54 protein-coding genes and 1 riboswitch (1 of these 55 only partly in view) are annotated in these 54,668 nt (G+C 28.8%); of the genes, 44 read left to right on the forward strand and 10 right to left on the reverse strand.

What is annotated here, in order from left to right:
- The 3 genes from CHL78_RS03525 to CHL78_RS03535 form a co-directional block, all read left to right on the forward strand.
- On the forward strand, positions 1-449 hold the 3' portion of the coding sequence (locus CHL78_RS03525) for a helix-turn-helix domain-containing protein (protein WP_094367244.1). 688 nt of this gene lie to the left of the window's left edge; the window shows 449 of its 1,137 coding nt (coding positions 689-1,137); the start codon falls outside the window, past its left edge; it ends in the stop codon at positions 447-449.
- Between the two features lie 67 nt (positions 450-516).
- Complete coding sequence (locus CHL78_RS03530; protein ID WP_094367245.1) at positions 517-1,053, forward strand: hypothetical protein; 537 nt, start codon at positions 517-519, stop codon at positions 1,051-1,053.
- A gap of 158 nt (positions 1,054-1,211) precedes the next feature.
- Positions 1,212-1,871, forward strand: a complete 660-nt coding sequence (locus CHL78_RS03535; RefSeq protein WP_094367246.1) for an HAD family hydrolase — start codon at positions 1,212-1,214, stop codon at positions 1,869-1,871.
- A 77-nt stretch (positions 1,872-1,948) separates the two neighbouring features.
- On the opposite strand, the gene CHL78_RS03540 is transcribed toward CHL78_RS03535, so the two are convergent.
- The gene (locus CHL78_RS03540; protein ID WP_094367247.1) at positions 1,949-5,110 is read right to left on the reverse strand and encodes a DEAD/DEAH box helicase; all 3,162 of its coding nucleotides are present in this window, start codon (positions 5,108-5,110) and stop codon (positions 1,949-1,951) included.
- 234 nt (positions 5,111-5,344) lie between these two features.
- Here CHL78_RS03540 and CHL78_RS03545 point away from each other — a divergent pair, with 234 nt between their 5' ends.
- The 3 genes from CHL78_RS03545 to panF are packed head-to-tail and all read left to right on the forward strand — an operon-like array spanning position 5,345 to position 8,422.
- Complete coding sequence (locus CHL78_RS03545) at positions 5,345-6,544, forward strand: alanyl-tRNA editing protein (protein WP_094367248.1); 1,200 nt, start codon at positions 5,345-5,347, stop codon at positions 6,542-6,544.
- Between the two features lie 46 nt (positions 6,545-6,590).
- Positions 6,591-6,920: a YhdT family protein gene (locus tag CHL78_RS03550; protein ID WP_094367249.1), complete on the forward strand. Its 330-nt coding sequence runs from the start codon at positions 6,591-6,593 to the stop codon at positions 6,918-6,920.
- Positions 6,920-8,422: a sodium/pantothenate symporter gene (panF, locus tag CHL78_RS03555; RefSeq protein ID WP_116041204.1), complete on the forward strand. Its 1,503-nt coding sequence runs from the start codon at positions 6,920-6,922 to the stop codon at positions 8,420-8,422. Before CHL78_RS03550 ends, panF begins: the two co-directional genes overlap by 1 nt.
- Before the next feature lie 110 nt (positions 8,423-8,532).
- Here panF and CHL78_RS03560 read toward each other — a convergent pair whose 3' ends face one another.
- A complete protein-coding gene (locus CHL78_RS03560) occupies positions 8,533-8,874 on the reverse strand; it encodes a DUF6483 family protein (RefSeq protein WP_094366856.1) in 342 nt (113 codons plus the stop codon).
- Between the two features lie 164 nt (positions 8,875-9,038).
- Here CHL78_RS03560 and CHL78_RS03565 point away from each other — a divergent pair, with 164 nt between their 5' ends.
- Both CHL78_RS03565 and CHL78_RS03570 read left to right on the forward strand, forming a co-directional pair.
- Positions 9,039-10,010 carry a P1 family peptidase gene (locus tag CHL78_RS03565; protein ID WP_094366857.1) on the forward strand — a complete coding sequence of 324 codons (972 nt, stop codon included), beginning with the start codon at positions 9,039-9,041 and terminating at the stop codon, positions 10,008-10,010.
- A gap of 151 nt (positions 10,011-10,161) precedes the next feature.
- Positions 10,162-11,217: an XRE family transcriptional regulator gene (locus tag CHL78_RS03570; RefSeq protein ID WP_094366858.1), complete on the forward strand. Its 1,056-nt coding sequence runs from the start codon at positions 10,162-10,164 to the stop codon at positions 11,215-11,217.
- 166 nt (positions 11,218-11,383) lie between these two features.
- Here CHL78_RS03570 and CHL78_RS03575 read toward each other — a convergent pair whose 3' ends face one another.
- Together CHL78_RS03575 and CHL78_RS03580 are read right to left on the reverse strand one after the other, a co-directional pair.
- A complete protein-coding gene (locus tag CHL78_RS03575; RefSeq protein ID WP_094366859.1) occupies positions 11,384-13,060 on the reverse strand; it encodes a carbon starvation CstA family protein in 1,677 nt (558 codons plus the stop codon).
- On the reverse strand, positions 13,057-13,464 hold the full coding sequence (locus CHL78_RS03580) for a hypothetical protein (protein ID WP_158540626.1): 408 nt from the start codon (positions 13,462-13,464) through the stop codon (positions 13,057-13,059). Before CHL78_RS03580 ends, CHL78_RS03575 begins: the two co-directional genes overlap by 4 nt.
- A gap of 460 nt (positions 13,465-13,924) precedes the next feature.
- Here CHL78_RS03580 and CHL78_RS03585 point away from each other — a divergent pair, with 460 nt between their 5' ends.
- The 3 genes from CHL78_RS03585 (at position 13,925) to CHL78_RS03595 (ending at position 16,446) form a co-directional block, all read left to right on the forward strand.
- Positions 13,925-14,605, forward strand: coding sequence for a nuclease-related domain-containing protein (locus tag CHL78_RS03585; protein WP_094366861.1), 681 nt, complete (start codon positions 13,925-13,927; stop codon positions 14,603-14,605).
- Positions 14,606-14,729: 124 nt separating this feature from the next.
- On the forward strand, positions 14,730-15,653 hold the full coding sequence (msrA, locus tag CHL78_RS03590; protein ID WP_094366862.1) for a peptide-methionine (S)-S-oxide reductase MsrA: 924 nt from the start codon (positions 14,730-14,732) through the stop codon (positions 15,651-15,653).
- A gap of 550 nt (positions 15,654-16,203) precedes the next feature.
- Entirely contained in the window at positions 16,204-16,446 is a 243-nt protein-coding gene (locus CHL78_RS03595) for a hypothetical protein (RefSeq protein ID WP_094366863.1), read from the forward strand.
- A 62-nt stretch (positions 16,447-16,508) separates the two neighbouring features.
- Here the strand turns inward: CHL78_RS03595 and CHL78_RS03600 are convergent, their stop codons facing one another.
- Positions 16,509-17,372, reverse strand: coding sequence for a YitT family protein (locus tag CHL78_RS03600; RefSeq protein ID WP_094366864.1), 864 nt, complete (start codon positions 17,370-17,372; stop codon positions 16,509-16,511).
- A gap of 158 nt (positions 17,373-17,530) precedes the next feature.
- Between CHL78_RS03600 and CHL78_RS03605 the strand changes: the two genes are divergently transcribed.
- The 13 genes from CHL78_RS03605 (at position 17,531) to CHL78_RS03665 (ending at position 30,739) form a co-directional block, all read left to right on the forward strand.
- Entirely contained in the window at positions 17,531-18,925 is a 1,395-nt protein-coding gene (locus CHL78_RS03605) for an MATE family efflux transporter (protein WP_094366865.1), read from the forward strand.
- A 197-nt stretch (positions 18,926-19,122) separates the two neighbouring features.
- Positions 19,123-20,871 carry a DNA polymerase domain-containing protein gene (locus CHL78_RS03610; RefSeq protein ID WP_243446360.1) on the forward strand — a complete coding sequence of 583 codons (1,749 nt, stop codon included), beginning with the start codon at positions 19,123-19,125 and terminating at the stop codon, positions 20,869-20,871.
- A gap of 18 nt (positions 20,872-20,889) precedes the next feature.
- Positions 20,890-21,459 (forward strand): DUF4269 domain-containing protein, encoded by a 570-nt coding sequence (locus CHL78_RS03615; RefSeq protein WP_094366866.1) that lies wholly within the window; start codon positions 20,890-20,892, stop codon positions 21,457-21,459.
- A 106-nt stretch (positions 21,460-21,565) separates the two neighbouring features.
- A complete protein-coding gene (locus CHL78_RS03620; RefSeq protein WP_094366867.1) occupies positions 21,566-22,237 on the forward strand; it encodes a response regulator transcription factor in 672 nt (223 codons plus the stop codon).
- The gene (locus CHL78_RS03625; RefSeq protein ID WP_094366868.1) at positions 22,227-23,468 is read left to right on the forward strand and encodes a sensor histidine kinase; all 1,242 of its coding nucleotides are present in this window, start codon (positions 22,227-22,229) and stop codon (positions 23,466-23,468) included. The genes CHL78_RS03620 and CHL78_RS03625 overlap by 11 nt, the downstream gene beginning before the upstream one ends.
- Before the next feature lie 136 nt (positions 23,469-23,604).
- Positions 23,605-23,922, forward strand: a complete 318-nt coding sequence (trxA, locus tag CHL78_RS03630; protein WP_094366869.1) for a thioredoxin — start codon at positions 23,605-23,607, stop codon at positions 23,920-23,922.
- 32 nt (positions 23,923-23,954) lie between these two features.
- On the forward strand, positions 23,955-24,848 hold the full coding sequence (locus CHL78_RS03635) for an NAD(P)/FAD-dependent oxidoreductase (RefSeq protein ID WP_199533982.1): 894 nt from the start codon (positions 23,955-23,957) through the stop codon (positions 24,846-24,848).
- A 182-nt stretch (positions 24,849-25,030) separates the two neighbouring features.
- A complete protein-coding gene (locus tag CHL78_RS03640) occupies positions 25,031-25,399 on the forward strand; it encodes an ArsR/SmtB family transcription factor (RefSeq protein ID WP_094366871.1) in 369 nt (122 codons plus the stop codon).
- A gap of 2 nt (positions 25,400-25,401) precedes the next feature.
- Positions 25,402-25,773, forward strand: a complete 372-nt coding sequence (locus tag CHL78_RS03645) for a NifB/NifX family molybdenum-iron cluster-binding protein (protein WP_116041206.1) — start codon at positions 25,402-25,404, stop codon at positions 25,771-25,773.
- A 306-nt stretch (positions 25,774-26,079) separates the two neighbouring features.
- Entirely contained in the window at positions 26,080-27,414 is a 1,335-nt protein-coding gene (mgtE, locus tag CHL78_RS03650) for a magnesium transporter (RefSeq protein WP_094368536.1), read from the forward strand.
- Positions 27,415-27,513: 99 nt separating this feature from the next.
- Entirely contained in the window at positions 27,514-28,626 is a 1,113-nt protein-coding gene (locus CHL78_RS03655) for an FtsW/RodA/SpoVE family cell cycle protein (RefSeq protein WP_094368537.1), read from the forward strand.
- A 12-nt stretch (positions 28,627-28,638) separates the two neighbouring features.
- A complete protein-coding gene (locus CHL78_RS03660; protein WP_094368538.1) occupies positions 28,639-29,322 on the forward strand; it encodes a response regulator transcription factor in 684 nt (227 codons plus the stop codon).
- A complete protein-coding gene (locus CHL78_RS03665) occupies positions 29,306-30,739 on the forward strand; it encodes a sensor histidine kinase (RefSeq protein WP_243446361.1) in 1,434 nt (477 codons plus the stop codon). Before CHL78_RS03660 ends, CHL78_RS03665 begins: the two co-directional genes overlap by 17 nt.
- A gap of 22 nt (positions 30,740-30,761) precedes the next feature.
- On the opposite strand, the gene CHL78_RS03670 is transcribed toward CHL78_RS03665, so the two are convergent.
- Together CHL78_RS03670 and CHL78_RS03675 are read right to left on the reverse strand one after the other, a co-directional pair.
- Entirely contained in the window at positions 30,762-31,223 is a 462-nt protein-coding gene (locus CHL78_RS03670; RefSeq protein ID WP_094368539.1) for a hypothetical protein, read from the reverse strand.
- 21 nt (positions 31,224-31,244) lie between these two features.
- Positions 31,245-32,513: an ArsB/NhaD family transporter gene (locus CHL78_RS03675; RefSeq protein ID WP_094368549.1), complete on the reverse strand. Its 1,269-nt coding sequence runs from the start codon at positions 32,511-32,513 to the stop codon at positions 31,245-31,247.
- Positions 32,514-32,895: 382 nt separating this feature from the next.
- On the opposite strand from CHL78_RS03675, the gene CHL78_RS03680 reads away from it, so the two are divergent.
- Complete coding sequence (locus CHL78_RS03680) at positions 32,896-34,320, forward strand: alanine/glycine:cation symporter family protein (RefSeq protein ID WP_094368540.1); 1,425 nt, start codon at positions 32,896-32,898, stop codon at positions 34,318-34,320.
- 25 nt (positions 34,321-34,345) lie between these two features.
- On the opposite strand, the gene CHL78_RS21265 is transcribed toward CHL78_RS03680, so the two are convergent.
- A complete protein-coding gene (locus tag CHL78_RS21265) occupies positions 34,346-34,468 on the reverse strand; it encodes a hypothetical protein (RefSeq protein ID WP_274541833.1) in 123 nt (40 codons plus the stop codon).
- A gap of 514 nt (positions 34,469-34,982) precedes the next feature.
- On the opposite strand from CHL78_RS21265, the gene recQ reads away from it, so the two are divergent.
- The 3 genes from recQ to CHL78_RS03700 all read left to right on the forward strand — a co-directional run bounded on the left by recQ (position 34,983) and on the right by CHL78_RS03700 (position 38,776).
- Positions 34,983-37,439 carry a DNA helicase RecQ gene (recQ, locus tag CHL78_RS03690; RefSeq protein WP_094368542.1) on the forward strand — a complete coding sequence of 819 codons (2,457 nt, stop codon included), beginning with the start codon at positions 34,983-34,985 and terminating at the stop codon, positions 37,437-37,439.
- Between the two features lie 79 nt (positions 37,440-37,518).
- Positions 37,519-37,740, forward strand: a complete 222-nt coding sequence (locus tag CHL78_RS03695; RefSeq protein WP_094368543.1) for a hypothetical protein — start codon at positions 37,519-37,521, stop codon at positions 37,738-37,740.
- Positions 37,741-37,930: 190 nt separating this feature from the next.
- Entirely contained in the window at positions 37,931-38,776 is an 846-nt protein-coding gene (locus CHL78_RS03700; RefSeq protein WP_094368544.1) for a DegV family protein, read from the forward strand.
- A 32-nt stretch (positions 38,777-38,808) separates the two neighbouring features.
- Here CHL78_RS03700 and CHL78_RS03705 read toward each other — a convergent pair whose 3' ends face one another.
- Positions 38,809-40,197 carry an MATE family efflux transporter gene (locus CHL78_RS03705; RefSeq protein WP_094368545.1) on the reverse strand — a complete coding sequence of 463 codons (1,389 nt, stop codon included), beginning with the start codon at positions 40,195-40,197 and terminating at the stop codon, positions 38,809-38,811.
- Between the two features lie 365 nt (positions 40,198-40,562).
- A riboswitch (TPP riboswitch) is annotated at positions 40,563-40,674 on the forward strand.
- Positions 40,675-40,788: 114 nt separating this feature from the next.
- Between CHL78_RS03705 and thiC the strand changes: the two genes are divergently transcribed.
- From thiC to CHL78_RS03770, 14 genes are all read left to right on the forward strand, one after another.
- Positions 40,789-42,090, forward strand: coding sequence for a phosphomethylpyrimidine synthase ThiC (gene thiC / locus CHL78_RS03710; RefSeq protein ID WP_116041208.1), 1,302 nt, complete (start codon positions 40,789-40,791; stop codon positions 42,088-42,090).
- A 35-nt stretch (positions 42,091-42,125) separates the two neighbouring features.
- Complete coding sequence (gene thiS, locus CHL78_RS03715; protein WP_094367916.1) at positions 42,126-42,320, forward strand: sulfur carrier protein ThiS; 195 nt, start codon at positions 42,126-42,128, stop codon at positions 42,318-42,320.
- A complete protein-coding gene (gene thiF, locus CHL78_RS03720; RefSeq protein WP_330408571.1) occupies positions 42,313-43,119 on the forward strand; it encodes a sulfur carrier protein ThiS adenylyltransferase ThiF in 807 nt (268 codons plus the stop codon). Before thiS ends, thiF begins: the two co-directional genes overlap by 8 nt.
- Positions 43,120-43,163: 44 nt before the next feature.
- Positions 43,164-43,934 (forward strand): thiazole synthase, encoded by a 771-nt coding sequence (locus CHL78_RS03725; protein ID WP_094367917.1) that lies wholly within the window; start codon positions 43,164-43,166, stop codon positions 43,932-43,934.
- Positions 43,935-43,947: 13 nt separating this feature from the next.
- Positions 43,948-45,051, forward strand: coding sequence for a 2-iminoacetate synthase ThiH (gene thiH / locus CHL78_RS03730; protein ID WP_094367918.1), 1,104 nt, complete (start codon positions 43,948-43,950; stop codon positions 45,049-45,051).
- Complete coding sequence (locus tag CHL78_RS03735) at positions 45,051-45,659, forward strand: thiamine phosphate synthase (RefSeq protein ID WP_094367919.1); 609 nt, start codon at positions 45,051-45,053, stop codon at positions 45,657-45,659. Before thiH ends, CHL78_RS03735 begins: the two co-directional genes overlap by 1 nt.
- A 144-nt stretch (positions 45,660-45,803) precedes the next feature.
- Complete coding sequence (locus tag CHL78_RS03740) at positions 45,804-47,198, forward strand: YfcC family protein (RefSeq protein ID WP_094367920.1); 1,395 nt, start codon at positions 45,804-45,806, stop codon at positions 47,196-47,198.
- 195 nt (positions 47,199-47,393) lie between these two features.
- Positions 47,394-48,758, forward strand: coding sequence for a GTP pyrophosphokinase (locus CHL78_RS03745; protein ID WP_094367921.1), 1,365 nt, complete (start codon positions 47,394-47,396; stop codon positions 48,756-48,758).
- A 126-nt stretch (positions 48,759-48,884) separates the two neighbouring features.
- Positions 48,885-49,199 (forward strand): YbjQ family protein, encoded by a 315-nt coding sequence (locus tag CHL78_RS03750; RefSeq protein WP_094367922.1) that lies wholly within the window; start codon positions 48,885-48,887, stop codon positions 49,197-49,199.
- 18 nt (positions 49,200-49,217) lie between these two features.
- Positions 49,218-49,433, forward strand: a complete 216-nt coding sequence (locus CHL78_RS20650) for a hypothetical protein (RefSeq protein WP_158540627.1) — start codon at positions 49,218-49,220, stop codon at positions 49,431-49,433.
- A gap of 68 nt (positions 49,434-49,501) precedes the next feature.
- Positions 49,502-50,326, forward strand: a complete 825-nt coding sequence (yqeB, locus tag CHL78_RS03755; protein ID WP_094367923.1) for a selenium-dependent molybdenum cofactor biosynthesis protein YqeB — start codon at positions 49,502-49,504, stop codon at positions 50,324-50,326.
- Positions 50,327-50,350: 24 nt separating this feature from the next.
- Complete coding sequence (locus CHL78_RS03760; protein WP_094367924.1) at positions 50,351-51,166, forward strand: XdhC family protein; 816 nt, start codon at positions 50,351-50,353, stop codon at positions 51,164-51,166.
- A 93-nt stretch (positions 51,167-51,259) separates the two neighbouring features.
- On the forward strand, positions 51,260-52,219 hold the full coding sequence (gene moaA, locus CHL78_RS03765; RefSeq protein WP_094367925.1) for a GTP 3',8-cyclase MoaA: 960 nt from the start codon (positions 51,260-51,262) through the stop codon (positions 52,217-52,219).
- A gap of 39 nt (positions 52,220-52,258) precedes the next feature.
- Positions 52,259-52,690, forward strand: a complete 432-nt coding sequence (locus CHL78_RS03770) for an MOSC domain-containing protein (RefSeq protein ID WP_094367926.1) — start codon at positions 52,259-52,261, stop codon at positions 52,688-52,690.
- A gap of 64 nt (positions 52,691-52,754) precedes the next feature.
- On the opposite strand, the gene CHL78_RS03775 is transcribed toward CHL78_RS03770, so the two are convergent.
- Positions 52,755-53,501 (reverse strand): lysophospholipid acyltransferase family protein, encoded by a 747-nt coding sequence (locus CHL78_RS03775; RefSeq protein WP_094367927.1) that lies wholly within the window; start codon positions 53,499-53,501, stop codon positions 52,755-52,757.
- A gap of 168 nt (positions 53,502-53,669) precedes the next feature.
- Here CHL78_RS03775 and CHL78_RS03780 point away from each other — a divergent pair, with 168 nt between their 5' ends.
- Both CHL78_RS03780 and CHL78_RS03785 read left to right on the forward strand, forming a co-directional pair.
- Positions 53,670-53,945, forward strand: coding sequence for a hypothetical protein (locus CHL78_RS03780; protein ID WP_094367928.1), 276 nt, complete (start codon positions 53,670-53,672; stop codon positions 53,943-53,945).
- A 23-nt stretch (positions 53,946-53,968) separates the two neighbouring features.
- Positions 53,969-54,668: DMT family transporter (locus tag CHL78_RS03785; protein WP_147295793.1), on the forward strand; the 700-nt coding region annotated here is incomplete at its 3' end.

The raw sequence follows: 54,668 nt of genomic DNA on the forward strand, positions 1-54,668 counted from the left end.
AAGCCTTCTTACTTCCTGAAGTAAGCTTGCTTGGAAATTTAGGTAATACAGCTGAAATAGAAGATTATATTGATTTAAAGGCAATGTGGATAGTGCCGATCTCTACTTTGATTTCTAGGCTATATGATTTAGGTCAAATAAGTGGTAGAAAGTATGACTATTTAAAAAAAGAAATGAAGAAGTTAGGATGGTCAAAGAAAGAGCCATTAGACAATGCTAAGGCTACAAATCCTATTCTTTCGAAGACTGCCTTAGATTTAATTATTGAGAATAATATAATGACTAAGAGTTCTTTTATCAAATATCTATCAGAGGATGGTGTTCCTTTATACCAAGAAGATATAGAAGAACTACTAGGTCTTAAAAAAGGAAAGCTATCTTCTACATATGAAGTAGAAGAAGATAAAGTAGTAAATAAAGATATAAAAGTTATTAATTTCAAAAGATAATTTATAAAGTTTATAGTATAATAGACCGTACTAGAATAAATAAGACATTAAAGAGAAAGAGGACAACATGAAGCCAGTAAAGATTAATATTGAAGATTTTAGATTAAACGATTTTATAAATTACTATGAAGGTAATATAGATGAATTAGTTGGAGAATCTGTGGATATAAGAGTTGGAATAAATTTAATAGATAAAGACTACATGGATGTATTACACTTTGAAGAAGATTACGAAGATTTCCAAACTTCAGATGATTTTAAGGAAGCTTTATTAAATGAAGATTATTCTTTATTATTTACTATAGGTAGAACTTATGAAGGTAACGAAAAAGTGGAATTAATAGATGGGAAAAAATATAACTTAACATACTTCCAAGGAGACTTATATCTAGAGGAGAACACTATAAAAGATATTGGCGATTTAAGTTTAGATTTAAATCATTTTATAGGTTTATTAGTTAACTTTGAAAATGATGAAATTGACATATGTGCTGTAAATTATAGTCATGGTTGCGGTATAAGTACGCCATCTATAGAAGAGATAGAAGAAACTGGTGATTTAGAAGATATTATAAAGGGATTTGTAGATAGATTTAGAGATTAATAATTAAAAAATATGGCTTGGATATATTTAATTTTATCCAAGCCATATTTTTTTTAGAGGATTAGAATATAAACATGTAGAATTTTATATTATTCATCAAGCATAAAAATACTATGATATCGAATTGCTAAGAATTAGTTAGGGAGAGGAGATAAGGTATGCTAAAGGCAGTTATTTTTGATATGGATGGTGTAATAGTTAATACAGAACCGATATACTATAAAGTGATAAAAGAATTATTGAATGAAATGGGTCATGATATAGATTATAAAGAATATGAAAAACTGATTGGGACAACTAATGAATATACTTGGGATTCACTTAAGAAAAAATTTTTTATTACTAGGGATACGTATGAATTAATAGATGAAATGATGCTTCTTAAAGAGGTAATTATAAAACGTGATGGATATCAAATTATTGATGGAATAAAAGAGTTAATACTTGATTTAAAGTCAAATAATATTAAATTGGCAGTTGCATCATCTTCACCAATATCAGACATACTTGATGTAACAATTAGTACAGAAATACATAAGTATTTTGATAAACTTATTACAGGAGAATCGGTACCTAAGTCAAAGCCATTTCCAGATGTATTTTTAAAAGCAGCCAAAGAGTTAAATGTAGAACCAGAGGAATGTATTGTGATAGAAGATTCAAAAAGTGGTGTATCAGCTGCTAAGTCAGCAAATATGAAATGTATAGGATTTAAAAATATTGATTCGGGGAATCAGGATTTAAATAGAGCCGACTCATTAGTAGAATCTATTAAAGATTTAAACTACGAATTTCTTAAAAATGTATACTTAAGATAGAATACTAATATAATAATTAAAAAATAAAAAGAGCTATAGATGTATATATTTACTAGTATACATTTATAGCTTCTTTTTTAATTAAATAATCCAATAATTTCTTTATCGGAAAGACTTTTTAGTATATTGCCGTTGGATAAGTCTCCATTTATAAATTCATCAATAAGTTCTTTTTTGCTTTCTTGAAGTGTAACAATTTTTTCTTCAATGGTACCTTTGGCGATTAACTTAATGACTTCAACAACATTTTTTTGACCAAATCTATGAGCTCTATCACTAGCTTGATTTTCTACAGATGGATTCCACCAAGGGTCAAAATGTATTACAACATCAGCGCTTGTAAGATTTAATCCTGTGCCACCAGCTTTTAATGATATTAAAAATACCTTGATTTTATCTCCAGTGTTAAATTCATTAACTAACTCAATTCTTTCCTTGGCACCAGTCTGACCATCTAAATAGTAGTATTCAATATTATTTTCATGAAGTTCATTACCTATATTTTTTAGTACAGATGTAAATTGTGAGAATAGAAGTATTTTATGATTGTTGTTAATACTTTCTTCTAAAATATCTAAGCACGCTTCAATTTTAGCGCTCTTTTTATTGTAATTCTCAACAAGTACACTAGGATCTAAGCATAATTGTCTAAGTTTAGTTAGGTAAGAAAGAATTGTAATACTATCATTTTTGATTTTATCATCTCTCATTTTTTCTTGTATTTCATCTACATAAGCACTATAAATTTTTCTTTGATCTTTATTTAAATCAACAAAAAACTTTTTCTCTATTTTATCAGGCAGCTCAATCATAACTTCTTTTTTACTTCGTCTTAATACAAAGGGTTGTATAAGCTTTTTTAAATTATCTGCACTCTCTGCATTATTCATAAATAGCTTCTGGAATTTGCTTCTACTGTATAAATAACCAGGCATAACAAAGTCAAAAATTGACCATAATTCAAATAAGTTATTTTCAATAGGTGTACCCGTTAATGCAAATTTACATCTTGCAACAATACTTTTTACTGCCTCAGTACTTAAGGCAACTGGATTTTTAATATTTTGAGCCTCATCTATAATACAGTAGTCAAATGATTTTTCTGAGTAAAAATCAAGATCATTTCTAAGTGTTCCATAAGTGGTTATTATTACATCATAGTCATCTATATTATTTAGAGAAACTTCACGTTCTTTCTTATTGCCATGAATTAATAATACTTTCATACTAGGTGCAAAAGTATCAAATTCATTTTTCCAGTTATATATAAGTGACGTTGGTGTAACTATTAGAGATTTTGTATTTCTGTGAGCGCATAAAAATGCTATGGCTTGTAATGTTTTACCTAGTCCCATTTCATCGGCAAGTATTCCTCCAAATTCATAATGAGATAAAGTATTAAACCAGTTAAGTCCGCTGACTTGGTAGTCACGTAACGTTCCATTCAATTCATTTGGAATTTTTAAGTTAGATTTATCTAATTCTTTAAACTTATTACAAATATCATTAATAGTATCAGAACCATTTATAAAGCTTAAGTTTTTAGTATTTAACATTTCATTAATAAAAAGTGCTTTATTTTTATGAATCTTAGTGTCTTTTAAATTGCTTACTAAGTCTAATGTATCAACTAGTTCAAGGAAATCTCTAGTCTTAGATTCTTGTAAGTTAATAAAGCTACCGTCCTTTAACTTATAGAATTTACTTTTAGACTTGAATGCAGTAAGTATATCTTTATATTCTCTTTTATCTATATCAGATATATTAAATGAGAAGTCTAGATAGCCTCCAGAGCCCTGGTTTATAGATGCAGTAAGTGAAGATGAATTATGTACCCTTCTACTCTTAAACTTATCAGAGTAATATACATCGCCTAAGACTTTAAGTTCTTCTAAATTATTATTAAGAAATTCAAATAAATCTGAGTCATTACCTTTAAATACATAATATCTATTTAAGAAAGCAAAATTAAAAGATTCTAATTTAGAAGCAAAATATTTTTCACGAGGAATATCTCTTAGTATGAACTTTTCGCCATTATTATCATCGTATGCAAATTTTAGTTCACAAACTATATTGGCATTTTTAAGATCAAAATAAAACTCTGGCTTAAAATCACTTACAGTATTTATTTTTATTTCTTCATCGATATTAATATTAGTAGATAGCTCCTCTAATCTAGGAATAAGAGAGCTTAATACATCTTTGGTATCTTCGTTATCAAAGGTTATTTCTTTAAACTCATTTAACATAGAGTAAACATTTTTATAGCTTATATAATTTTCTGGAGATAATATATATAAATTTCCATCAAATAAAAGAACATCACCTTTTGATGTAACCGGTTTAGGTAAATCACCATGATAAGTAAGAGAAATTCCATTTCCATTTTTGTTGAGGTCAAATAATACAGGTATACGATCGTGTATTATTTGAGGATTGTAAACTGTGTCATAAAAGTTAAGATTAAACTCTTTATTTACTAATGATTCTAAAAAACGCTTAAAACCACTTTGACCTAGATCCATAAACTTGGAATTATATGAGTTACTTGCATATGGAGAAACATTTATACCATAGTCCTCTATTATATCTGCAATTTTTGTATCTTCTTTAGAGAAATAATGAATACTTGGATTATAAGTAAAGTTTTTACCATAATCTAAGGTAGTATTATTAACTCTAGCTTTTGAGAACTCTCTTATACTTTTTAGTACATACATTTTATCATTACCTATCTTGAAGTCTGCATTAATATCATGCTCAGAAGTTACATTTAAGTTAACTTCTAAATTAACTATATCAAACCTAGAAGTATCTAGGGATTGAAGTAATCTCTTACTTGGAGAAGTAGGGTAGCTAATAATATTTTTAGCAGGTGCAAAATCGGTAATTAGATTTTGAGCATAGTCTCTTTTTAACGTTTGTATACCTTGAAGAGAAGTGCCAGCTAGATGCTTACATATAAATAGTGTAGTAGAAGAACTTCTTGAGCGACAGTCCTCACAAGTGCAATTACCCCCAACTATACTATAACTTGAAGTATCAATACTTATTGATGTAGAGTAAACTTCATTATCATATTCTGATTCAACTAACCCCTCAAAGGTTATAATATTATTATCTATATTAACGCTAACATGATCTACAAATCTACTATTAAAGTAAACTACCCCCCTTTTCCACCTAGAGGGATGAGTATTATGTTTTATTAATTCTTGTATCTTGCTAAAGTTCAAATTTTATCACCTTCTTAGTTTGTATATAAAATTACAGTCCATATTAAATTATAGTCTATATTAAAAAAAATTACACACAATATTTTTAGTACAGAGGTTTTCTGATAAAATAGATATTGGCAAATTTTATAGTATAATATATAAATAAATAAAATTTATATATTATATAATGACGAATAAAGATGAGTTTGTTACTATAATAATGTTTATAATAAGAGAATTGGAGAATTAAATATGGAAAAATTATATTACAAAGATCAGTATTTAAAAAATTTTACTGCTGAGATTATTGAAATAAAAGAGGTAGGAGATAAATTTCACATTTTGTTAGATAAAACAGCTTTTTTCCCAGGAGGCGGAGGGCAATTTTGTGATTTGGGAAGTATTGGAGAACATAAAGTAATCGATGTATATGAGGAAAATGGGAAAATATATCATGTACTAAATAAAAAACCAATAAAAATACACAAGGTAAAATGTGAAATTGATTGGGATAGAAGAGAAGATGGTATGCATCAACACTTTGGACAACATGTACTTTCAGGTTGTTTTTATAAGACATTTAATGCTAATACTGTAGGATTTCATCTAGGGAAAGATATTAGTACAGTTGATATTAATGGATATTTAACTGAAGAACAAATAAGAGAAGTAGAAGTTATTGCTAATGAAATAATAAGAGAGAATATTGAAGTAGAGACGCTTACACCATCAAAAAAGGATCTGAAAAAAATATGGATTAGAAGAGATTTACCAAACACAGATGAAGAGATAAGAATAGTTAAAATAGGAGATTTAGATGCTAATGCTTGCTGTGGAGTACATCCAAAATCAACGGCAGATCTTAGAATTATAAAGATTAGAAGATGGGAAAAAAGTAGAAAGGCTACTAGAATAGAATTTTTAGCTGGAAAAAGAGCAGTAGATGAAGTACTTAGAAGAGATGTATATTTAACTAAAATTTGTAGATTCTTAAAATGTAGTGAGGAAGAATCTTTAAATGGCATATCTAACTTAAACGAAAAGTTAGAAGAATCTCTAAAACAAAAAAGAAAACTAGAAGAGGTAGTAGCAAATTATGAAGTAAAAGAAATGATAGAAAAATCAAAAAAAGTAGGAAATATATCTATAATTAAGAAGATATATGAAGATGAAGATTTAAAATTAATAAATAAAATCGCAACAAAAATTAGTGAAAATGATAATACTATATCATTAATGGCATTGAAGTCAAGTGATAAGGTCAATTTAGTTTTTGCTTCCTCAGATAACTTAAAAGATATTAGTATGAACACAATATTAAAGGATAGTATAACACTTCTTGATGGAAGAGGTGGGGGAAGCAACCATTTAGCACAAGGTGGCGGAAAAAATAATGGAAATATAGACTCAGCTATAGATTATGCAATTATGAAAATAGAGAAGATGCTATAAAATTTAATAGTGATTAGATAAACAATATATAAGGAGACTTGCTCAGATGGACAATAATAAGAATTCAGATACATACGAAATTATAGAAGATCCTAGATATAAGCAGTGTAATAAAGAAGCACTTATGGGATTGGGACTTGGAATAATAAATCTTGTATGGTGGTTTGGATGGGGATATGGATTAGGGAGTAAGCCAGTAAGTGAATATACTTATATCTTAGGTTTTCCAGCATGGTTTTTCATGAGTTGCATAGTTGGAGGAGTGCTATTCTCAATATTGACAGTAATAATGATAAACAAATTCTTTAAAAATATGCCACTTGGACCTTTGTCTAAAGAGGAAGTAGAAGAGTATAGAAAGGACAGCAGTAGATAATGAGAAATATTGACTATGGAGTATTAATTCCAATAATTATATATTTTATAGCTGTATTTGCAGTAGGATTTTATTCAATGAAATTTGTAAATAAAGCTAGAAATTCTAAAAATAGCGAAAATGGATTTATGGATGAGTACATGACAGGAGGCAGAGGTCTTGGAGGTTTTGTACTAGCAATGACTTTAGTTACTACATACTTAAGTGCAGGTAGTTTTATAGGAGGACCAGGGACTGCCTACACTCAAGGTTTGGGATGGGTATTTTTAGCTATGGCACAGATGCCAACAGGATATTTTACCTTAGCAGTACTTGGGAAAAAATTTGCTATAATAGCTAGAAAAATAAATGCAGTAACAATAACAGATTTTTTAAGAGCTAGATACAAATCTAATGTAGTGGTTATATTAACATCTGTTTCTATCGTGGCATTTTTTATAGCTGCTATGGCTGCTCAATGGGTAGGTGCAGCTAGACTTTTGCAAGGTGCAGTAGGTTTAGACTACAATATAGCACTTACAGCATTTGGTGTTACAGTTATAGTGCATACCGTAATTGGAGGATTTAGAGCGGTTACTTTATCAGATACTATACAGGGTGTAATTATGACAATAGCGACTATTACTATTTTTATAGGGGCAGTAGTTGCTGGTGGTGGAGTTGAAACAATAGTTCAAAATATGGCTGCAGTGAACCCAGGTATGATTACTCCATTTGGTGTTAATGAAGGCAATATGACAATACTTTGGGTAACATCATTTTGGATATTAGTTGGATTTGCGGTAGTTGGTATTCCGTCGGTATCTCAAAGAGCAATGAGTTACAAGGATACAAAGAGTTTACATCAAGGTATTAAGTATGGAACAATAGTATCAATGATACTTCTATTAGGAATGCATTTAGTAGGTGCATTTGGTGTTACACTAGTAAGTGGTATAGATTCAGGAGACTTGGTTATCCCAACACTTACTACACAACTATTCCCATCAGCAATAGCAGGTATACTTTTGGCTGGTCCTTTAGCATCTATAATGTCTACAGTTGATTCTCAGCTATTAGTTGCATCTGGGGCAATAGTAAATGACTTATATATAAACTATATAAAGCCTAATATAAAAAATGATTCTAAAAAAACTGGAAAGATAAGTATATTAGCTACTGCATTAATTGGAATTGCAATATATCTAGTTGCATTTAATCCACCAGAGTTAATTGTTTGGCTAAATTTATATGCTAATGCAGGTATTATAGCTACTTTTTTATGGCCGATAATTTTAGGTCTGTACTGGAAAAGAGCAAATGCAGAAGGTGCAATAGCTGCAATAGTTTCAGGCATAGGAAGTTATATATTATTCAGTAATATTTGGTCAAGACCTTTTGGGACTCATACAATAGTACTACCTCTTTTAATATCTTTAATATTATTTATTATAGTGTCCAAATTAACTAAGAGGCCAGATAAAGAAACGATAGAGACTTTCTGGGGAGTGTATACTAAATAATACATTATAATAATTTACTATAAATTAAATTTGTATGTGAAATTAAAAAAGCTATAAGAATATACTTAGGATGTATATTTTTATAGCTTTTTTATATAAATTATTTGCACCTACAATAATTTCTTAATATCTTCAATTCCTTCATATATCTCTTCTTTAGAAAAGTTAAGAGATGATAGTTCATCATCAGATTTATCTAGTAGCATACTGTAAAAATCTATAACTACACCGGATATATTCTTATAGTTACTGTTTTTTACAGCATCAAATAAAATATTCTCTGCCTCATTTATCTTGCCTTCAATTATAAGTCTTGTTAAGGAAATAAGTAGAATACTTTCTTCATTATTGTACTCTATAACCATATCTTCATACTCAGGGAATTTTTTACCAAGTAGTAACTTGGCAACAATCCTTTTTAATTCATCGGTTATTTGTTGTATAATATCCATTTTATCCTCCTAAAAAGCTATGAATAGTTGTATTACTGATATTAAAGTTCACAATATAATAAGATATATTATACTCTTATTTATTATAAAATGGTAAAATAAATATTATACAAACTTTAAAATAATAGTGATTTATTTACATAATCAAATTGCAGGAGGAAGTTATGAAAGAAATAAAGTTTACGGATATAAGTGGAATAAAGCTAGGGCATATGCAAGATGTTGAAGCTGGTACAGGGTGTAGTGTTGTTATTTGTGAAAATGGTGCTACGGCTGGAGTAGATGTAAGAGGTGGATCTCCAGCAACGAGAGAAACAGACTTATTAAATCCAGTAAATATGATTAATCAAATACATGCAGTAGTATTATCAGGAGGAAGCGCATTTGGTCTTGACTCTTGCAGTGGAGTGATGAAATATTTAGAAGAAAATAATATAGGGTTTGATGTAAAAGTAACTAAGGTTCCTATTGTATGTGGAGCATGTCTGTTTGATTTAGTAGTAGGTAAACACGATGTAAGGCCTAATCTAGAGATGGGATATGAAGCATGTGAAAATGCAAACAACATAGACTGTCCTAATGGTAATGTAGGGGCAGGTTGTGGAGCTGCTGTTGGTAAGTACAATGGAATATCAAATGCAATGAAGGGTGGACTTGGAACATATGCGGTTCAAGTAGGAGAACTTCAAGTTGGTGCTATTGTAGCTGTAAATTGTTTAGGTGATGTTGTAGACCCGGATGAAAATACAAAAATTATAGCTGGTATGATAGACAATGAAAGTAATACGTTTATTGATACGGAAAAATCTATGGTAAACAACTATTATGATAAGACAAATCTATTTTCAGGTAATACAACAATAGGTATAGTAGTAACCAATGCAAAATTTGATAAGTCAGAAATTACTAAAATAGCATCTATGACTCATAATGGATTTGGTAGAACCATGAGACCAGCACACTCTATATATGATGGTGACACTATTTTTTCTTTATCAACAGGTGAAGTAGAGGCAGACTTAAGTGTGGTTGGATTATTATCAGCAAGAGTTATGGAAAGAGCAGTTATAAATGCAGTTAAATCTGCAGAATCTGCATATGGCTTAAAGTCATACAAAGAAGTACATAACAAATAGCTTTAATTGACTATAGTGAATAATTATGTTATTATATCAAAATAATAATTTAGAAAAAGCTCTGAGTATCAAAGATATCCAGAGCTTATTTAATGCCAGAGGACATTATAAAACGCTGGTATGTAAATGATCAGAAAGTGAGACGACAAGTATGAGAAATAATAAGGTATTCAACGGAAAAAGATTAAAAATAGCGAGGTCTTATAGAGGTAAGACTGTAGATATACTAGCTAAAGATATAAATGTAAATAGAAAAGATATATTAGCATTTGAAGATAATAAATATAGACCAACACCAGAAAACGCTATAAAAATATCAAAAGCACTTAACTTCCCAAAGGAATATTTCTTTGAGAATGAAGGTACAAGAGTTATAGTTGAAGGTAGTCACTTCAATCCTCAATCAGTACTACCTAGAGTAGAAGAAATATCTTTTAGAGAAAAGATTATAATGATTCATAGAATTCACTCATATTTAAATAGATATGTATCATTACCAGAGTTAATATTACCAAAGAAGATGAATAGAAACTCATCAGTAGAAGAACTTGCTACGACATTAAGAAACTTCTGGGAGTTAGGCAATGGACCTATAGAAAACTTAGTTGAAGCTGTGGAATCTAATGGGATAATAGTATCTGCTATGAATGTAGATAAAAAATTTGCTACACCACTTACTCAAAAGCAAAGTATAAATAAGGTATCTACTTATTTAGTTTGTTTAGGAAATGATGAAAATTGTGCACCAGTAAGAAATAATGATTTGGCTTATGAGCTTGGATTTATAATAAGTAATGAGTTAGGATTATCAGCAAAGAAATTTTCAAAGGATGAATTTGCAGCATCATTCTTACTTCCAAGAGAAGAGTTTACAAAAGATTTAAATAATACAGATAGCTTAGAAGATTATTTGTCTTTAAAGAAAAAATGGAAGGTTCCAGTTTCTACTATGTTATTTAGAGCTTATCAATTAGGTAATTTAAGTTATAAGAGATATAATTATCTAATGAATGAAATGCAAAAGCAAGGATGGTTAAAGAAAGAGCCGTTAGATGACACTATAAAAGCAAATAATCCAGAGATACTAAAAAGCGCAGTAAATCTAATGATAAATGAAAATATTATGAGCAAAACTGATTTAGTTGAAAACTTAAATGAAGTTGATGTAATGCTTTATAAAGAAGATATAGACTTATTAATTGGGTAAATATTTAGATTAATACTCAGATGAGATATAAGAGATTAGGATATTAGTAGATAATATTCTAATCTTTTTTTATAATGAATTTGTTATGATAAAACTATAAAATTAAAAACGGATTGCAATATTATTAATTAACATCACAACCCATTTATATATTATTTTACACTAATTATTCATTTTTATTTTTTTCAGTATCTGAGGTAGATTCTGGAGTAAGTCCTCCAACACCAGTATTTTTAATTATTTTTATTGCTTCAAAAATTAGAATGGCAGCAAGCACTAATAAGACAGCAGCTATTATAACTAAAGCATAATTTACTCCAATATTTGCTTTTATATTTAATATTAAAGAGAACATAGTAACAATAAACATAAATACTATTGGGATAACAAGTTCTTTGAAACTTTTCTTAGATTTAGCCAACCATAAAGCTATTGCAAGAAGAGCTATTGCAGCGAGCAATTGGTTTGCAGAACCAAATATTGGCCATATTTTCTGATAGCCCATAACAGCTAATAAGCCAGAAACTACAACTGTTAACGCAGTTGATACATACATGTTTGTAAGTGGATTCTTTGATGTAGTTTTTTGAGATTTAGTATCATTAGCTTTACTTGATTTACCATCAAAAAACTCTTGAAATATAAATCTTGCAAGTCTAGTAGAAGTATCTAAAGAAGTAAGCGCAAATGCTGATATTGCAAGAGATGTGAATGTTTTACCAATATTAAAAGGTATGCCAAATGATAGCATAAAGTTTGCAATACCTTCAGAGAATACATTAACGGGACCACCATTAGATAAAAGATTGTTGAAATCTCCATTAGATATATACGCAACAGTTATAAGTGCAACTATAGCAAGTAAGCCTTCTACAAGCATTGATCCATAACCTATTTTTTTAGCATCACTTTCTTTATACAGTTGCTTAGCAGAAGTACCAGAACCAACTAATGAGTGGAAACCAGATATTGCACCACAAGCAACTGTTACAAATAAAACTGGGAATAAATATTGACCATTTACTGTAAATCCAGTAAATCCATCCATTTGAATTTCAGGTCTAAGTACAGTTATACCTATCAAAGCACCTGCCATCATAGCATATAATAAATATGAGTTCAAATAATCTCTTGGTTGAAGTAGTATCCATACAGGTGTTACAGAAGCAATAAAGATATAAAGTAAAAGTAATACTATCCAAACATTCTTAGATAAAACTATTGGGAATAAAAATCCAACATATATACAAATAAACAATAGTATTACACCAACAATTGTAGCTATTGATAGAGGACATTTAAATCTATATACAGCAATACCAAAACAAATAGCTAGAATTATAAATAATATGGAGGCAGTACCAGCAGCAGGAGTACTTACAAAGCTATCTGCAACAATATTTGAAAATGCGGCAACTACGAGTATTAAAGTAAGCCAAGCAAATAGAGAGAATAGTTTTTTACCTTTGTTTCCCATATTAGCTTCAATTATTTCGCCTATAGATTTTCCATCATGTCTAATTGATGCAAATAAAGAACCAAAGTCTTGAACTCCACCGAAGAATATACTACCTATTAATATCCATAAGGTTACAGGTATCCACCCAAATATAGCTGCTTGAACAGGACCCATTATAGGACCAGCCCCAGCAATTGAAGCAAAATGATGTCCCATAAGTATTGGAGCTTTTGATGGTACATAGTCCACGCCATCATATTTTGTATGAGCGGGTGTTTTTCTTGAGTCATCAACACCCCATTTTTTTGCAAGGTATCCGCCATAAAGCACATAAGCAACTGCTAAGATAATGGCACTACCTATCAATAATGTAAAAGTATTCATGATAATAAAACCTCCTTATAAAATTTTATTGCGTCTTTAGTGTCTTTGTTGTAGAAAAATTCATGAGTATTACTATTGAAAAGAATAATTCTAAAATTAGAATATCCTCTAAGACCGAAGCTGTAGCTTTTACGCTTATTATATCTTTTTATATAATTAATCAAATCTGCATCTATTTCTTGTGCTGATAAGAACATTGTAATATAAGTTGACATGTGATTTTCATCTGGCTTTACAAAATTATTTAATGCAAAATTTGAAAATGGAAGAATAAATTCACTGAAATGATTTTTTGATAGACTTTCAAAACTTTTGACAAATACGTATTCATTGTTATCATAAGACCATATTACATTTTTTTTGCTGAGAAAGAATCTTGAATTAGATAATACAAATTCCCCCATAAAATCAAAGGAATAATTACTAGTTATGTAATTATCATAAATATTAAAGTGAGAATTCATTCTATCTCTAAGAGCATTACTGACATTAAGATAGCAATTTTCACTTGTATAAGTAGTAAAAATAATAACACCCCCATTAATATATAGTAGAGTACATTTAAAAAAAGAATATCTTTGAACAAAGTGTAGTTCAAAGCAATGTAATTCTCAATAACAAAAAACAAAATAATATAAAAAAATTATGTTTATAAGAAGTTTATGTATCTGATATTATCTTAATAATATCAATGAATTTTATTTTTTATGAATAGTAATATTATAAAAAATTGAAAAAGATAATGTACTTTAGTAAAATTTTAAAAATATAACTTAGAAATATAATATAGTTATAAGATTATGATTATATGACAATAATCGTTAGTATAAATTATATATTTTAAAGGCAAGGGGTATCTAGAATATGAAAATTGTATTTTTGCTTATATTAATAACAATATTTACTTTAATAACTATGATTATATGTATGTACATCTTTAGTAAAGATTATAGAAATACTTCAGGTATAAAATTTATTGATATTATAAATAATAAATGGGTATTTGGAGAGTACCTAATATATAAAGATTTAACAAAAACGGAGGGATACTTTAAGATTATTACAAATTTGTACATTCCAAGTTATGACGATAAAACTACAGAGGTTGATATGGTTCTTATTAATAAATATGGAGTATTTGTAATAGAATCTAAGGACTACAGTGGATCTATTTATGGTATAGGAAATAATAAGTATTGGACACAAATATTAGGAGATAAAGTACGAAATAGATTCTATAGTCCGATATATCAAAATAAAAGTCATATTATACATATGCTAAAAATTATAGAGGATATCAGTATTAATGACGTATTTTCGATAATTGTTTTTAGTGAGAGATGTAAATTAAAAGTAACAAATATAAAAAGCGCTTATATTAAAGTAATAAAAAGAAACCAATTGATTGATACAATAGATGCTATTTCAAATAGTTGTATGGATGTGCTTAGTGAGGAAGATATAGAGAATATATACATCAAGCTAAGTAAATATACAAAGTGCAACAGCAAATACAAAGAATATAACATTAACAGAATAGAATAAAAAAAGGAAATAGAAATATTTGATTTATAAATAATTTCATATAATAAACGATTACAAAGTTATGGATTAGATACAGTATATTGAGGGAATAAATAAAATAAAAATCCATGAGGAGTTGGTGTATATGAAAAAAATAGCAACCTTTGCAGGTGGATGCTTTTGGTGTATGGTAAAGCCTTTTGATAAATACAATGGAGTAGAGAAGGTAGTTTCGGGATATACTGGAGGGTATAAAGAGAATCCTACTTATGAAGAAGTATGTACTGATACAACTGGGCATATTGAAGCAATTCAAATTACATATGATGATGAAAATATAAGTTACAATAAGCTGCTTAATATATTCTGGAAGGTAATTGATCCTACTGATGAAGGTGGACAATTTCATGATAGGGGACATAAGTATAAAACAGCAATTTTTTACCATGATGAAAAACAAAGAGAATTAGCGTTAAAATCTAAAGAGGATTTAGAAAAAAGTAAAGAGTTTGATAGCACTATATCTACATTAATAATACCTGCAGTCAAGTTCTATGAGGCTGAAGAATATCATCAAGACTATTATAAAAAAAATCCTGAACACTACAATAGATACTTTAAAGGCTCAGGTAGATTTGATTATATAAAAAGAAGATGGGCTAAAGAACATCTAAGTCCAATACAATATGAGGTAACACAAAATAATATGACAGAGCCAGCATTTAATAATGAATTTTATGATCATAAAGAAGAAGGTATATATGTAGATATAGTAAGCGGGGAGGTGCTATTCTCATCTAAGGATAAATTTGATTCTGGATGTGGATGGCCTAGCTTCTCAAAATCAGTGAATAAAGATTCGATAATTGGATATCAAGATAATTCTCATGGAATGCAAAGAGTTGAAGTTAGAAGCAAAGAAGGAGATTCTCATTTAGGTCATGTATTTGATGATGGACCAAAGGAGCTTGGAGGAATTAGATTTTGTATAAACTCTGCAGCACTAAAATTTATTCCAAAAGATAAAATGGAAGAGCGAGGGTATGTGGAGTATCTAAATAAACTATAAAGATAAAAGAATGTATTTAAAATAATTTTAAATACATTCTTTTTGACTTAAAAATAAAATTAATATAAAAAATAAGAGGAAATCTAAATAAAAAGAAGAATTCTATTACAACGTAAGATAACAAACATTTAAATATTATAGAAAATGAAGCATATAAAGGGAAGCAAAGGCATAAGTCTAGATAGTGATTAATTATAACTCTAAATATAGGTACAATATAAAAATATTGCAATAAAAGAATAACTATTAGAAAAGTTGATGACAATATATATATAATGGAATATAATACTTAAAAATAATTATATATAATCTTAAAAGATTCATATTAGAATTAACGTATTTTTATAAAAATATAGTGTAACTTTTATGAGATAATAAGATATAATAAATTATACTGTATACTATATGCAAAGTTTGTGATAATTGTGGTAAGTTTCAATTCAAAGTGGGATATATTAAAAATATATAAAATTTTAAATAGGTAAAGTGGAATTAAGTAAAATTTATAGAATTATATAGAACAGAAAGGAAAGGGAATAGAGATATAATTATGAAGGTATGTAGTGAAGAAAGTATAGCTATTGAAGTTGAAAGTATAATTACAGATGTAGATGAATTAGTTTGGAGAATATGTAACCATTTTAAAAAACAAAGAACTGATTGTAAAGTAATAAACAAGGGGTATATGCCGAAGGTTGAAGTAGATGGTAGAAGGTATAATGGAATACAGAAAAGTAGTATAAAAGCTCTAATGAGAGAAAGTATTATAGAACTTGTACCCTGTAAAGAATAAATAAGTACAAATTTATATAAAACCAAAAGCCTTCAAATCTGAAGGCTTTTATATTATTACTATTATTCAATATTGATAGGTTTAAAACCATTTCCAAATACATCATGAACAGTAGTTATTACAATAAAGGCAGATGGATCAACTGTATGAACTAATCTTATTAGTGAAGTTTCTTCTCGTTTAGAAACAACAATAAAGATAATGTCTTTTCCTAAATTAGAATACCCACCACGACCCTCTAAGAAAGTAATTCCACGACCTAGCTCATTCATTATATTTTTACTCAAATCCTCTGGGGTATCACTAATGATTAGAGCCGCTTTTGAAAAATCAAATCCTTCTACTATAACATCTGAGACTTTTACAGTTATATATAAAGAAGCTGTTGCGTAGAGTGCAGTTTCTATATTTCTAGTTACAAATCCAGCAAGTATAATAACTATACCATCTATGATAAACATGAATGTGGAAATACTAATAAATGGGAAGATTTTATTAAGTATAAGACAGGCTAGTTCAGTACCACCAGTAGATGCATTTATTCTAAATAGTAATCCAAGGCTAATACCAACTACAATTCCTCCTGCAATCGCAGAAAGTAATATATCTTCTGTAACCAGCATATGAGTCAATGGTTCAGTTAAACCGAGAAATAGTGTTAGAAACAATATACCCTCAAGAGTTTTAAATGAGTTCTTCTTGCCAAGTATTTTAAATCCAAATACCAATAATGGAATATTAAATAATAGGTTTATAATCCATAGCTTAACAGAAAAAATTTTGTTTAATACTATAGCAAGACCTGTTAAACCACCAGATGCAATAGTATAAGGTTCTAGAAAAGTATTAAGTCCAACAGCCATTATAAAGCAACCTAAAATTAAAATTAACATATCCGATATATATGTAAATTTATTTCTCAACATGTTAATGCTCCTTTAAAAAAATTTAAGTTTATAGCTTATTATTTCCTACTATTTTAAATTTACTCATTGCCTTATTTTTATTTTGGGTATTTAAAAACATATACAATTTTATATTCATAAGCTATTATAATAAAGGAGTTAATTATTTAGGAGGTAAAATGAAAAACAGAATAGATTTAACACAAGGAAAGATAACAGAAAAGTTAATTAAACTATCTCTACCTATTATGGGAACATCATTTATACAAATGGCATATAACATGATTGATATGATGTGGGTTGGTAAATTAGGTAGTAATGCTGTAGCATCCGTTGGAACGGCAGGATTTTACCCATGGCTAGCAATGGCATTTATAATGTTTTCTAAGGTGGGAGGAGAAATAAAAGTAGCGCAAAGTATAGGCGAAAATAACTTAAAATCTACCAAGTCTTATATAAAATCAGCAATAGAAATAAATATAATATTGGCATTTTTATATACATTAACTTTATTAATATTCAACAAGCAATTAATAGGTTTATTTAATTTAGGGGATATTGAAGTAATAGAAAATTCTAAGCAATACTTAATTATTATGGCATTTGGAATGGTATTTTATTTTATAAACCCAGTATTTACAGCAATATTCAATGGACTAGGTAATAGCAAAACTCCTTTTAAAATTAATACAATAGGATTGATTAGTAATATTATATTAGATCCACTATTAATATTTGGTATAGGCCCTATACCAGGTCTTGGAGTAGCCGGAGCTGCAATTGCAACTGTAGCAGCACAGATAGTCGTTTTTCTTTGTTTCTTAATAATAATATTTAAAAGTAAAGAGGCATATTTTAAGATCAAGCTATTTAAAAATATTGAGATGCAGTATTATAAGGTGTTATACAAACTAGGTCTTCCTGTAGCAGTACAAAGTGGAATGTTTACAGTATTTTCAATGGTACTTGGAGTTATAGTCGCTTCATTTGGGCCAGTGGCTGTTGCAGTTCAGAAGGTTGGATCTCAAATAGAGGCAATTTCGTGGATGAGTGCTGAAGGATTAGCTGTAGCACTAGGAAGCTTTGTTGGTCAGAACTATGGGGCTAAAAAATATGATAGAATAAATAAAGGATGTAAGATAGCACTAATAGTTTCGTTGATATGGGGAACTTTTACGACATTAGTTCTAATCTTCTTAGGGAAGCCAATATTCAGTATGTTTATAAATGAAAATGATGCAATAATTAAAGGCGCTATTTATCTTGAAATACTAGGATTCTCTCAGTTATTTATGTGTCTAGAAATAATAACAGCAGGAGCATTTAGAGGTCTTGGAAGAACTTTTATACCATCAGTTATTATTACAGTCTTTACTGGTATGAGATTACCATTAGCTTACTTAATATCAAAGCCGGAAATTTTAGGGTTAAATGGAGTATGGTGGAGTATTACTTTATCAAGTGTTGTAAAAGGAGTACTAATGATTATTATATTTGTATTCTTACTAAAAACAAAAAAACTTTACAATACCTCTGAAGAAAAGATAGAGAATAAACAAAGTGTTTTAAATTAAATTTTAGCTTGTAGACTAATTAGTTTACAAGCTAATTTATTTTACAAAAAATAAAATAAATAGTTAATTTTGATAAAATTTAGTTTATATATTTTAAATAAATTAAAGAATGGGGTAAAGTATATAATATAACAAACGGATGAAAGGATGTGAGCTTTAATAATAGTTGTATATTATGCTGTTATTAGATATAAATTATGAAAAAAAGATTAATTATTATAGATTTTGAAGTACTCTCTAAAGCTAATTTTTGGATGTGTTGTATGAAGGATGTAAAAAGTGGGCTTGAACACACAATCGTAAATGACAGAGAGGAATTTTTAAGAGTATTTAGTAAAAATAAAAATAGTGTATGGTTAGGATACAATATAAGAGGATATGATCAATGGATTATGAAGGCTATTTTATCAAATATAAACCCGTGTATGGTATCTGATAAAATGATAAAAGAAAAATTGCCTGGAGGACGAGTGGATAGAAGACTATATAGTCAGGAATTAATTTTCTTTGAACTAGGGGATGGGTTTAAAAGTCTTAAAGAACTTGAATTATATATGGGCGAAAGTATAGTTGAAAGTAGTATATCATTTGATATGGAAACTTATCCTACAGAAGATCAGATACAAGAACTTACAAGATATTGTTTACATGATGTTAGAATGACTCTAAAAGTATTTAATCAAGTTAAGCATGAATATGAAGCTCAGGAAGGATTAATAGAGCTTTTTAACTTAGAACAAAATCAATTTAATAAGTCAAAGGCTCAATTGAGTAGCTTTATTTTAGGTGCTAAAAGACCAAATTATGAGAGAAATGATGAATTTGACTTTGAAATTATAAAAACTTTAGATATTAGTAAATACAAGTTTATAGAAGATTGGTATAAAGATATAGATAACAGAAACTACAAAAAGAGCCTAAAAACAAATGTTTATAATGTGGAAACTGACTTTGGATGGGGAGGGTTACATTCTGCAAGGAAAAAATATATGGCAGAAGACTTTATAGTAAATAGCGACGTAAGCTCATTTTATCCATCGATTATAATAAATTATAATTTATTGAGTAGAAATGTAAAGAATCCTGAAAAATACAAGCAGATAAGAGATAGAAGGATGGAGCTTAAAAAAGGCAAGGATCCTAAAGAATATCCATTAAAAATAGTTTTAAACTCAACTTTTGGTGCAAGTAAAGATAGAAATAATGACTTATATGATCCTCAGATTGCAAATGGAATTTGTGTCAATGGGCAGTTGTTGTTATTAGACCTTATAGAAAAAGTTGAATTGACATTTGGAGAAACAGCTCAGTTTATTCAAGGAAATACAGATGGTGTTATGTTTAAGTTTCAGAGTAAAGAAGATGTTAATAAGTACTTAGAGCTTTGTAGAAAATGGTGCGAAAGAACTTATATGGAACTAGATCATGATATGATAAAAAAGGTAATTCAAAAGGATGTTAATAATTATATATTCATACAAGAAGATGGAAGGGTGAAGAGTAAGGGTGCTTATGTGAAGAAACTAAGCTTATTAGATAATGATTTGCCGATAGTAAACAAAGCATTGAAAGAATATCTTATAAATGGAGTAGAGATTGAAGAAACAATACAAAATGCAAATAAACTTATAGATTTTCAAAAATGTGTTAAGGTAACAGGGGTATATAAGTACGCTCTATATGGAAATGAAAAAATAGGTCTAAAAATACTTAGAGTATTTGCTAGCAAAAATGCAAGTGATCCTTGTGTAATGAAGGTAAAAGATGATTTCAAAAATCCAGAGAAGATTGCTAACACACCAGAACGAGCATTTATAATAAATGAAAATATAGTGGATAAGAATGCTTCCGAGAAATTAGATAAAACATGGTACATAAATTTAGCTAAGAAGAGGTTAGACGATTTTATAGAGGTTCAAGGAGCAACATTATTTGATTTTTTATAGTATAAGAGGAGAAGATTAATGAAATATATAGACTTTAAAAATATAGAATATCTAAAATATGGTAATGAAAAACAAATTAAAAGCTATAATATACTTACAAATATTAATATATTTAATATTTTAAAAGAGTATACACCAGTGTTAGTAGGTACTATACCTATAGACATTGATATTAATACAAGCGATTTAGATATTATATGTGAAGTTAGAGATTTTGTAGGGTTTATATATGTATTAAAACAAAACTTTAGTGGATATGATGATTTTAAGGTTGATTGTCATGCAGAGAATATTGTTGTATGTAATTTTAAAGCTCAAGAGATAGAGATAGAAATATATGCATCTAAAGAAAATGTAGATAAAGCAAATGGATATAGGCATATGCTAGTAGAATATAGAATTATGAATTTACTTGGTAAGGATTTTAAAAATAATATTATTAAGCTTAAAGAAGATGGTATGAAAACAGAGCCTGCATTTGCAAAACTTCTAAAACTAGATGGAAATCCTTATGATGAGTTATTATTGTTTGAAAAATATTTAGATGAAGATATTATTAATCACTTTAAAAGATTAGAGAGAATATAAGTAATATTTGAAGATAATGGAGTAGAATAAAACATAAATACTTATAGATTAATTTATATTTTATAGATATAATTGAAATGAAAATAACTTGTTATGGAGGTAAGTAGTGAGGATATTAGTAGTTGAAGATAATATAAAACTTTTAAATAGTATAGTAAATGAACTTAGTAGTCATTTTGAAGTAGATAAATGTGAAGAAGGCGAAGAGGCATTGTATTTAATAAATCAAGATATATACGACTTGATTGTTCTAGATCTGATGCTTCCAAATATAGGAGGGCTTGATATTTTAAAAAGTATGAGAGGCACTGGAATATCTACACCAGTAATTATACTTACAGCAAAAGAATCTCTAGATGATAAAGTAGGGGCTTTTTCTATAGGTGCAAATGACTATCTGACTAAGCCTTTTTATATGGAAGAACTAGTGGCACGTGTGTATGCGATACTTAGAACTACAGGAAAGCTTAAGACTTTAAATACTTTAGAATTTGAAAGATTGCAATTAGATTTAAATAAAAGAAGGGTGTTTGTAGAAGGTGTTGAGATTGACCTTCAAAATAAACAATTTAATTTATTAGAGTATTTACTTTTAAATAAAGGGTCAATTCTACTTAAAGAGCAAATATACGATAGAATATGGGGAATTGACTCTGATGCTACTATTGAGATAGTAGAAGTATATATTAGTAATATAAGAAAGAAGCTAAGTAAATTTGGATATGATAAGTATATAAAGACTAAACGTAAGGTAGGATACATGTTTGATGACAAATAAAAATGTATTAACAAAAACTAAAAATAGCTTGATAAAGATAAATATACTTGTAGTAGGAAGTTTTTTAGTGATTTTCTCTTTATTTATTTATTCTTACTTTCAAGGTCTTACTAACCAAGGTATAGATTCTAAGCTAGAGGAAGAGTTTGAGTATATAACTACTCAACTTTCTAGTAACTCTTTTTTTAATCCAATGACACTTAAAGACCCCAGAGATATGGTATATGTTTATGAAAATGGAAGAGTTAGATATTATACAGAAAATAGATATTTTGACGGAGTATTACCAAATAAAAGAGAAGATAAGAATAATGAGTACTTTACATATACAGAAAATGGATATACTTTTAGAGAATTAAAGGTTAAGGTTGGAAAGTATACTATGCAAATAATAAGAAATATAGACTCAGAAGTAAGTTCTTTAAAACAACTTATGTTTGTATTAGTTATAGGAATATTTGCCTCAGTAATAATAACATATTATGTAGCGGTATATTTAACTAAAAAGGCACTTGTACCTATAGAAACAGCTTGGGTGAATCAAGAAAAATTCATACAGGATGCATCTCATGAGCTTAGAACTCCAATTGCAATTGTGTCATCAAAATTAGAAAGTCTATTAAAACATCCAAATAATATAGTAAGTGATGAAGTAGAAACTATTGCAGATGCAATGAAAGAAACTAGGCGATTAAAAAAGATGATAAGTGATTTATTGTCTCTTACTAAAGAGGATTCCATAACAAAAACAAATTTAGAGAAGTTAGATATAAAGCAACTTATAGATGAAATTTCAAATGACTATGCAGATATTGCAGAGTTTCAGAATAAAAGTTTTAATATAAGTTATGAATTAAGGAATAAATATATAATTACAGATAAAAATAAACTAAGACAGATGCTTCTTATATTCATTGATAATTCATTTAAATACACTAAAAAAGGAGATAGTATTTCTATAGATATTATAGAAGAAAAAGAAAATAGCATAGATATTTATATAAAAGATACTGGAATTGGTATAAAGGAAAAAGAATTATCATCTATATTTGACAGATTTTTTAGAAGTGAAAATGTAAGGAATCAAGATATAGATGGATCTGGTATTGGGTTATCTATTGCAAAAATGATTATATTAAATCTAAAAGGAAAAGTAGAGGTAAATTCTATTTTAGGAAAAGGCACAGAATTTAAAATTTCTATACCTAATTTATCAAATAAAAATATATAAAAAAATTTGATTTCACCTACAAACTATGGGTATAATTGGAATATAAACAAAAACAAAACAAATTTTTATATTTATTAACTATAATTTGATAATATTCATAATATATAGTGTGAAAATATTTAGGAGGGCTAAAGAAATGGCTAAAATAGTAAATACTTCTCAATTTAGAAGTGATGTTGAAAATGGATCAGGAGTTACAGTTGTAGACTTTTTCGCAACTTGGTGTGGACCTTGTAAAATGTTAACTCCAGTATTTGAAGCATTAGGACAAGAAATGGATGGAGAAGCAAGATTCGTAAAAGTTGATATAGATCAAAGTCTAGAGATAGCTCAACAATTTAGAATATCTACAGTTCCAACAATGATGATATTTAAAGATGGAAAGCCAGTAGAGTCACTAGTAGGGTTTATGCCTAAAGAAAAAATTAAAGCAAAGGTTCAAAAACACTTATAAAAAATAAAAATAAAAATAAATAGGTGGTATATATGAGATATGATATAGCAATTGTAGGTAGTGGCCCAGCTGGATTATCAGCAGCTATTAATGCAAAAATAAGAAATAAAAATATTATAGTATTTGGAACTGAAAACTTAAGCAATAAGTTAGTTAAAGCTCCATCAATAGATAACTATTTAGGTTTCCATGATATAAGTGGTGACGATTTAAAAGATAAATTCAAAGAGCATATAAAAAATATGGATATAGAGATATCTCAAAAGAAAATTAATAATATATATGCTATGGGTGATTATTTTGCACTTATGAGTGGCGATGAAATGTATGAAAGTACTACTGTAATACTAGCTACTGGAGTAGAATATGGAAAACCAATAAAAGGTGAAGAAGAATTCTTAGGTAAAGGTGTAGGATATTGTGCAACATGTGATGCGCCACTTTATAGAGATAAAAAAGTAGCTGTAATAGGTTATAATAAAGAGTCTGAAGAAGAAGCAAATTTCCTAAATGAAATAGCATCAAAGACATACTTTATACCAATGTATAAAAATGAAAAATTAATGAGATCTTCTCATGATTTAGATAGTTCTATCGAAGTAATAAATGATAGACCTTTACAAATACATGGAGAAAATCTTGTAAATAAAGTTGCATTTAAAGGTAAGGAAATAGATGTTGATGGTGTATTTGTTATAAAAGATAGTGCATCTCCAAAATCATTAGTTCCTGGAATTGAAACTGATGGTCCTCATATAAAGGTAGACTTAAATATGAAGACTAGTATAGATGGTTGTTTTGCAGCAGGAGACTGTGTAGGTAAACCATATGCATATATAAAATCAGCTGGTCAAGGATATATAGCTGCTTTAAATGCAGTATCTTATTTAGATAAGTTAAAGATAGAAGCTAAGAAAAACCAATAAGAATTTAAATATTAAATTTTATATACTATTAAAAAAAACCTTTTGATTTAAACAATCAAAAGGTTTTTTATTGTAAGTAAATAGAAAATTTTATATGAAAATAATTAAAATATGCCTTGCGAAATTTGATTAAGAGTACTACAATTTAGTTAAGTAATTACTTAATTAAATAAGAGGTATATATGAATGATTTAGCTAGGGTATTTAAAGCCTTAAGTGATGAGACTAGATTAAACATATTGGTTTTAGTATCAACTAGAAATATTTGCCAAAAAGGTATATCAAAATACTTAGGGATATCAGACTCCGCAGTTTCACAACATATAAAAGTATTAAAAGAAGCAAATATAATAACTGGTTGTAAAGAAGGTTATTACGTATTGTATCAAATAAATGAAAATGCATTTGAAAAATGTGTAGGCTTCATAAATTCAGTTAATAGTCAAACTAGTCAAGAACTACTAGATATAAGACGAATTACAGCAAATAATATTAGTTGTAATCTAGGTTGTAAATCTATAAAAAAATGTTGTAGAAGAAGGGAGAAATAAAAATGAAAGTTTGTATACCAGTTGAAGTAAATAAAGGATTAGATAGTAAACCTTATGGGCATTTTGGATCAGCTCCATTGTTTGTATTATGCGATTTGGATAGTGGAGATGTTAAATCAGTAAATAATGGTGACTTAGGACATGAGCATGGCAAATGTCAACCTATTAAAGCATTAGAAGGTAATGTAGTAGATGCTGTAGTAGTAGGTGGTATAGGTCAAGGTGCGATAATGAAATTAAATTCAATGGGGATAAAAGTATATAGATCAGCAGCTGACACTATTGGAGAAAATCTAGAACTACTTAAAGAAGATAAATTACAACAGTTCCCTACAAACCATACATGTTCTCATGATGGTTGTGGACACCACTAAGATAGATAAGAAGTTAATATATATAAAATACCAGGTAAAACTATGTATAGTTTTACCTGGTATTTTTTTATACTCCATAATTTCTCCATATTGTTTTTGTATAATTATGATAGGAAATTTAATGAGCCATAAAATAAATTTTTTAAGGAGTGTGAGGATATGGACGATAGTCCCTTAAGGCTAATAAAAGAGTACGAAAAAGAATGTTTTATAGAGTTCATAGAAATCACAATCAAGGTAAAATTTTATAATGTTGGGCTTTAATTGTGTAGATTAAATGCTATGAACTCTGAGAGGAGATATATCATGGCAATGACAATAATGGAAATGATAAAAAATAACAAAATTATAGAACTTAGCGAATATTTACAAGAAAAAAACTCAGTTGATATAGCTAAGAACATGATGTACTTAGAACCATGTGATTTAATATTAGTATTTAGAATACTGCAAAAAGATACGGCAGCAGAGGTGTTTTCATATTTAAAACAAGAATCTCAGCAGTATATAGTTGAATCTATTTCAGATGATGAAGTTAAAGAGGTTATAGAAAAATTATTTTTAGATGATACAGTTGATTTTATAGAAGAGCTTCCTGCAAATGTGGTTAAAAAGGTGATTAGAAATACTTCTCCACAAAAGAGAGAGTTTATAAATCAATTTCTGAAATACAAAGAATGCTCAGCAGGATCTATTATGACAATAGAGTTTGTTGACTTAAAAGAAGAGATGACTGTAAAAGAAGCAATAGAGCATACTAGAAAAACTGGAGTCAATAAAGAAACAATTGATACTTGTTTTGTTATAGACAAATATAGAAGACTAAAAGGTATACTACCAATTAAGAGTCTTATATTGAGTAAAGAAGATGAATTAATAGAAAATATTATGGATAACTCTAGCGTATATGCAAAGACTTCAGAGGACCAAGAAAGAATAGCTTACTTATTTAAAGAATATGATTTAGTCTCTATGGCAGTAGTAGACAATGAAGAGAGATTAGTAGGTATAATAACAATAGATGATGTAGTAGATATTATTGAACAAGAAAATACAGAGGACTTTCAAAAAATGGCTGCAATGGAACCTACTGATGAACCTTATTTAAAAACATCAGTTTTTACACTTGCAAAGCATCGTGTTGTTTGGCTGCTAGTACTTATGATTTCTGCCATGGTAACAGGAAGCATTATTCAGCAATTTGAAGATGTACTTCAATCAGTAGTGATACTAGCTTCATTTATACCTATGCTTATGGATACAGGTGGAAATGCAGGTTCTCAATCATCAACTTTAATAATAAGAGGTTTAGCATTAGGAGATATAAAAATAAAAGACTACCTAAAAGTAATGACAAAAGAATTTAGAGTTAGTTTAATAGTAGCGACAGTTTTATCAGTAGTTAATTTCTTAAGACTTTATTTATTACAAAAGGTAGATATAATGGTTTGTTTAACTGTTTGTGGAAGCTTATTTTTCACAGTAATAATAGCAAAAATAGTGGGTGGTATTTTACCTATTATTGCTAAAAAATTAAAATGTGATCCTGCAATAATGGCTAGTCCATTAATAACTACAATTGTGGATGCATTTGCTTTAATGGTTTACTTTACATTAGCAAAATTATTTTTAGGAATATAATAATTTGAATTTAATTAGCCTAGGATAGCTTTTCATATCTTGGGCTTTTAATTATGTAAAATATTTTAGTTTGCAAATAATAAATAGATAAGGTGGAATATGAAAAAGATAAATTATAAATTATATAAAGAGATAGATTGGAAGTTAATAATAATTATATTTTTAATATTTGGGTTTGGAATATTAATGTTAAGTAGTGCGACTCATACAAAATATACTGGAAATTATAATAAGATAACTAAGCAATTAATAGCATTTGCATTAGCAGTTGTAATAATTATTTCTATGCTATTAGTAGACTATAGAAAATTGGGTAAAAGGTATAAATTATTTTATATTTTAAGTATAATATTACTAGTTTCTGTGTGGATACCTGGATTAGGAAAAGTACAAGAAGGATCGAGAAGGTGGATAAAACTAGGTCCACTTTATCTTCAAACATCAGAACTAGTTAAGCTTACATTTATTGTTAGTTATGCTAAAATAGTTGAGAGAAGTAGAGGTAAATTAAATACCATAAAAGACTTGATACCAGTTATTTTATATGCGATGCCAATATTAATACTAATGTTAATTCAGCCGGATCTTGGAGGAACTATAGTATTTGGATGTATAATAGCAGGTATGCTTTTTACTGCAGGTTTAAATATGAAAATAATTAAGAATGCTTTTATAATTCTTATAGTATCAGTACCTCTTATATATTTGTCTATGGCACCCCATCAAAAGGTTAGAATACAGGCATTTTTGCATCCAGATGATTTAAGTTATGCAGGGAACTATCAAGTTGTTCAGTCTATGATAGCAATAGGCTCAGGAGGGCTTAAAGGTAAAGGATTATATAATGGAACACAAAATAATAGTAACTTCTTGCCTGTTCAGGATAGCGATTTTATATTTGCTGTTATAGGTGAAGAATTAGGGATTATAGGAATGATTACCATTATATCTCTATATGCTATGTTTTTAATAAGAATGATAACTATAGCAGGTCAGATAGAGGATTTCTATGGAACATTAATAATAGTCGGTGTAATGAGTATGTTTGCATACCAGACAATACAAAATATTGGTATGACAATGGCACTAATTCCTGTTACAGGTGTTACTTTGCCATTAATAAGTTATGGAGGAAGTTCTTTAGTATCATCTTTAAGTAGCATTGGTTTAGTTTTAGGAGTAGGCATGAGAAAAAGAAAAATAAACTTTTAAAGGAGAATATATATGTTTAATATTTTGCTTGTAGATGATGAAAAAAAAATATGTGAGTTTGTAAAAGCTTGTTTAGATAAAGAGGGATATAACACACATGTAGCTTATGATGGAAAAACAGCTATAGAATATTTTGATGAAAATAACTATGATCTGATTATGCTAGATAGAATGCTTCCAGATGTAAGTGGAGAGCAGGTATGTGAATATATTAGAAGTAAAAGTGAGGCTCCAGTCATAATGCTAACAGCTAAGATAGAAGATGAAGATAGAATAGATGGATTTAAGCTAGGGTGTGATGATTACATATGTAAACCATTCAATGTAATTGAGCTTGTCTATAGAATAAAGGCAATGTTAAAGAGAACTAAAAATAATGAAGGCAATTATGTTATCAAGTTTGGAGACGATTTTGTGTTAAGTACCTTATCTCCAGAGCTAAAGATAAGAAACAACAATGTAGTACTAACTAATACGGAATATAAGATTCTTTTAATCTTAGCATCTAATCCAAATAAAGTGTATACAAGAGAAGAGCTTTTAGAAAATACTATAGAAGGATATTATGAAAAAATAGATAGAGTAATAGATAGTCATATTAAAAACTTACGCCAAAAAATAGAAGTAGATTGTAGTAACTGTAAAATAATAAAAACTATATATGGTGTAGGATACAAATTTGGATTACAAAACTAAATCAAAGTCAATAAATGTAAAAATAATAATGGCGTTTACTTTTATTATGATTTTAACTATTATTTCAATAAAAGTATTTATGAATCTATCATTTGATTCTGCATTTGAAAAATATGTAGATGATAGCAATAGAGCAGAAGTAAAACACCTTATGTTTGATTTAAAACATATCTATAAAGATGGAAGTTGGGACATAAATACTATAAAGGAATTAGGAGAAGATGCTATTTATAAAGGAATAGCACTTGAAATATATGACAAAGATAAAAAATTAGTATGGAGTATTTTTGAAGATGAAAAAGTATTATCAAATATAACTTTGAAAAAAATTAGCGAAGATATGCAGAGTATTGATAATAAATGGAATGATAAGTTTAGTGAGTATAAGCTTGAGGTAAAAGATGAAAATGGAGAGGTAGTAGGATATCCTTATATAGGACATTATGCATCAACTTATTATATGGAAAATGATATGGAGTTTTTCAAAATAATGAACAAATACATGTTGCTTATTGGATTTATGTCTATTACTGGCATTATTATTATATCAATCATAATATCTAAGTCTATCTCAAATCCTATAGCAAAAGTATCTAAGATGACAAAAGTAATAGAAAAAGGTAATTATAAGGATAAGCTAAATTATAAAAGTAATATAAAAGAAGTAGATGAGCTAATATTATCAATAAATAAATTAGCTAGCGCACTAAATCAGCAAGAAAAATTAAGAAAAAGACTAACTACTGATATTTCTCATGAGCTAAGAACTCCAATAACAAGTATTAAGGGTCATTTAGATGTGATAATAGCTGGTATATGGGAGCCAACAACAGAACGATTAATTAGTATAAATGAAGAAGTGTCTAGGATGAACAACTTAATAGATGAACTTGGACGTTTAGCAAAATATGATAGCGAAAATGAAGAATTGGAAATTGAAAAAATAGATTTGGCAAAGTTATTAAAAAATATTGTTTTTAACTTAGAAAGTAAAGCTATGGAGAAAGAAATATATATTGAATGTGAACTTCAAGAAATAAAGATTAGTGCAGATAAAAAGAAGATTTACCAGGTTCTAGTAAATATTATATCGAATGCAATTAAGTACACTGGAGAAAAAGGAAAAATATATATAAAAACATATAATGATGATGAGTATATAAATATATCAATAAAAGATAATGGAATAGGCATACCAGTAGAAGACATAAATCATATATTTGAACGTTTTTACAGAGTTGATAAGTCTAGAAACAAAGAAACTGGAGGAATAGGAGTAGGCCTTACAATAGCTAAATCAATAATAGAAAAGCATAAAGGTAATATTATAGTAAGAAGCGATATAAGCAAAGGTAGTGAATTTATAATAAGGTTACCAAATAAACTTGATAGTAATGATAAAAGGCACTTGAATTAATAATTCAAGTGCCTTTTATTATTTACTTCCATATTTCTCTAGCATCTTTTTTTATTTCTTCTATTTCATCAACTATGTCACTTAGTTCTTTGTCTAAGCCTTGAAGATGACGCTTATCTACATCATAATTTAAAAATAACTTCTCTATATTTTCAGTAATAGAATTAAATTTTTTTGCGACATTTAAAAAAGAGTCAAAATTACTGCTATTCATTGCATTATTGAATTTATGTAAATCTTTTTTTATGAAAGAAACAATTTCATATTCATCATCAAAAACACCATGAGAAAGTGGGTATGGTTTAATTCTTTGTAAAAAGTATTGGTTTTTCGCATTTATGTTATAAGTATAAGAAATTTCCAAAGTATCATTTAATCTAAATTTTATAAAATATAGTAAACCTCTGACTACTTTAACCTCAGTTGCACCAATTTGTCTAAGCAGTAATTCTATGGAATCGCCTTTAGCAGTATTAATATTCATTTAAAATAACTCCTTTCAAATTTAAGCAAATTTTATAAGTAAATAAACTGTTGATAAGACTATTGATAAAATCATGATTGGAAAACCGTATTTAAAGTATTCCTTGAAACTTATTGGAAAACCATGCTTTTGTCCTACACTTGCAAGTACTACGTTTGCGGACGCTCCTATAAGTGTTCCATTACCGCCTAGACAAGCACCTAGGGATGTAGCCCACCAAAGAGGCATAACATTAACACCTTCAGCACTCATTGTGAGAATTAATGGAATTAGAGTAGCTACAAAAGGTATATTATCTAAGAAAGAAGATATTATCGCTGATAACCATAGTACTATTAACATAGTAAGTATCATATGACCTTTAGTTGCACTGATTAATACAGTTGCAAGTTTATGGATTATTCCTACTTCTTCTAATCCACCAACAACTACAAACAAACCAATAAAAAATGCTATTGTAGACCATTCTATACTTGCAAGAATCTCTTCCACATCTTGCTTTCCTATTAAAAGCATTACAGTAGCGCCCGTTAAGGCAACAATACATGAGTCTAACTGGATTACATTATGGAACATAAATCCAATTAAGATAAAAAATAATACAACTATACTTTTAATAAGAAGATTTTTATCTTTGATTGCTTTATTTTCATCTAAATCTAAAATTCTTGACTTAGATAAATCATCTACAACAAGACCTTTAGCAAACAAAAATTTAAAGCAAATAATAATAACGCCTAATAAGATTAATACAATAGGACCTAGATTAAATAAAAAATCAGTAAAACTCAAATTAGCAGCACTACCAATCATAATATTTGGAGGGTCACCTATAAGAGTTGAAGTACCACCAATATTTGATGCAATAATTTGAGTTATCAAAAATGGTACTGGGTTTATTTTAAGAATTTGTGTTATAACAATTGTTGTAGGCCCAATAAGTAAAACCGTAGTGACATTATCAAGAACTGCAGATAAAGCAGCAGTTATAATTACAAAGCACACCATGATTTTCCAAGGATCTCCATTAGATTTTTTAGCAGTCCAAATAGCTATGTATTCAAATAATCCTGAGTTCTTAACAACAGCAACAACCAGCATCATACCTACTAAGACTCCAATTGTGTTAAAGTCTATATGACTTATTCCGCTTTCTAATGGAAGTATATTTAATATTATCATTAAAAGCGCACCACCTAAGGCAGCAACACATCTATTAATCTTTTCGGTTATAATAGCAGCCATAACCAATAAAAATATACAGATAGCTAGAATTTGTTGAATCTCCACCATAATCATCTCCTAAAAATAATTTCAACTTTGATAGGTTAATCGTAGTACTTTTTATTTGCTTTAGCAATAAATTATTATGTTTAATTAAATTGATATAATATTTAGTCTGCAGTTCATTTATAAAATGAAAATGTTTACACTGAATGAATTTAGAAATTTGCAATGATAAAAAAAAAATTTGCATTTTCGTGTTGAATTATATCAAAAAAAAGCGTATAATTAAAACAAATGAATAATTGAAAAAAAAATATGCAATTTTTAGATTTAAGAAAAATAATAATAACTTACATAACTTTTGAACTTGTAAGATTATGATTATTAAAAATTATGATTAAAGTGAAATTCACTATATGAAAATAAAAGAGAGGGAGAGATAAAAATGGAAATGTTAAATAGTTTAGTAGTCAATGTAAATGACTTTTTATGGACCTATATTTTAATAGCTATGCTTCTTGTATTAGGTATTTATTTTACAATAAGAACAAATTTTGTACAATTTAGATACTTTAAAGAAATGTTTAGGCTTTTAGGAGATGGAGCAACGGGAGAAAAGAAAGAGGGATCAATATCTTCTTTCCAAGCTTTCTGTATAAGTACTGCATCTAGAGTTGGAACTGGAAATATAGCAGGTATTGCCATAGCAATAGTAGCAGGAGGACCTGGATCTGTATTTTGGATGTGGCTAATAGCATTAATAGGCTCTGCATCAAGTTTTGTAGAAAGTACATTAGCGCAGATATATAAAGTAAGAGATGGAAAAACTTTTAGAGGTGGACCAGCTTACTATATGGAACAAGGTTTAGGTAAAAAGTGGATGGGAGTAGTTTTCTCAATACTTATTACAATATGTTTCGGATTTATATTTAATGCAGTACAATCAAATACAATTGCAGCTGCATTTAGTAATGCCTTTAATATAGACAGAATGCTTATTGGTATAGTCCTTGCAGCACTTACAGCAGTAGTAGTTTTTGGTGGTGTGCATAGAGTTGCAAAGGTATCTGAGATAATAGTTCCAGTACTTGCAGTTTTATATATATTAGTTGCATTATTTGTAGTAGTGATAAATATAGGAGAATTACCAAACATACTAAAAATGATATTTGAAAATGCTTTTGGATTTAGAGAAATGTCTGTAGGTACTATGGGTGGTATGATTTTAGTAGGTGTAAAAAGAGGATTATTCTCAAATGAAGCAGGTATGGGTAGTGCGCCAAACGCAGCTGCAACAGCAGATGTATCTCACCCTGTTAAGCAAGGTTTAATACAAACATTAGGTGTATTTACAGATACAATAATAATATGTAGCTGTACTGCATTTATGATACTTCTATATTCAGATTATTCAACAGTAGGTTTAGAAGGAATTGAGTTAACTCAAGCAGCATTAACTTCTCATATAGGACCTATAGGTGGAATATTTATAGCTTTATGTATACTATTATTTGCATTTAGTTCAATAGTAGGAAACTATTACTATGGAGAGTCAAACATAGAATTTATGAGTGGTAGTAAAACAGTATTAAATATATTTAGAGCAATAGTTGTTGTTATGGTTCTATTTGGAGCTGTAGCTAAAGTTGAAATAGTATGGAACCTAGCTGATGTATTTATGGGATTAATGGCAGTTATAAACTTAATAGCAATATCATTCTTAGGTAAATATGCATTTATTGCATTAAAGGATTATACAGACCAAAAGAAAGCTGGTATAAAGGAACCTGTATTTGATGCATCAAATATACCTGGTTTAGAGAATGTATCAGAATGGAAAGGTCAAAAAAGTGAAAAGCAATTAGGATAATATATAAAAGGGACTGTCTCAAATATTAATTTGAGGCAGTCCCTTCAAAACTTTCTAAGTGATCACAAAACTTATGAAACTCTTCAATATTTTTTATTTCTTGTAGATTTCTTATATCTATCATTATATTACTATATTTATGTAGCATAAATTCCATATCGTAAAGTGGACACTTTACAAATCCATCATTGAAGCTGTACTTATATGAATCATATTTATCAATGTTTTTCTCAAAAAATTTTATCTTAGCATAACAAAGCTTATGGATATTAAATAAAAGAGCTAGGGTTGATTCCTTAGTTGCAAACTTATTCGAAAAATATTTTACCGTATGATATTTATTATGCTTAAATTCCCAAATTAAATCATTATTTAGAGTAAGAGAGTACTTTTTTAGAAGCTTGTATTTTTCTGGTGTTAAACTGTTTGTATATTGCGATTTAATATGACATCCCTCCTAGAAATTTTGCACTTATATTTTAATAAATGTTATTATAGTTATATTGTACAAAATAAAAATGGATAAATAAAATAGAAAGATATTATAATTAAAAGATATGTATAAGGAAAATCAATGATAATGACTACATTATATGAATAGAAAAATAAGCAATTGATAATAATTTAAACAAACAAAGGTTCGGAACTAAGGAGATTAAAATATGAACAAAAATGCACTAGAAATACTATCTAAATACTATGGATATTCAAGCTTTAGAAATGGACAAGAAGATATAATTAATTCGATAATTTCTAATAATGATGTACTTGCAATAATGCCAACTGGTGGAGGTAAATCAATCTGTTATCAAATACCAGCATTAGTATTAGATGGTGTAACATTAGTAATATCGCCATTAATTTCTCTAATGAAAGATCAGGTTGACACGCTTACCTCTATGAATATAGAGGCGGTATATATAAATAGTTCTTTGGGAACAAGAGAGTTTAATGAGATATTAGAGGGAATAGAAAATGATAAATATAAAATAATTTATGTGGCGCCAGAGAGGCTAGAAAGTTTTGAATTTATTAATATCATAAGAAATAAAAATATAAGTCAACTTGCAATAGATGAAGCTCATTGTGTTTCTCAATGGGGACATGACTTTAGACTAAGTTATAGAAAAATATCATTATTTATAGATAGTTTGTATAAAAGACCTATAATTACAGCTTTTACAGCTACAGCTTCTAATGAAGTCAGAAAAGATATCATAAAGTTGTTGGAGCTAAACAATCCTGATACATATATTACTGGATTTGACAGAGAAAATCTATCTATTAATATAGTAAAATCTTCAGGCAAAAATAGATATTTGTTAGACTATATAGAAAATCATAAAAATGAATCTGGAATAATATATGCAGCAACTAGAAAAGAAGTTGAAAATATATACCAAGGATTAATTAAGAGAAATATATCTGTATCTAGATATCATGCAGGATTATCTCAAGAAGAGAGAAAAATAAATCAAGAAGAATTCATAAAAGATAATATTGATATAATGGTAGCAACTAATGCTTTTGGTATGGGTATAGATAAACCCAATATTAGATGGGTAATACATTATAATATGCCGCAAAGTATAGAAAACTACTATCAAGAAATAGGTAGAGCTGGTAGAGATGGAGAAAAAAGTGAGTGTATACTTTTATTTGCTCCAGGAGACTTACATATACAGAAATATTTAATTGATATTGGAGTTGAAAATCCTCAAAGAAAATTATTTCAACACAAAAAATTACAGCAAATGGTTGACTTAGTCTATAGTAACTCTTGCTATAGAAAGAGTATATTAACATACTTTGGAGAAGAAGGTAAAGATGATTGCAACAACTGTAGCAATTGCCTTAATGAAGGTGAAGTAGTTGATAAAACATTAGATGCTCAAAAGGTTATATCTTGTATAGCTAGAATGAAAAGAAGTTTTGGTACTACTATGATAGTAGACGTGCTTAGAGGATCTAAGAACAAAAAGGTAATAGGACTTAGATTTAACGAACTTACTACTTATGGAATAATGAAAGATTACTCAAGTGAAGGTCTAAAAAACTTTATTAACACTTTAGTATCACATGGATATTTAGAGTTAGTAGAAAATTTAGGTGCTAGAGGAAGTTTCCCAACTATAAAATTAAATGAACAATCTACAAAAGTAATTAAAGGTGAAAGTAAAGTAGAGTTTAAAGAAGCTATAGTTAGTAAAGCTATAAATATTAGTAGTGAGCTATACGAGTCTTTAAAAGAATTAAGGCACACAATTGCAATAGAAAATCAAATTGCTCCTTATATGGTATTTGGAGATGGGACACTTAGAGTTATGTGTAGTACTTACCCAACAAGCAGAGAAGAAATGCTAAGTATTTCTGGGGTTGGAGAAGTTAAGTATGATAGATATGGGAAAGTGTTTGAAGATGTTATTCTAAAGTATGTAGAAGAAAAGAATATAGATAAGAATAAGACTAACTCCGATGGAGAAGGTACAAACGATGGCAAAGACAATGAGTTTTTCATAGTAAATACAGATTATAAACTATATGAACTTTTAAAAGAATATAGACAAAATGAGGCAAAATCTCAAGGAATAGCTCCATTTATGGTATTAGGGAACAATACGTTGAAGGAAATAAGTGGAAGATACCCTGAGGATGAGGAAGATCTAAAAGATATATCAGGTATAGGACCGGCAAAAATAAATAAGTATGGAGAGAATATATTAAAAATAGTTGAAGATTATGTTAGATCAAACGATATAACTGTAACTTGGGAAGATAAAAAAAGATTAAAACTTGTATTAGATGGTGAAAGTAGGAAAAATAATGAAATAGCTTTAGATTTGTTAAATCAGGGGGAAACTTTAAAAAATATTAGCTATGAATTAGAGATATCTTTATCTACTCTAATGGGATATGTTTGTGATTATGTAAAAGAAAACAAAGATATTAAGTTTAAAATAAATTTTAAGGATTATTATACTGAAGAGGAAAAGGAAATGATAGAAGCCGCTATAAATAATTTTGGAGAGGAAAAGATAGGAGAAATAAAAAAAGCCTTACCAGAATATATTAGATATGAGAGTATAAGAGCAGTTATATTAGAAAAATACATAAAATAAGATAAGTTTATTTATTAAGTATTAGTAAGAAAGGATTATGTAAATTTATCTATAGTATAAATTAAATGGGGGGATTGCTATGGAGAGATGGATAAAACTAAATCTGTATATGGGTGGTGCTGGGATATTACTTTGTGGAGCTAGTCTTATATTTATAAATAAGATACCACTTTTTCTACTTCCAGCTTTATTTGGTGTAGGTATTACTTTTAAGTGTACACGTAATATCTATAAAAATGAAGGGCCTCCAAAGAGTAGAAAATCATATAATCAAAGTAAAAGTAGAAAAAGGAAAAAATAGATTAATAAAATATCTAAACATAAATTCAAATATTAAGCATGACACTTAAATCATAGGTGTCATGTTTTTTATGGATAAAAACTTGAACCTGAAAGGGGAATGTGATAAGATATTAGTACCAGGTTATAATATTAAATATAAAAATAATATGCAATCATAAATTATATAGTTTTATAAATACGGAGGAAATATGAATAATATAAAGATAGTGTGCGATAGCTTATCAGATATACCAAAACAATTGGTGGAGGAATATGACATACATGTAGTACCACTAAGCGTACTATTTGAAGATAAAGAATATGTAGATGGAATAGATATAACAAAAGAAGAGTTTTACCAAATGTTAAGAGATAGCAAAAAATTACCAAAGACATCTCAAGTAACATATATGTCATTTAAAACTACTTTTGACAAATATTTAGAAGAAGGAAAAACAGTATTATATATTGGAGGGTCTTCAAATGCTTCTGGTACTTACCAAAGTGCAGTAATGGCAAAAAATGATACAGAAGGTGAACTTTATACTTTTGATAGTTTATCATTATCAATAGGAAGTGGATGTATAGTATTATCTGCAGCTGAAATGGCGAGAGAAGGTAAATCAATAGATGAAATTCTTAAGCATTTAGAGGCTATTAAAAAAGATACAGAGGTAATATTTACAGTGGATACACTAGAGTATTTACAAAAAGGTGGAAGAGTATCTTTAGCAAGTGCAACAATAGGTAATATGCTTAGCATAAAGCCTATCTTAGGAATAGATAATGGAAGTGTAGGATCTAGAGCTCAGGTAAGAGGTAAAAAGCAGGTAATCGGAAAAATAATAGAAATGATAAAAGATAAGTTTGGAGATAACTTAGAAAATAAAAGAGTCATAGTTGGATGTGGTGATAACCAAGGTGACCTTGATATCTTGACAAGCAAAATAAGTGATGAGTTAAAACTTGGAAAAGTTGAGTCAGTACATATAGGAAGTTGTATTTGTGCTCACTCTGGACCTGGAGTTTTAGGAATTGCAGTTTGCGATAAATAAAAATAAGAGGCTATATAGCCTCTTATTTTTATTTATATTAAAGATTCATTTACGTCACTAACCATATTTTTAATCCATTTGAAAGATTTAAATCGTTTAATCATAAGTACAACTTTTATAACTTCTTCAACCATTGCAAAAGCAACTACTGTATATATTGGTAGCTTTAATATAAAGGCGGCAAAAGCAGCTAATGGTATACCAACAAGCCACAGTGTAGATCCTTGTAGTATAGAACCAAATGTAGCATCTCCACCACCTCTAAGTATTCCAACTATCATAACAGCATTATACACTTTAAAGACCATAACCATAGCATAAATGTATAGTATATATTGAGATGAAAGCTTAACTTCAGGGGAAACATTGAAGAACATTACAATAGGTTTTGCAGCTAAAGCCATTAAAATAGCTAATAATATTGAAATCTTTAATGAAAGAGAAGAAATCTTCTTTGAAGCATCTATTGCTGCATCTTCTCGACAAGCACCTATCTCATTACCTATTATTACTACAGCAGCATTTGCAAGACCAAATGTAACTATCATAAATAGATTCATAACAGTACTACATATTTGTATAGAAGCTGCAGCGCTAGTACCTATTCTAGCATATATTGCAGCGTAAGTGATATTTCCAAAAGCCCAACATGCCTCATTTATCAATATTGGAATTGTAACCTTAGTAAGAACAGAAGATATAGGGCTTGGCAAATCAAATACATATTTTAATTTTAATTTTAGTACATCAACTTTAGTATAGACAACACTAGTTATTATTACAAATTCAACTACTCTTGCTATTAATGTAGCAAGGGCTGCACCTTTTATTCCCATCGCAGGGACACCAAATAATCCAAAGATTAGTATTGAGTTTAAAATGGCATTTACAATAAGGCCGATAAAACTCGCCCACATTGGAAGACGTGTATTACCGATACTTCTAAGTCCGGATGCGAATGTAAATGTAATTGTAGTAAAGAAATAACTTATAACAACTATTTTTAAATAATCCACACCTATTTTAATAACTGTAGGGTCATTATTGAAAACTGCCATAATTTTTTCTGGAATAGTTAAACCTAATATCATAAATAATATGGTTAGCGCTAATCCATAAAATAGTGATCTAGATAGGACTCTTTTTATGTTATAAGTATCTTTTTTACCCCATAATTGAGCTATAAGAACTCCAGAACCTATTGCTATTGCGTTTGTAAGTAATGAGAATAAAAAGTAGTATTGATTAGCTATACCTACTGAAGCAAGCTCAAGTTCACCTACTTTTCCTATCATCATTGTGTCTAGCATATTAAGAGATGATGCTATTAGACTTTGTAGAGTTATTGGTAGAGTAATTACAAATAAACGCCTGTAAAACTCTTTATCATTTTTGTATTTCCTTATTGTATGATTTATCATATAAGACCTCCTTGGAAAATATTTTCACCACAATAAAAAAACACCCGCTTTTAGGTTTTTTTAAAAGTGGGTGTTCTACACTCATATAAGAAGAATCATTTCTCATATAGAAATATTAATTTATTATTGCATTACGAAACTATTTCAAATTAAATATAAAATCTATAATATTATATAATCCATATACAGATAAGTCAATAAAAAGATTATATTATTACTTTATATAGATCTTATTAGCTTTACTAAGGAGTCTATAATGAAAAAATAGACTCAGGTAATAAAAATTATTTATGGTAAAAAATGTATAATATTGTTGTGATTAAAAAAACGCTATGCTATACTCAACTTATAAAAATAACAACTGAATTTAGAGCTAGGGGCGCTAGAATTGGCTAGCTGAGAAAAAAGCCGTAAACTTATAAACCCTAACAACCTGCTCAAGGTAATGCTTGCGAAGGGAAGCTTTAAGTATAATTTACTAAACTATATCTAAATCTATTTAGGTATAAATTTAAGTATGATTGTAAAAGCGCTTCCCTATAAATATTAGGGTAAGCGCTTTTTTATTTTATTAAAAACAGGGGGATAAACATGAATTTTACAACTCAAATGGATGCTGCAAGAAAAGGTATAGTAACTAAGGAAATGGAAATTGTATCACAAAAAGAAAAAATAGATGTAAGTAAACTAATGGACTTAATAGCAAAGGGTCAAGTTGTTATACCTGCAAATAAAAATCACAAGTCAATAAGTCCAGAAGGAATTGGAAAAAATTTAAGAACAAAGATAAATGTTAACTTAGGTATATCTAGAGATTGTAATAATATTGATTCAGAGATTGAGAAAGTAAAGACGGCACTAGATATGAAAGTAGAATCTATTATGGATCTTAGTAGCTATGGTAAAACTAGAGAATTTAGAGAAAAATTAATAGATATGTCATCTGCAATGATAGGATCTGTACCTATGTATGATGCAGTTGGTTTTTTAGATAAAGATTTAAAAGATATAAAAGAAGAAGAGTTTTTAGATGTTATTAAGCAGCATGCACTAGATGGAGTAGACTTTATAACAATACATGCAGGGCTTACTAGAAGTGTATCAAAGAAGATTAAGAACCATGATAGATTAACACATATAGTATCTCGTGGTGGATCACTATTATTTGCTTGGATGGAGTTAAACAATAAAGAAAATCCTATATATACTAACTTTGATAAAATACTAGATATTTGTGAAGAACATGATGTTACATTAAGCCTTGGAGATGCTTGTAGACCTGGATGTATATCTGACTCTACGGATGGAGTGCAAATAGACGAACTTATTGTACTAGGAGAGCTTACTAAAAGGGCTTGGAAGAGAAATGTACAAGTAATGATTGAAGGGCCTGGGCACATGGCAATTGATGAAATTGAAGCTAATGTAGTGCTACAAAAGAGATTATGTCATGGAGCACCTTTTTATGTATTAGGACCTTTGGTTACAGACATAGCTCCAGGATATGATCATATAACTAGTGCTATAGGTGGAGCATTAGCTAGTTCAAAAGGTGTAGATTTCCTATGCTATGTTACTCCAGCAGAGCACCTAAGACTCCCTAATCTTGAAGATATGAAAGAAGGTATAATAGCAACTAAGATAGCGGCTCATGCTGGAGACATTGCTAAAAATATTCATGGTGCACGTGATTGGGACAATAAGATGAGTAAAGCTAGAGTAGAGTTAGATTGGGAGGAAATGTTTAATCTTTGTATAGATCCTAAAAAAGCTAGAAGATATAGAGACGAATCAAGACCTACTCACGATGATAGTTGTACTATGTGTGGTAAGATGTGTTCAATGAGAACCGTTAAGAAGATTTTAAATGAGGAAGAGTTGAGCTTAATATAATCTCTTAAGTAAAACTAATTACAGGAGGGAATAGATTGAAAGTTAATGGCAAAGAAATAGAATATAGAGAAAATATAACTATAATAGACTTATTAAAGTCTTATAATTTAAAAAAAGATAGAGTAGTTGTTGAGATAAATTTTAATATTATTGATGAAGAGAATTATGAAAATTATATAATTAATAAAGAAGACAAAGTTGAAATTATTAACTTTGTTGGAGGTGGTTAAAATCAATATTTTTATAAATGAAGTTTTAGAAAATGTTGAAGAAAATACCACAGTTTACAAAGTAAAAGAAAAGTACAAAAAAGATTGCAATGTAATAATACTAAATGGATATCCAATAGATAAAGATCTACGACTGAGTGAAAATGATAGATTGACCCTTATTAAAAAAGGTGAAGTACCATCATTGAATGAGTTAGAAAATTTATTACTAGCTAGACATACTCCGAATGTACATAATAAATTGAAAAAAGGTAAAGTAGCTATATTAGGCCTTGGAGGACTAGGCTCTAATATAGCAATATCCTTAGCTCGTATTGGAGTAGGGAGTATTACACTTGTTGATTATGATATTGTTGAACCATCAAATTTAAACAGGCAACAATACTTTATTGATGATATAGGAAAACTAAAAACAGAGGCTTTAAGGGAGAATATAAAGAGAATAAATCCTTTTATTCAATTAATAACCTACAATATGTTTGTAAATAAAGAAAATATCAATACTTTTGATAATGTAGATATAATTATAGAGGCTTTTGATAATCCCAAATGCAAGGCTGAAATATGTAACAGCGTATTACTTAAAATGAAAGAAAAGTACTTGATAGCATCTTCTGGTATGTCAGGATTTTACGACTCAAACTTAATAATGACAAAGAAAATTCGAAATAGATTTTATATATGTGGAGATTTTCAAAATGAGGCGAAAATTGGTGATGGATTGATGGCTCCTAGAGTAGCTATATGTGCTAATCACATGTCTAATTTAGCTACAAAGATTTTAATAGAAGATGTTTAGCAAAATTTTATATATAGATAAAATTATTAGGGGGATAGAGGCGTATGGATAAACTATTTTTAAAAGATCAAGAATTTAGCAGTAGGCTACTTATAGGTACTGGAAAATACGGAAGTAATAACATATTACCCGATGTGATAAGAGCTAGTGGAAGTGAAATAATAACTATGGCTCTTCGAAGAGTAGACTTAGATAATAGAGAAGAAAATATATTAACTCATATACCAAGTAATATGACTATTTTACCAAACACATCAGGAGCTACTAATGCTGAGGAAGCAGTAAGGATAGCAAGAATTGCAAGAAAAATGGGTTGTGGAAATTTTATTAAGATAGAAGTAATATCTGATACTAAATATCTTCTTCCAGACAATGAAGAAACAATAACAGCTACAAAAATACTTGCAGATGAAGGATTTATTGTACTTCCATATATGAGTCCAGATTTGTATGCAGGTAGAAGATTAATAGAAGCAGGCGCAGCAGCTGTTATGCCACTAGGGGCACCTATTGGGTCTAATAGAGGTCTGAAGATGAAAGAAATGATACAAATTATGATTGACGAGTTGGAAATACCGATAATAGTTGATGCAGGAATTGGTAAACCATCTCAAGCAATGGAAGCTATGGAGATGGGAGCTGCTGCAGTATTAGTAAATACAGCAATATCGTCTGCCAAAGACCCAATACAAATGGCCAATGCTTTTAACTTAGCAGTAGAGGGGGGGAGGAAGGCTTATCTTGCAAAATGTGGAGGTGTATCATCTTATGCAAATGCATCTTCTCCTTTAACAGGATTTTTAAATAACTTATAATATGGGAGGAAATATGAGTTTTTATGAGATCATAGATAAATATAAAAATATTGATATAGATGAATACTTAGAAAATGTAAGTGAAGAAGATGTACTTAAAAGCATTGGTAAAACTAAGCTTGATGATTATGATTTATTAAATTTACTATCTAAAACAGCTGTGAAATATTTAGAACAAATGGCACAGAAGGCAAACAGACTTACAAATCAACATTTTGGAAAAACAATTTCTTTATATACACCAATGTATATAGCAAACTATTGTATAAATAAATGTGCTTACTGCAGCTATAGTATAGATAGCGGGATAAAAAGAAAAAAATTAAACCTTGAAGAAGTAAAAAAAGAAGGAGACTGCATTTCACAACAGGGGTTTAAACACTTACTAATTTTAACCGGAGAAAGCAAGTTACATTCGAGTGTAGAATATATAGGAGAAGCTGTTGAGAACTTAAAAGACAAGTTTTCATCATTGAGTATAGAGGTATACCCTATGGAAGTAGATGAATACACTCATATTGTAGAAAAAGGTGTAGATGGATTAACTATATATCAAGAAACTTATAATGAAGAAATTTATAAAACTGTACATATAAAAGGACCAAAATCAAATTATAAGTTTAGACTAGATGCCCCCGAAAGAGGTGTAAAAGCTGGAATGAGAAATGTTTCAATAGGTGCGCTATTAGGTCTTAGTGAGTTTAGAAAAGAAACATTTTTTACGATTTTACACGGTAGCTACTTGAAGAGAAAATATCCACATGTAGATGTATGTTATTCAACTCCTAGAATAAGGCCATTTAAGGGATGTTATGAGGAATTAATAGAAATAAGTGATACTGATTTAGTACAAGCTATAATTTGTATGAGACTATTTGATCCTCATGCAGGGATAAATATCTCTACGAGAGAAGATTTAAATATGAGACGAAACTTAATACCTATAGGAGTCACAAAATTAAGTGCAAGTGTATCTACAGATGTAGGAGGTCACTCACAAGGAGAACAAGACACTGCTCAGTTTAAAACCAACGAAGATAGTGAGCTTAAGGATGTAAAGGATATGTTAAAATCAATTGGATATCAGCACATTTTTAAAGATTGGGAGAGGCTTTAATGTATCTCATAACAAATAGGAAACTCTGTAGCAAAAAGAGATACTTTGAGGTGATTGAAGAATGTATATTAAGCCAGATAGAAAATATTATTATAAGAGAAAAAGATTTAAATAATAATGACTTTGAAGATTTATGTACACGAATTATTAGTATAAGAAAAAAGAATAATACAAATTTAATAATAAATAGCAATACTTATTTATTAAAGAAATTGAACTTAGATGGCTTACATCTTCCATTCAAATTATTTGTAAGTTTATTAAAAGAAGATTATCATTTTGATGAAAAAAAGATACTTGGTATATCAATTCATTGTTTAGATGAAATATTACTATTAGAGAGTATTATTAAATGTAAAAATATTAAAATAGATTATATAATACTATCTCATATTTATGAAACAAAATGTAAAGAAAGTCTAATGCCTAGAGGTTTAGATTTTCTAAAAAAAGCAGAAGAAATAACTAAAATAAAAATTGTAGCACTTGGAGGAGTATTACCTGAAAACTTTAAAGATACAATGAACTACTGTGATGATATTGCAATAATGTCGACAATTATGGAATCTAAAAATATAAAATCAACTATTAATAGCTATATAATATAATTTGTTAATACTTAATATTACTAGCAGATTACATATAAGATAGTTTTACAATTTAATAATTATCAGTCATTTTATATCTTACTAATAAATTTTTGGAAAAAGGGAAAACTTTATTTAACAACGTAAGATATGGAGGAAAGTATAATGACTGAAAAAGTAAAAAGAAAATTTGTTATACCACATACTTTTACTATTATATTTTTGCTTATAGTCTTAATGGCTATATTAACTTGGATTGTTCCAAGTGGTGAATTTGCAAGAGAAGAAATAGATGGTAGAAGTGTTGTTATACCAGGAACTTATCAAAGTGTAGACAGCAATCCACAAGGATTTGTAGATGTCTTTAAAGCTCCGATAGATGGATTTATTGATTCTGCAGAAGTAGTTGGTTTTGTACTTATTGTAGGAGGAGCTTTTGGTATTGTAAATAAAACTGGTGCAATCGAATCAGGTATAGGAGCAGTAATATCTAGATTTAAAGGAAAAGAAATGTTAATAATTCCTATATCAATGATACTATTTAGTTTAGGTGGAACTACATTTGGTATGGCTGAAGAAACATTACCATTTTATATGATATTTGTTCCACTTATGACATCCTTAGGATATGATGCACTGGTTGCAATAGCAATAGTGTTTATAGGAGCAGCTTCTGGTGCTGCTGCATCAACTATAAATCCGTTTTCAGTTGGTATAGCACAAGCTTTAGCACAATTAGCACCTGGCTCTGGAATAGGGTTTAGGGTAATTATGTATATTATAATCCTTATTATATCTATAGCTTTTGTTATGATGTATGCAAAAAGAGTAAAAAACGATCCAAAATCATCACTAGTATACGATGTTAGTAGAGATCATGCTGCAGCTGTAGCAGAAGAAGAAGCTGAAATAAGAAAATTCACAGGTAAAGAAGCTGGGGTTCTTATAATATTTGCAGTTGGTATGGGTATTATGGTTTATGGAGTTATAGTAACCGGATGGTATATTCCAGAAATTGCAATGTGTTTTGCAGCAATAGGAGTATTATCAGGTCTTGTAGCTAGATTATCTCAAGAAGATATAGCCAACTCATTTATAGCAGGTGCAGGAGAGTTGGTATCAGCAGCTCTTGCAATAGCATTAGCACGTGGAATAGTAATAGTGGCACAAAATGGATTTATAATAGATACTATATTAAACTCAGCATCAGGGTTCCTAGGAAGACTTCCAAAGGTAATATTTATTTACTTAACATTCTTCTTAGAATCTGCTTTAGCATTTTTAATACCATCATCATCAGGTCTAGCATCATTAACTGTACCAGTACTTGCACCTCTTGGAGATTTAGTAAATATATCTTCGCAAGTTATAGTAACTGCATATCAGTTTGGTGTTGGTCTTACAAACTTTATAACACCTACATCAGGGGTATTAATGGGAGCATTAGCAGTTGCTGAAGTACCATTTGCAAAATGGGTTAAATTTATAGTTCCACTGTTGGTAATATTGATAATAGCAGTTTTAATATTCTTGACTGCTGGAATATATATTGGATTTTAGAAATTATAAATAAAGCCTACCTTTAATTAGGTGGCTTTTATTTTGCATATATTGATAACAGGTTACAAAAATGTAATATGAAATCTATGTGAAGTATTAACTATAGCACTTACTTTCAAGGTATAATGGTGGTAGAATAAATTATATATTTGAAAATGGCTACTAAAAGTCATATTAAAAAACAGGAGTGCAGATATGGGGTTAAAAGAGTTTGATTTTATAGACGAATCAATAGACATGCTTAAAGCTATGAGTCCAACACTTGAGCTTATAGCAGACGATATAGAAGAATATTTTGAAGATATATTAGAAGGAAAAGATCAAGAATATATAAATATAACGTCTAGAGTAAAAGGTGAAGCAAGTTTAAGAGAAAAAATTATAAGAAATAGGTATTTAAAAAAATATAATGAAGCAGGCAATTTAATTCATAATTTATCTGACTTAATTGGAATTAGAATTGAGTGTAGATTTATTGAAGATGAAAAAAAGATATATAGACTATTAAAGAGATATTTCAATAAAACGGATGATAAAATTTACTATTATAATAAAGATAATAAAAGTATTAAATTAAAATTAAGTGAAAGACAACCTAATAAACAGAAAAATGGATTTGAGATATATAGAATCGATGGCATGTTTAATTATTTAGATAGGCAGATAAAGTTTGAGCTTCAAGTTAAGTCCCTAGTTAATATATTCTGGAGTGAAATAGAGCATAAAATAATATATAAAAATAACACATACTTACTTGCAGATGGTTTCTTAAAAGACATGATGTCATCAATAAAAAATAACCTGACTATGATAGATAACCAACTATTAAGTATATATAAAAACTTTAATACTGGTGCAATAAATAATATGGAAAATAGTAAAAAAGAAATTGAGAAAGTATTAGCTAAGCTAGCACATGACGCTTTTTCTTCTAAGATGAAAGATAGCATAGGATTTGTAGTTGATTTTAAGAAGCCTTGTGAAACAATACTAAGTTATTCTTTTAACAAAAAAGAAAAAGACCAAGATATATTTGGAGATTTTATGCTTGAGGAATTTGCAAAACTAAATAGTATAGCAAAAAAAAATATTGATTTTACTGAAAATATTAATTTTGAAGCGGAGCCAGTATTTAAAGATGAGTTTTGCTGTAATTTAGGAGAGTATATAAAGAGTAAGCTTAATACAGAGTTTCCTTGGAATTTATTCTTTAGAATATTATTTGAGATAGAGCCTTACAATAATAAAAAAGATTTTGAGAATTTTATTATGTTTATTAAAGAGCAGGTTATGTCAGATGAAAGCAAATGTCAAATAATAAAATACTTTGATAATGGATCTGATATAATTGAAGACTTATACAAAGGTATCTCAGATGCTATTATTGAGGCAGATAGTGTTGAAACAATGTATGATTATAATCTAGAGAATATAAACTTTATAGGTAGTGAGGTTGTAACTTATATCTGTAGAGAGTTTGATTCTTATGAAGAATATGTAAATAATAAAGAAGATGTTAATGAAAAACTTAGAAATAAGATAATTCAGATATTTGAATAAAATATTAGATTTAAAAAGCTTGGTCATAGTACCAAGCTTTTTTATTTATAAAAAAGCATATTAAAATTTAATAATAAAACTACTAATAGAATATGATAGAATATAAATAAGAGAGGGGGAGTTAAAATGTTAGTAGTTACAACAGATTCAATACCAGGTAAAGAAATAAAGGAAGTATTAGGATTTGTATCACAAAGTACAGTAAGAAGTAAGAATATAGGTAAAGATATTGGTGCAGGATTTAAGACAATAGTGGGTGGAGAAATAACATCTTACAATGAAATGATGACAGAAGCTAGACAAATAGCAATTGGAAGAATGGTTGAAAAAGCTGAGAGTATGGGTGCTAATGCGATAGTTGGGATGAGACTAGGATCTTCTTCTGTAATGGCAGGAGCTAGTGAAGTTATAGCTTATGGTACTGCTGTTGTAGTAGATTAATTTTAATACAAAATAAATGTGAAAGGAGGATACTATCGACATATTATTGTTTATACTACAGGGAGTATAGTTGAACAGACTATGAACGCATTTTTTGTATTTGCAGGATTTATTTGTGGTATAGGTATACCGCTTGTTTGTGTTGTAGGTAGTATTGTTTTACTTATAGCTAAGATTTGTGAAAGACAAAGGGAGAAGAAAGAAGAAGATTTAGATAAATATAAAAAATATTAACTTATTTGTATTTTATAGAAATAGATAAGATTAGTAATATATATACATAAGATAGGGTGGAGGTTTCTATGGATAATATCATATTGGTAAGAGGAGCAGGAGACCTAGCTACAGGTGTGATACTCAAGTTAAAAAATTGTGGGTTTAATGTAGTAGCTTTAGAAATAGAAAAACCTCTAGCGATAAGAAGACAGGTTGCATTTAGTGAGGCTGTTTATGAAGGTGAATATAAAATAGAAAAAGTTACTTGTAAGTTATGTAATGATGTATTAGAAGTGACAGATGTTCTAGAAGAAGGTAATGTTGCGTTACTAATAGATGAAACCGGAGAATCTATAAAAAGCATAAAACCAAAAGTTTTAGTTGATGCAATACTAGCTAAAAAAAATATTGGTACAACTAAGGATATGGCTGATATTACTATTGGATTAGGACCAGGATTCTCAGCAGGCGATGATGTTGACTTTGTAATTGAAACTATGAGAGGTCATAACTTAGGAAGGATAATTACAAGTGGCATGGCTATAGAAAATACAGGTATACCAGGAGAGATAAAAGGGTTCTCAAAAGAAAGAGTAGTATACTCTAATGCTGCTGGTACTATTGAAAAAGTACATGGCATAGGTGATATAGTGAGTAAAGGTGATACAATTTGCTATATCAAAGATGAGTATGGACAAAATCATGAAGTACTAGCAACATTAGATGGGATACTAAGAGGATTGATAAGAGATGGTGCAACGGTAAAGAATAATTTAAAAATAGCAGATATTGATCCAAGAAAAGAAGAAGTAAAAAATACATTTACAATATCTGATAAGGCTAGATGTATAGCTGGGGGGGTATTAGAAGTAATAATATCTAATAATATATTGCCATCTATAATTAGATAAAAGAGAACCGGAGGACAATTTAATATGTACGAAAGAATGCTAAAAAGAATAAGTAAAGAACTTGATAAAGGAAATAGAGTAGCATTTGCGACTTTAACAGAGGTGATTGGTTCAAGTCCAGGTAAGAATGGTGCAACTCTATGTTTATTTAAGGATGATACAATGATGGGCACTGTTGGTGGCGGAATTGTAGAGTATGAAGTAATTAATAAGTGTAGAGAATGTTTAGAAAGTGGAAAAGATAGTCTATTTGAACACTCTTTGGTAAAGAGCTCAGAGGAAACTCCAATGGCATGTGGAGGTAGTATAAAAGGTTATATTAAAATATTTAAACCAAGAGCAAGATTACTATTAGTTGGTGGAGGTCATGTAGGTTTAAATATATATAATGTAGCAAAAACACTTGATTTTCATACCACAATAGTAGATGATAGAGATGAGTTTGGAAATAAGGATAGATTTACTGATGCAGATGAAGTATATGCCGGCGATATAAAAACTATATTAAATAATATTAGAATAGATGAAAATACTTATGTTGTTATAGCTACTAGGGGTTATGACAAAGATTTAGAGGCTCTTAGAGAGATAATAAAAGAAAATCCTTCTTACATAGGAATGATAGGAAGTAGAAAAAAATGGACAACTTTAAAATCTCAGTTAATTAGTGAGGGTGTAGAAGAAGAATTATTAAATAATGTATACGCACCTGTAGGTTTAAACATATCTTCAGATGAAGTAAGTGAAATTGCATTTGGAATTATTGCAGAGCTTTTACTAGTTAAAAATAATGGAGATTTATCTCACAGAAAATATAAAAATCTAAGACTAGATAAATAAATTTTGTAGATATAAAGGATAATTTGACATTAGTATATAATATATATACATGAGAATATTTAAATAGACAATAGTAAAGAAGGTAATTAAGTTATGATAGATAAATTTGGGAGAAACATAAACTATCTTCGTGTTTCTTTAACAGAAAACTGCAATCTAAGGTGTGTTTACTGTATGCCCGAAGAAGTAAAATTTGAAAAAGATTATGTAAATGACTACTTAAGCTTTGAAGACTATAAGTTTTTTATAAAAGCTATGAGTGAGATTGGAATTACAAAAGTTAGATTTACAGGAGGAGAGCCCTTATTATATCCAAGAATTAGTGAACTCATCAGATTTACTAAAGAAGAATGTAACATACATGATATTGGCATAAGTACAAATGGTATAGGCTTATATGAGATAGTAAGAAGCTTAAAGTCTAGTGGATTAAGTAGTGTAAATATTAGTTTGAATTCACTAAAAGAGTATAAATACAAAACCGTTACTAGAGGTGGACAATTAAAAGAGGTTTTAAAGTCTATTAATGAGGCAATAAGAATTGGTCTAAAGGTAAAAATAAACTGTGTAGCCATAGATGGATTTAATGATGATGAATTAAATGATTTTATGGATATGACAAGATTTAGTTCTATAGATGTTAGATTTATTGAACTAATGCCTATAGGTGAGGCAAAAAAGATTTATACAAGAGGTTATTTAAATATAAGAGAGATCCTTGATAATATGGATGGTATTCATAAGATAGGAAGGGAAATAAATAGTACATCTACTTATTATAAATTAGAAAAATCAAAAGGAAGAATAGGTGTAATAAGCCCAATAAGTTGTTCTTTCTGTAATGACTGTAATAGAATAAGATTGACAGCCAAAGGCAGAATAAAGTTATGCCTTCATAGTGAAGAGGAAATAGATATAAGAAATTATAGTCAAAAACCTTTAATTTTTAGGGAAACAATGAAGGAGATAATTCTACAAAAACCTCAAAGACACAGACTGATAGAAAATAGATCTAGCGAATCTATGAGTTGTATGTATCAAATAGGTGGATAAGAAATAAGACAATAACATATTAACATTGGAGGCAATTAGATGGCAAAGATAGTATCAATTAATATTAGTAAAGAAAAAGGTGTAGTGAAGGTACCTGTAAATAGTGCAGAAATAAAAATAGATCATGGAATTGTTGGAGATGCACATGCAGGAAATTGGCATCGCCAAATAAGTATGCTAGCAGAGGAAAGTGTAGATAAGATGAAAGCTAAAGGATTTGATCATCTTAAGCATGGAGATTTTGCTGAAAATATAACTACTGAGGGAATTGAAGTATTTACTCTTCCTGTTGGAACAAAACTTAGAGTTGGTGATTGTGAGATGGAAGTGACTCAAATAGGGAAGAAATGTCACAGTGGGTGCCAAATAAAGCAAGTAACAGGCGATTGTGTTATGCCTAGAGAAGGAATTTTTGTAAAGGTTATCAAAGAAGGAACAATAAATGTTAATGATATTATAGAAGTAATATAAATAATTATAATAAAAGACTATCTCAAAATCTTGGTTTTGTATTTTGGGATAGTCTTTTATTATTTTACATTACTTTGTTAAATTCTTTTATTTTGTTTATCATGCTATCTTTTATATCCTCACCTAAGATAGTAGATTTCAGCTTTGGATCATCGATATGTTGATAAATCGCATCTAAGAACTCTACTTCTACATCAACAGAACGGATTTTACCAACTGGCTGATATCCTTCATACGTGTTTTTTGAGTTTTTAATTACCATTGGAACTATAGGACATTTTGCCTTGTATGCAATTTTTAAGGCTCCATTTCTAAAGTCAGAAACAAGAGCATTAGAGTCCTTTACCCAAGTTAAATCTCCCTCTGGAAATATTGCCATACTATGGCCCTCTGATATATTTTTAGCGGCTTCTATTATACTTTTTATTCCTTCACGATTATTCTCTCTGTTTATGTATACAGATTTGATGAGTTTACTCCAATCACTAATAATCGGCATATCTCTCCAAATAGGTTCATCTGCAATCACAACTCCAATTGGTCTATCAACGCTTGCTAAAAGTATGAAGCTATCTAACATACTTGAGTGATTAATTACAAATAGTACTGGTTCTTTTGGTAGCTTTTCTTTACCTAAAATTTTAAGATTTATATTTACTAATTTTAAAGATCTTTTAGCTTGTTTTTGTAAAACACTGAAAATCTCATCTGATGTGAACTTATCAGGATTTTTCTTTATTTTACTTAGCTTAGGTAAAGTAGACGAAAAGCCTATAATCTGAAATAAAGCAAATTTTATATAATTAAACAATTTAGTCATCTCCTCAATAAGGTATTTTACATTAAAATATTTTAACATAAAATGAATATATTTACAAAAGAAAGATAAATCAAGATTTACTTGAATAAAATACTATAAAGCATAGTATGATTTATTATATTTAAAAATATTCATACAAGAAAAATTTAGGAGGATTTTATGGCCAAACAAATAGTTGATAATAGTGAAGAGAGATTTGTAAAGATTAGAATTCTATCTCATTCTGGGGATAAGATACATTTGAAACTGCCTATAGATTTTGTGAAGAAGATGGTTAAAAATAATGCATTAGACTTTTTTAATACTGCGGATGACATAATAGACAGTAAGAAATTGCTTAATATGCTCTTAAATGCGTTTGATTACAATTTATTGGGAGAGATTGCCCACTTAGAGAGAAATAACGGAGATGTGATTAGAATTAGAATAGACTAGCAATATACTAAGGGGGATAGGATTTGAAAAAATATATAATGGTACTGGCAACAGTATTTTGGGCAGGGGCATTTATAGCCGGAAAATTCTCGGTAGAAGAATTTCCTATAATGTCTTTAGTTTTTTTTAGATTTTTAATCTCTACTTTGCTAATTTTTCCTATCATGATTAAACTCGATAAAGACTGGAAGATAACAAGAGCTGATTTACCAATATTTCTAAAACTTGGAACAATAGGTATCATAGGATATCATTTACTTTTTTTCTTATGCCTAAAGTTTACAACAGCAACAAATTCATCATTGATAGGAGCAACAAATCCTATAATAACAGCTATACTAGCATGCATTATTTTAAAAGAAAAAATAACCAAAAATCATATTATCTCAATATTTCTATCGATATGTGGTGTTATTTTAATATTCAGCAATGGATCTATAGAGAGTTTTAAGAATTTTAGTATGAATATTGGTGATATAATAATGATGATAGCTGTAGTATGTTGGGCTATTTATTCTATTATTTCAAAAAAAGCAGTTGAAAAATATAGTCCTATAAAGGTAACAAGTTATTCATTTTTAGTTTGTACAGTAATTATGTTTCCCTTTATTTTTTTAGAAAAGCCATATGTGTATTTGCCTCAAGTAAGTATAAATGGGTGGATATCTGTTTTATATATGGCCGTATTTGCATCTGTATGTGGTTATTTAATTCAGCAGATTT

The sequence above is a fragment of the Romboutsia weinsteinii genome (assembly GCF_002250835.2).
GTDB lineage: Bacteria > Bacillota > Clostridia > Peptostreptococcales > Peptostreptococcaceae > Romboutsia_A > Romboutsia_A weinsteinii.

Coding starts and splice junctions, on each gene's coding strand:
- CHL78_RS03530 (WP_094367245.1), top strand. CDS start 517: ATGAAGCCAGTAAAGATTAATATTGAAGATTTTAGATTAAACGATTTT.
- CHL78_RS03535 (WP_094367246.1), top strand. CDS start 1,212: ATGCTAAAGGCAGTTATTTTTGATATGGATGGTGTAATAGTTAATACA.
- CHL78_RS03545 (WP_094367248.1), top strand. CDS start 5,345: ATGGAAAAATTATATTACAAAGATCAGTATTTAAAAAATTTTACTGCT.
- CHL78_RS03550 (WP_094367249.1), top strand. CDS start 6,591: ATGGACAATAATAAGAATTCAGATACATACGAAATTATAGAAGATCCT.
- panF (WP_116041204.1), top strand. CDS start 6,920: ATGAGAAATATTGACTATGGAGTATTAATTCCAATAATTATATATTTT.
- CHL78_RS03560 (WP_094366856.1), bottom strand. CDS start 8,874: ATGGATATTATACAACAAATAACCGATGAATTAAAAAGGATTGTTGCC.
- CHL78_RS03565 (WP_094366857.1), top strand. CDS start 9,039: ATGAAAGAAATAAAGTTTACGGATATAAGTGGAATAAAGCTAGGGCAT.
- CHL78_RS03570 (WP_094366858.1), top strand. CDS start 10,162: ATGAGAAATAATAAGGTATTCAACGGAAAAAGATTAAAAATAGCGAGG.
- CHL78_RS03575 (WP_094366859.1), bottom strand. CDS start 13,060: ATGAATACTTTTACATTATTGATAGGTAGTGCCATTATCTTAGCAGTT.
- CHL78_RS03580 (WP_158540626.1), bottom strand. CDS start 13,464: ATGGGGGAATTTGTATTATCTAATTCAAGATTCTTTCTCAGCAAAAAA.
- CHL78_RS03585 (WP_094366861.1), top strand. CDS start 13,925: ATGAAAATTGTATTTTTGCTTATATTAATAACAATATTTACTTTAATA.
- msrA (WP_094366862.1), top strand. CDS start 14,730: ATGAAAAAAATAGCAACCTTTGCAGGTGGATGCTTTTGGTGTATGGTA.
- CHL78_RS03595 (WP_094366863.1), top strand. CDS start 16,204: ATGAAGGTATGTAGTGAAGAAAGTATAGCTATTGAAGTTGAAAGTATA.
- CHL78_RS03600 (WP_094366864.1), bottom strand. CDS start 17,372: ATGTTGAGAAATAAATTTACATATATATCGGATATGTTAATTTTAATT.
- CHL78_RS03605 (WP_094366865.1), top strand. CDS start 17,531: ATGAAAAACAGAATAGATTTAACACAAGGAAAGATAACAGAAAAGTTA.
- CHL78_RS03610 (WP_243446360.1), top strand. CDS start 19,123: ATGAAAAAAAGATTAATTATTATAGATTTTGAAGTACTCTCTAAAGCT.
- CHL78_RS03615 (WP_094366866.1), top strand. CDS start 20,890: ATGAAATATATAGACTTTAAAAATATAGAATATCTAAAATATGGTAAT.
- CHL78_RS03625 (WP_094366868.1), top strand. CDS start 22,227: ATGACAAATAAAAATGTATTAACAAAAACTAAAAATAGCTTGATAAAG.
- trxA (WP_094366869.1), top strand. CDS start 23,605: ATGGCTAAAATAGTAAATACTTCTCAATTTAGAAGTGATGTTGAAAAT.
- CHL78_RS03635 (WP_199533982.1), top strand. CDS start 23,955: ATGAGATATGATATAGCAATTGTAGGTAGTGGCCCAGCTGGATTATCA.
- CHL78_RS03640 (WP_094366871.1), top strand. CDS start 25,031: ATGAATGATTTAGCTAGGGTATTTAAAGCCTTAAGTGATGAGACTAGA.
- CHL78_RS03645 (WP_116041206.1), top strand. CDS start 25,402: ATGAAAGTTTGTATACCAGTTGAAGTAAATAAAGGATTAGATAGTAAA.
- mgtE (WP_094368536.1), top strand. CDS start 26,080: ATGGCAATGACAATAATGGAAATGATAAAAAATAACAAAATTATAGAA.
- CHL78_RS03655 (WP_094368537.1), top strand. CDS start 27,514: ATGAAAAAGATAAATTATAAATTATATAAAGAGATAGATTGGAAGTTA.
- CHL78_RS03660 (WP_094368538.1), top strand. CDS start 28,639: ATGTTTAATATTTTGCTTGTAGATGATGAAAAAAAAATATGTGAGTTT.
- CHL78_RS03670 (WP_094368539.1), bottom strand. CDS start 31,223: ATGAATATTAATACTGCTAAAGGCGATTCCATAGAATTACTGCTTAGA.
- CHL78_RS03680 (WP_094368540.1), top strand. CDS start 32,896: ATGGAAATGTTAAATAGTTTAGTAGTCAATGTAAATGACTTTTTATGG.
- CHL78_RS21265 (WP_274541833.1), bottom strand. CDS start 34,468: ATGCTACATAAATATAGTAATATAATGATAGATATAAGAAATCTACAA.
- recQ (WP_094368542.1), top strand. CDS start 34,983: ATGAACAAAAATGCACTAGAAATACTATCTAAATACTATGGATATTCA.
- CHL78_RS03695 (WP_094368543.1), top strand. CDS start 37,519: ATGGAGAGATGGATAAAACTAAATCTGTATATGGGTGGTGCTGGGATA.
- CHL78_RS03700 (WP_094368544.1), top strand. CDS start 37,931: ATGAATAATATAAAGATAGTGTGCGATAGCTTATCAGATATACCAAAA.
- CHL78_RS03705 (WP_094368545.1), bottom strand. CDS start 40,197: ATGATAAATCATACAATAAGGAAATACAAAAATGATAAAGAGTTTTAC.
- thiC (WP_116041208.1), top strand. CDS start 40,789: ATGAATTTTACAACTCAAATGGATGCTGCAAGAAAAGGTATAGTAACT.
- CHL78_RS03725 (WP_094367917.1), top strand. CDS start 43,164: ATGGATAAACTATTTTTAAAAGATCAAGAATTTAGCAGTAGGCTACTT.
- thiH (WP_094367918.1), top strand. CDS start 43,948: ATGAGTTTTTATGAGATCATAGATAAATATAAAAATATTGATATAGAT.
- CHL78_RS03735 (WP_094367919.1), top strand. CDS start 45,051: ATGTATCTCATAACAAATAGGAAACTCTGTAGCAAAAAGAGATACTTT.
- CHL78_RS03740 (WP_094367920.1), top strand. CDS start 45,804: ATGACTGAAAAAGTAAAAAGAAAATTTGTTATACCACATACTTTTACT.
- CHL78_RS03745 (WP_094367921.1), top strand. CDS start 47,394: ATGGGGTTAAAAGAGTTTGATTTTATAGACGAATCAATAGACATGCTT.
- CHL78_RS03750 (WP_094367922.1), top strand. CDS start 48,885: ATGTTAGTAGTTACAACAGATTCAATACCAGGTAAAGAAATAAAGGAA.
- yqeB (WP_094367923.1), top strand. CDS start 49,502: ATGGATAATATCATATTGGTAAGAGGAGCAGGAGACCTAGCTACAGGT.
- CHL78_RS03760 (WP_094367924.1), top strand. CDS start 50,351: ATGTACGAAAGAATGCTAAAAAGAATAAGTAAAGAACTTGATAAAGGA.
- moaA (WP_094367925.1), top strand. CDS start 51,260: ATGATAGATAAATTTGGGAGAAACATAAACTATCTTCGTGTTTCTTTA.
- CHL78_RS03770 (WP_094367926.1), top strand. CDS start 52,259: ATGGCAAAGATAGTATCAATTAATATTAGTAAAGAAAAAGGTGTAGTG.
- CHL78_RS03780 (WP_094367928.1), top strand. CDS start 53,670: ATGGCCAAACAAATAGTTGATAATAGTGAAGAGAGATTTGTAAAGATT.